General features: G+C 64.0%; 55 protein-coding genes (2 of these 55 only partly in view). 30 read left to right on the forward strand and 25 right to left on the reverse strand.

The features are described 5' to 3' along the window. Nucleotides 1–313: the 3' portion of a DUF4167 domain-containing protein gene (locus ASD45_RS22375; protein ID WP_082541138.1), read on the forward strand. It extends 431 nt beyond the left edge of the window; the window shows 313 of its 744 coding nt (coding positions 432–744); its start codon lies off the left edge, out of view; the stop codon is at nucleotides 311–313. 63 nt (nucleotides 314–376) lie between these two features. Here the strand turns inward: ASD45_RS22375 and ASD45_RS22380 are convergent, their stop codons facing one another. Next, nucleotides 377–1,105, reverse strand: coding sequence for a class I SAM-dependent methyltransferase (locus ASD45_RS22380; RefSeq protein WP_056914004.1), 729 nt, complete (start codon nucleotides 1,103–1,105; stop codon nucleotides 377–379). A 164-nt stretch (nucleotides 1,106–1,269) separates the two neighbouring features. Here ASD45_RS22380 and gloB point away from each other — a divergent pair, with 164 nt between their 5' ends. From gloB to ASD45_RS22395, 3 genes are all read left to right on the forward strand, one after another. Continuing rightward, nucleotides 1,270–2,037: a hydroxyacylglutathione hydrolase gene (gene gloB / locus ASD45_RS22385; protein ID WP_056914005.1), complete on the forward strand. Its 768-nt coding sequence runs from the start codon at nucleotides 1,270–1,272 to the stop codon at nucleotides 2,035–2,037. Between the two features lie 110 nt (nucleotides 2,038–2,147). After that, a complete protein-coding gene (locus ASD45_RS22390) occupies nucleotides 2,148–2,837 on the forward strand; it encodes a flavin reductase family protein (protein WP_056913906.1) in 690 nt (229 codons plus the stop codon). A gap of 32 nt (nucleotides 2,838–2,869) precedes the next feature. Continuing rightward, nucleotides 2,870–3,295 carry a cupin domain-containing protein gene (locus ASD45_RS22395; RefSeq protein ID WP_056913907.1) on the forward strand — a complete coding sequence of 142 codons (426 nt, stop codon included), beginning with the start codon at nucleotides 2,870–2,872 and terminating at the stop codon, nucleotides 3,293–3,295. 60 nt (nucleotides 3,296–3,355) lie between these two features. Here ASD45_RS22395 and ASD45_RS22400 read toward each other — a convergent pair whose 3' ends face one another. After that, nucleotides 3,356–4,219 carry an EamA family transporter gene (locus tag ASD45_RS22400; RefSeq protein WP_056913908.1) on the reverse strand — a complete coding sequence of 288 codons (864 nt, stop codon included), beginning with the start codon at nucleotides 4,217–4,219 and terminating at the stop codon, nucleotides 3,356–3,358. Between the two features lie 207 nt (nucleotides 4,220–4,426). Between ASD45_RS22400 and ASD45_RS22405 the strand changes: the two genes are divergently transcribed. After that, nucleotides 4,427–7,588 (forward strand): autotransporter outer membrane beta-barrel domain-containing protein, encoded by a 3,162-nt coding sequence (locus tag ASD45_RS22405; RefSeq protein ID WP_056913909.1) that lies wholly within the window; start codon nucleotides 4,427–4,429, stop codon nucleotides 7,586–7,588. 37 nt (nucleotides 7,589–7,625) lie between these two features. Here the strand turns inward: ASD45_RS22405 and ASD45_RS22410 are convergent, their stop codons facing one another. From ASD45_RS22410 to ASD45_RS22420, 3 genes are all read right to left on the reverse strand, one after another. After that, nucleotides 7,626–8,702 carry a tartrate dehydrogenase gene (locus ASD45_RS22410; RefSeq protein ID WP_056913910.1) on the reverse strand — a complete coding sequence of 359 codons (1,077 nt, stop codon included), beginning with the start codon at nucleotides 8,700–8,702 and terminating at the stop codon, nucleotides 7,626–7,628. A gap of 96 nt (nucleotides 8,703–8,798) precedes the next feature. Beyond that, complete coding sequence (gene phbB, locus ASD45_RS22415; RefSeq protein WP_056913911.1) at nucleotides 8,799–9,524, reverse strand: acetoacetyl-CoA reductase; 726 nt, start codon at nucleotides 9,522–9,524, stop codon at nucleotides 8,799–8,801. Between the two features lie 232 nt (nucleotides 9,525–9,756). Then, nucleotides 9,757–10,932 (reverse strand): acetyl-CoA C-acetyltransferase, encoded by a 1,176-nt coding sequence (locus tag ASD45_RS22420; RefSeq protein WP_056913912.1) that lies wholly within the window; start codon nucleotides 10,930–10,932, stop codon nucleotides 9,757–9,759. A gap of 248 nt (nucleotides 10,933–11,180) precedes the next feature. Between ASD45_RS22420 and phaR the strand changes: the two genes are divergently transcribed. Continuing rightward, complete coding sequence (gene phaR, locus ASD45_RS22425; protein ID WP_056913913.1) at nucleotides 11,181–11,768, forward strand: polyhydroxyalkanoate synthesis repressor PhaR; 588 nt, start codon at nucleotides 11,181–11,183, stop codon at nucleotides 11,766–11,768. Nucleotides 11,769–11,845: 77 nt separating this feature from the next. Here the strand turns inward: phaR and ASD45_RS22430 are convergent, their stop codons facing one another. Beyond that, entirely contained in the window at nucleotides 11,846–13,552 is a 1,707-nt protein-coding gene (locus tag ASD45_RS22430; protein ID WP_056913914.1) for a bifunctional diguanylate cyclase/phosphodiesterase, read from the reverse strand. Between the two features lie 214 nt (nucleotides 13,553–13,766). On the opposite strand from ASD45_RS22430, the gene ASD45_RS23885 reads away from it, so the two are divergent. Together ASD45_RS23885 and ASD45_RS22440 are read left to right on the forward strand one after the other, a co-directional pair. Beyond that, nucleotides 13,767–14,066, forward strand: coding sequence for a hypothetical protein (locus tag ASD45_RS23885; RefSeq protein ID WP_056913915.1), 300 nt, complete (start codon nucleotides 13,767–13,769; stop codon nucleotides 14,064–14,066). Nucleotides 14,067–14,134: 68 nt separating this feature from the next. Continuing rightward, nucleotides 14,135–14,416, forward strand: a complete 282-nt coding sequence (locus tag ASD45_RS22440) for a hypothetical protein (RefSeq protein WP_156381045.1) — start codon at nucleotides 14,135–14,137, stop codon at nucleotides 14,414–14,416. A 7-nt stretch (nucleotides 14,417–14,423) separates the two neighbouring features. Here ASD45_RS22440 and ggt read toward each other — a convergent pair whose 3' ends face one another. The 4 genes from ggt to mtgA form a co-directional block, all read right to left on the reverse strand. Beyond that, nucleotides 14,424–16,004, reverse strand: coding sequence for a gamma-glutamyltransferase (gene ggt / locus ASD45_RS22445; RefSeq protein WP_056913916.1), 1,581 nt, complete (start codon nucleotides 16,002–16,004; stop codon nucleotides 14,424–14,426). A gap of 9 nt (nucleotides 16,005–16,013) precedes the next feature. Then, nucleotides 16,014–16,424 carry a hypothetical protein gene (locus tag ASD45_RS22450; RefSeq protein WP_056913917.1) on the reverse strand — a complete coding sequence of 137 codons (411 nt, stop codon included), beginning with the start codon at nucleotides 16,422–16,424 and terminating at the stop codon, nucleotides 16,014–16,016. A gap of 33 nt (nucleotides 16,425–16,457) precedes the next feature. Next, nucleotides 16,458–16,643: a 50S ribosomal protein L32 gene (rpmF, locus tag ASD45_RS22455; RefSeq protein WP_056914006.1), complete on the reverse strand. Its 186-nt coding sequence runs from the start codon at nucleotides 16,641–16,643 to the stop codon at nucleotides 16,458–16,460. Nucleotides 16,644–16,733: 90 nt separating this feature from the next. Further along, entirely contained in the window at nucleotides 16,734–17,435 is a 702-nt protein-coding gene (gene mtgA / locus ASD45_RS22460) for a monofunctional biosynthetic peptidoglycan transglycosylase (protein ID WP_056914007.1), read from the reverse strand. 109 nt (nucleotides 17,436–17,544) lie between these two features. Here mtgA and ASD45_RS22465 point away from each other — a divergent pair, with 109 nt between their 5' ends. Genes ASD45_RS22465 through ASD45_RS22475 form a run of 3 tightly spaced genes read left to right on the forward strand, consistent with a single transcriptional unit; the run spans nucleotide 17,545 to nucleotide 20,803 of the window. After that, nucleotides 17,545–18,468 carry a polyprenyl synthetase family protein gene (locus ASD45_RS22465; RefSeq protein WP_056913918.1) on the forward strand — a complete coding sequence of 308 codons (924 nt, stop codon included), beginning with the start codon at nucleotides 17,545–17,547 and terminating at the stop codon, nucleotides 18,466–18,468. A 55-nt stretch (nucleotides 18,469–18,523) separates the two neighbouring features. Next, the gene (locus tag ASD45_RS22470) at nucleotides 18,524–19,165 is read left to right on the forward strand and encodes a DUF1345 domain-containing protein (protein ID WP_244485622.1); all 642 of its coding nucleotides are present in this window, start codon (nucleotides 18,524–18,526) and stop codon (nucleotides 19,163–19,165) included. Between the two features lie 30 nt (nucleotides 19,166–19,195). Further along, a complete protein-coding gene (locus tag ASD45_RS22475) occupies nucleotides 19,196–20,803 on the forward strand; it encodes a Na+/H+ antiporter (protein WP_056913920.1) in 1,608 nt (535 codons plus the stop codon). A 70-nt stretch (nucleotides 20,804–20,873) separates the two neighbouring features. Here ASD45_RS22475 and ASD45_RS22480 read toward each other — a convergent pair whose 3' ends face one another. The 5 genes from ASD45_RS22480 to ASD45_RS22500 form a co-directional block, all read right to left on the reverse strand. Continuing rightward, nucleotides 20,874–21,935: a hypothetical protein gene (locus tag ASD45_RS22480; RefSeq protein ID WP_156381046.1), complete on the reverse strand. Its 1,062-nt coding sequence runs from the start codon at nucleotides 21,933–21,935 to the stop codon at nucleotides 20,874–20,876. Between the two features lie 132 nt (nucleotides 21,936–22,067). Continuing rightward, entirely contained in the window at nucleotides 22,068–22,496 is a 429-nt protein-coding gene (locus tag ASD45_RS22485) for a hypothetical protein (RefSeq protein ID WP_056913922.1), read from the reverse strand. A gap of 34 nt (nucleotides 22,497–22,530) precedes the next feature. Next, nucleotides 22,531–23,769: a flavodoxin-dependent (E)-4-hydroxy-3-methylbut-2-enyl-diphosphate synthase gene (gene ispG, locus ASD45_RS22490; RefSeq protein ID WP_056913923.1), complete on the reverse strand. Its 1,239-nt coding sequence runs from the start codon at nucleotides 23,767–23,769 to the stop codon at nucleotides 22,531–22,533. Between the two features lie 47 nt (nucleotides 23,770–23,816). After that, on the reverse strand, nucleotides 23,817–24,776 hold the full coding sequence (locus tag ASD45_RS22495; protein ID WP_082541124.1) for a DMT family transporter: 960 nt from the start codon (nucleotides 24,774–24,776) through the stop codon (nucleotides 23,817–23,819). A gap of 64 nt (nucleotides 24,777–24,840) precedes the next feature. Beyond that, a complete protein-coding gene (locus ASD45_RS22500; RefSeq protein ID WP_244485624.1) occupies nucleotides 24,841–25,356 on the reverse strand; it encodes a Fur family transcriptional regulator in 516 nt (171 codons plus the stop codon). A 216-nt stretch (nucleotides 25,357–25,572) separates the two neighbouring features. Between ASD45_RS22500 and ASD45_RS22505 the strand changes: the two genes are divergently transcribed. The 6 genes from ASD45_RS22505 to ASD45_RS22530 all read left to right on the forward strand — a co-directional run bounded on the left by ASD45_RS22505 (nucleotide 25,573) and on the right by ASD45_RS22530 (nucleotide 31,528). Beyond that, nucleotides 25,573–26,355: a 3-hydroxybutyrate dehydrogenase gene (locus ASD45_RS22505; protein WP_056913924.1), complete on the forward strand. Its 783-nt coding sequence runs from the start codon at nucleotides 25,573–25,575 to the stop codon at nucleotides 26,353–26,355. 17 nt (nucleotides 26,356–26,372) lie between these two features. Further along, the gene (locus tag ASD45_RS22510) at nucleotides 26,373–27,449 is read left to right on the forward strand and encodes a patatin-like phospholipase family protein (RefSeq protein ID WP_056914010.1); all 1,077 of its coding nucleotides are present in this window, start codon (nucleotides 26,373–26,375) and stop codon (nucleotides 27,447–27,449) included. 65 nt (nucleotides 27,450–27,514) lie between these two features. Next, entirely contained in the window at nucleotides 27,515–28,072 is a 558-nt protein-coding gene (locus ASD45_RS22515; RefSeq protein ID WP_056913925.1) for an O-acetyl-ADP-ribose deacetylase, read from the forward strand. 238 nt (nucleotides 28,073–28,310) lie between these two features. Next, nucleotides 28,311–28,751, forward strand: a complete 441-nt coding sequence (locus ASD45_RS22520) for a MarR family transcriptional regulator (RefSeq protein WP_056914011.1) — start codon at nucleotides 28,311–28,313, stop codon at nucleotides 28,749–28,751. Beyond that, on the forward strand, nucleotides 28,748–29,896 hold the full coding sequence (locus ASD45_RS22525) for an HlyD family secretion protein (protein ID WP_056913926.1): 1,149 nt from the start codon (nucleotides 28,748–28,750) through the stop codon (nucleotides 29,894–29,896). The genes ASD45_RS22520 and ASD45_RS22525 overlap by 4 nt, the downstream gene beginning before the upstream one ends. A gap of 69 nt (nucleotides 29,897–29,965) precedes the next feature. Then, on the forward strand, nucleotides 29,966–31,528 hold the full coding sequence (locus ASD45_RS22530; RefSeq protein ID WP_056913927.1) for a DHA2 family efflux MFS transporter permease subunit: 1,563 nt from the start codon (nucleotides 29,966–29,968) through the stop codon (nucleotides 31,526–31,528). A gap of 2 nt (nucleotides 31,529–31,530) precedes the next feature. On the opposite strand, the gene ASD45_RS22535 is transcribed toward ASD45_RS22530, so the two are convergent. From ASD45_RS22535 to ASD45_RS22545, 3 genes are read right to left on the reverse strand one after another with little or no spacing between them, the layout of a single operon-like run. After that, nucleotides 31,531–32,655 carry a CaiB/BaiF CoA-transferase family protein gene (locus ASD45_RS22535; RefSeq protein WP_056913928.1) on the reverse strand — a complete coding sequence of 375 codons (1,125 nt, stop codon included), beginning with the start codon at nucleotides 32,653–32,655 and terminating at the stop codon, nucleotides 31,531–31,533. 5 nt (nucleotides 32,656–32,660) lie between these two features. After that, complete coding sequence (locus ASD45_RS22540; protein WP_056913929.1) at nucleotides 32,661–33,821, reverse strand: acyl-CoA dehydrogenase family protein; 1,161 nt, start codon at nucleotides 33,819–33,821, stop codon at nucleotides 32,661–32,663. A gap of 9 nt (nucleotides 33,822–33,830) precedes the next feature. Continuing rightward, the gene (locus ASD45_RS22545; RefSeq protein WP_056913930.1) at nucleotides 33,831–34,691 is read right to left on the reverse strand and encodes a MaoC/PaaZ C-terminal domain-containing protein; all 861 of its coding nucleotides are present in this window, start codon (nucleotides 34,689–34,691) and stop codon (nucleotides 33,831–33,833) included. A 235-nt stretch (nucleotides 34,692–34,926) separates the two neighbouring features. Here ASD45_RS22545 and ASD45_RS24145 point away from each other — a divergent pair, with 235 nt between their 5' ends. Next, nucleotides 34,927–35,700: a septal ring lytic transglycosylase RlpA family protein gene (locus tag ASD45_RS24145; protein ID WP_244485625.1), complete on the forward strand. Its 774-nt coding sequence runs from the start codon at nucleotides 34,927–34,929 to the stop codon at nucleotides 35,698–35,700. Between the two features lies 1 nt (nucleotide 35,701). Here the strand turns inward: ASD45_RS24145 and ASD45_RS22555 are convergent, their stop codons facing one another. Further along, nucleotides 35,702–36,814 carry a 5-methyltetrahydropteroyltriglutamate--homocysteine S-methyltransferase gene (locus tag ASD45_RS22555; RefSeq protein WP_056913931.1) on the reverse strand — a complete coding sequence of 371 codons (1,113 nt, stop codon included), beginning with the start codon at nucleotides 36,812–36,814 and terminating at the stop codon, nucleotides 35,702–35,704. 104 nt (nucleotides 36,815–36,918) lie between these two features. Continuing rightward, the gene (locus ASD45_RS22560) at nucleotides 36,919–37,689 is read right to left on the reverse strand and encodes a GntR family transcriptional regulator (RefSeq protein ID WP_056913932.1); all 771 of its coding nucleotides are present in this window, start codon (nucleotides 37,687–37,689) and stop codon (nucleotides 36,919–36,921) included. A gap of 258 nt (nucleotides 37,690–37,947) precedes the next feature. On the opposite strand from ASD45_RS22560, the gene ASD45_RS22565 reads away from it, so the two are divergent. Next, complete coding sequence (locus tag ASD45_RS22565; protein WP_056913933.1) at nucleotides 37,948–39,351, forward strand: aminomethyltransferase family protein; 1,404 nt, start codon at nucleotides 37,948–37,950, stop codon at nucleotides 39,349–39,351. 87 nt (nucleotides 39,352–39,438) lie between these two features. Here the strand turns inward: ASD45_RS22565 and ASD45_RS22570 are convergent, their stop codons facing one another. From ASD45_RS22570 to pcaF, 5 genes are all read right to left on the reverse strand, one after another. Continuing rightward, nucleotides 39,439–40,281: a methylenetetrahydrofolate reductase gene (locus ASD45_RS22570; RefSeq protein ID WP_162249486.1), complete on the reverse strand. Its 843-nt coding sequence runs from the start codon at nucleotides 40,279–40,281 to the stop codon at nucleotides 39,439–39,441. 45 nt (nucleotides 40,282–40,326) lie between these two features. Further along, nucleotides 40,327–41,733 carry a hypothetical protein gene (locus tag ASD45_RS22575; protein WP_056913935.1) on the reverse strand — a complete coding sequence of 469 codons (1,407 nt, stop codon included), beginning with the start codon at nucleotides 41,731–41,733 and terminating at the stop codon, nucleotides 40,327–40,329. Between the two features lie 367 nt (nucleotides 41,734–42,100). Then, on the reverse strand, nucleotides 42,101–42,712 hold the full coding sequence (gene pcaG / locus ASD45_RS22580) for a protocatechuate 3,4-dioxygenase subunit alpha (protein ID WP_056913936.1): 612 nt from the start codon (nucleotides 42,710–42,712) through the stop codon (nucleotides 42,101–42,103). Between the two features lie 15 nt (nucleotides 42,713–42,727). Continuing rightward, the gene (gene pcaH, locus ASD45_RS22585; protein WP_056913937.1) at nucleotides 42,728–43,438 is read right to left on the reverse strand and encodes a protocatechuate 3,4-dioxygenase subunit beta; all 711 of its coding nucleotides are present in this window, start codon (nucleotides 43,436–43,438) and stop codon (nucleotides 42,728–42,730) included. Nucleotides 43,439–43,457: 19 nt separating this feature from the next. Continuing rightward, complete coding sequence (pcaF, locus tag ASD45_RS22590) at nucleotides 43,458–44,666, reverse strand: 3-oxoadipyl-CoA thiolase (protein ID WP_056914013.1); 1,209 nt, start codon at nucleotides 44,664–44,666, stop codon at nucleotides 43,458–43,460. Between the two features lie 138 nt (nucleotides 44,667–44,804). Between pcaF and ASD45_RS22595 the strand changes: the two genes are divergently transcribed. From ASD45_RS22595 to ASD45_RS22645, 11 genes are all read left to right on the forward strand, one after another. Continuing rightward, the gene (locus tag ASD45_RS22595) at nucleotides 44,805–45,266 is read left to right on the forward strand and encodes a DUF3237 domain-containing protein (RefSeq protein WP_244485627.1); all 462 of its coding nucleotides are present in this window, start codon (nucleotides 44,805–44,807) and stop codon (nucleotides 45,264–45,266) included. Nucleotides 45,267–45,440: 174 nt separating this feature from the next. After that, entirely contained in the window at nucleotides 45,441–46,649 is a 1,209-nt protein-coding gene (locus ASD45_RS22600; protein ID WP_056913939.1) for an ABC transporter substrate-binding protein, read from the forward strand. Nucleotides 46,650–46,752: 103 nt separating this feature from the next. Further along, nucleotides 46,753–47,526: a crotonase/enoyl-CoA hydratase family protein gene (locus tag ASD45_RS22605; RefSeq protein ID WP_244485636.1), complete on the forward strand. Its 774-nt coding sequence runs from the start codon at nucleotides 46,753–46,755 to the stop codon at nucleotides 47,524–47,526. A 17-nt stretch (nucleotides 47,527–47,543) separates the two neighbouring features. Continuing rightward, nucleotides 47,544–49,412, forward strand: coding sequence for a feruloyl-CoA synthase (locus ASD45_RS22610; RefSeq protein ID WP_244485629.1), 1,869 nt, complete (start codon nucleotides 47,544–47,546; stop codon nucleotides 49,410–49,412). A gap of 10 nt (nucleotides 49,413–49,422) precedes the next feature. Then, nucleotides 49,423–51,276 carry a feruloyl-CoA synthase gene (locus ASD45_RS22615; protein ID WP_056913942.1) on the forward strand — a complete coding sequence of 618 codons (1,854 nt, stop codon included), beginning with the start codon at nucleotides 49,423–49,425 and terminating at the stop codon, nucleotides 51,274–51,276. A gap of 13 nt (nucleotides 51,277–51,289) precedes the next feature. After that, nucleotides 51,290–52,528, forward strand: coding sequence for a thiolase family protein (locus ASD45_RS22620; protein WP_056913943.1), 1,239 nt, complete (start codon nucleotides 51,290–51,292; stop codon nucleotides 52,526–52,528). Nucleotides 52,529–52,540: 12 nt separating this feature from the next. Next, entirely contained in the window at nucleotides 52,541–53,302 is a 762-nt protein-coding gene (locus ASD45_RS22625; RefSeq protein WP_056913944.1) for an SDR family NAD(P)-dependent oxidoreductase, read from the forward strand. An 18-nt stretch (nucleotides 53,303–53,320) separates the two neighbouring features. Further along, complete coding sequence (locus ASD45_RS22630; protein ID WP_056913945.1) at nucleotides 53,321–53,938, forward strand: class I SAM-dependent methyltransferase; 618 nt, start codon at nucleotides 53,321–53,323, stop codon at nucleotides 53,936–53,938. A 12-nt stretch (nucleotides 53,939–53,950) separates the two neighbouring features. Continuing rightward, a complete protein-coding gene (locus tag ASD45_RS22635) occupies nucleotides 53,951–54,361 on the forward strand; it encodes an acyl-CoA thioesterase (protein ID WP_056913946.1) in 411 nt (136 codons plus the stop codon). A 149-nt stretch (nucleotides 54,362–54,510) separates the two neighbouring features. Beyond that, on the forward strand, nucleotides 54,511–55,527 hold the full coding sequence (locus ASD45_RS22640; protein WP_056913947.1) for an amidohydrolase family protein: 1,017 nt from the start codon (nucleotides 54,511–54,513) through the stop codon (nucleotides 55,525–55,527). A gap of 21 nt (nucleotides 55,528–55,548) precedes the next feature. Then, nucleotides 55,549–56,622, forward strand: the 5' portion of a protein-coding gene (locus ASD45_RS22645) for an FAD-dependent monooxygenase (protein WP_056913948.1). 135 nt of this gene lie beyond the right edge of the window; 1,074 of the gene's 1,209 nt are visible here — the first part of the coding sequence; its start codon is at nucleotides 55,549–55,551; the stop codon falls past the right edge of the window.

The raw sequence follows: 56,622 nt of genomic DNA on the forward strand, positions 1-56,622 counted from the left end.
AGGTCAGCCTTACGTGCCGCGTGACACGCAATTTTCACCGCGTGTGCAGCAGCATCAGCCGCAGCCACAGCAGCAACCGCAACCGGACGTGCCGGTCGGCCTGCCCGCCTTCATCACCGGCGGCGGCGCGGTCAACGGCGCCGAGCAGCCTGCCGGCAACGGTCATGAACAGGGCGAACGTCCCGATCGCTTCGGCCGCCGTCGCCGTCGTCATCGCGGCGGTTACCGCGGCGAGCGTCCCGACTACAATGCCGGCAATGCCGAAGGCGCAGCGCCTCAGCCCGCGGGCGGCGACGAACCGCCGGCGGAATAAACAACGGCACTTTGTGCACTGATCAAATGGCCGGGGCTTAACCCCGGCCATTTTCTTTGGCCGCTACACGCCCGCCGTCGGCGCCAGCGCCGGCTCCAGCGACGGCACCAGCACGCGCCGGGCGCGGCGCTGCGCCGGAATGGCGCGATAGACCTGCTTGGTCGCTTCGACGATGTGCACGCCGGCGAACGGCGCCGACAGCGTGGCGCCAGTGCGCTCCCAAGCGACCGCGGTGCGCAGGAACCAGGCCCCCGACACCGGCGGCACATAGAGCGCTTCGCTCCATCCCGCCGGCGAGAACCACGCCTCGCGCAGGAGCTGATTGATCTGGCTTCGCGAATAAGGGCGGCCATGACCGAACGGCGTCGTATCGGTGCGCGCCCAGACGCCGCGGCGATTAGGCACCACCGCAAGCAGCCGGCCGCCGCTCGACATCACGCGCCACACTTCGCGCAACAGGCCCATCGGGTCGTTCGTCATTTCCAGCGCGTGGACGAGCAGCACGCGATCGACCGCGCCGTCGGTAAGCGGCAGTTCGCTTTCTTCGACCAGGGCCGCGAGCGTCGGCCGCGCTGTCGGCCATTTCAACACGCCCTGCGCCGCCGGCATGAAGGCGAGGCAGCGCTCGGCCTCCTCGCGGAACAGGCCGAGATACGGCGGGGTATAGCCGATGCCGAGGACGCGCTGGCCCGAGGTATCGCGCCACTGCGCGCGCACGCCGCGGCCGATGATACGGCGGGCGACCTTGCCGAGCGGCTGGCCGTAGAAATTGCGCAGGTCGACGACGTCGATGGACATGAGCCTAAACTACCACGGAGCGCCCGAATCCCGGATGGGCGGCGGCAAAATACAGCCTTTCACGGCCGCGTGCGAATATGTCAAAGCACTAAGCGAGCGTTCGGGACCCGTCCCGTCGTGACAGAGTTAATATTGCGACCAGTCGCCCGGAGGACATGATGCCCGCAGAAATCCGCCTGTTCCGCTGCCTTTCCGACAATTACGGCGTATTGCTCCACGATCCGGACACCGGCGCGACGGCGGCCATCGACGCGCCCGAGGCGGCGCCGATCGAGAGCGCGCTGAAGGCCACCGGCTGGAAGCTCACCGACATCCTGGTCACGCACCATCACGCCGACCATACCGACGGCATCATGGAGCTGAAGAACAAGTACAAGTGCCGCGTCGTCGCCCCCGCCGCCGAAGCCGCGAAGATTCCCGGCGTCGACGAGACGGTGAAGGAAGGCGACAAGGCCAAAGTCGGCAATCTCGTGAGCAATGTCATCGAGACTCCCGGCCACACGCTCGGCCATATCGCCTACTGGTTCCACGCTGACAAGATCGCCTTCGTCGGCGACACGCTGTTCTCGATCGGCTGCGGCCGCGTCATCGAAGGCACCATGGATCAGATGTGGTCGTCGCTGCAGAAGCTGCGCGACCTGCCGGACGACACGCGGGTCTATGTCGGTCATGAATATACGCTCGCCAACATCAAATTCGCGCTGACCATCGAACCGAGCAACGCAGCGCTGAAGTCGCGTGCGGCCGAAGCCGAGAAGCAGATCGCCGGCGGTCATTTCACTATTCCGGTTACCATCGGCGCCGAGAAGAAGCAGAACCCGTTCATCCGCGCCGACGTGCCGGAAGTCGCCGCCGGCATCGGCATGGCCGGCAAGCCGGCGAACGAAGTGTTCGCGGAGATCAGGACACGGAAGAACAAATTCTAGCCGGCCAGGCGGAGCTGGCGGTCCGAGTACAGATATCGGGTGCATAAAACGGGTCGAGCGCGGGCACGTCGCGCCGTACCTCACGGGCCTCACGTTCAATCGAGGTCAGCATGCCATCCGTATCTTTCCCTCAGCACGACGGACTCGCGGTCATCGAGCCGTCCATTCTCTACTTCGGCACACCGGTTGCCCTGATCGGCACGCGCAACGAGGACGGCACACCGAATCTGGCGCCGATGTCGTCGGTCTGGTGGCTCGGCTGGCGCGCCGTCCTCGGGCTGGCGATCGCGTCCAAGACGCCGCAGAACATGATCCGTACCGGAGAGTGCGTCATCAATCTGCCATCCGACGACATGGCGGACGCCGTCGATCGTATCGCGCGGACGACGGGTTCGAATCCTGTGCCGCCTGGCAAGGTCTCGCGGGGCTATCGCTACGAAAAGCAGAAATTCGAGACCGCCGGCCTGACCGCCATCAACGGCGAAGCCGTCGCCGCACCGCGCGTGCTGGAATGTCCGGTGCAACTGGAGGCCCGGCTTGAGAGTGTGCACGAAATGGCCGCCCTCGACCCTGTTTGGGCCGGCAGGGTGCGCGCCTTCGAAATGCGCATCGTCCGCGTCCATGCCGATCGTTCGATCCTGATGGACGGCGAGGCCAACCGTATCGATCCCGACAAGTGGCGGCCGCTGATCATGAGCTTCCAGCAGTTCTACGGCCTTGCACCCGGCAAGCTCCACCACTCCAAACTCGGGGAAATACCGGAGCAATCGTACCGGCCGCCGAACGCGCGAATGGGATGAGATTTGGCGCGCGCTCTGCTAATAATGCCGATATGCCGACTCCGCCCACTGCCGCCGACATCATCAGGAAGCTCGCGCTCAAGCCGCATCCGGAAGGCGGCCATTATCGTGAGACATTTCGCGACAGCCATCTGGTCGATGGCCGCGCCGCCTCGACCGCGATCCTGTTTTTACTGGCGAAGGGCGAGCGCTCGCACTGGCACCGTGTCGATGCCGTGGAGATCTGGCATTGGCACGCCGGCGCGCCGCTGCAGCTGAAAATCGTCGACGGCGCGAAGGAAGAAATCATCCGGCTCGGCGGCGACATCCATAATGACGAAGTGCCCCAGGTAACGGTGCCGGCCCGCGCCTGGCAGGCCGCTGAATCGCTCGGCGACTGGACTCTGGTCGGCTGTACCGTGGCGCCGGGCTTCCAGTTCGAAGGCTTTGAACTCGCGCCGGTGGGGTGGAAACCTTAGCCGTCAATCCGGGAGCGAACGAACCGAGCAGGCCCTTCGGTCCACGCCCGGAATGACACTTCATTTCCTCCGCAACATGTCCTTGGCCGCGAGCAATCCGCCGCCGGCGATGAGCAGAGCAGCGAGCGCCAGCGTGATGCGCGCTTCGGCAAAGCCGGCGAGCACCAGGAACGCCGTCGACAGGACGGGCGCAGCGTAGGAGCTGACGCCAAGCAGGCGGATATCGCCGCGCTTGACGCCGATGTCCCAGGCATAGAACGCGGCGCCGACCGGACCAACGCCGAGCGCGATGATCGCCTCCCACTGCTCGGCGTCCTGCGGCCATACCGTCGTCTCGAAGGCGAGATGGCTGAGCGTCGCCATTATCGCGGTCACGAGGCAGTAGCCGGCGACTACCGCCGTCGGCACAGCCGCGAAGCGGCGCGACAGCACCGAATAGCCGGACCATACGAAGGCCGCCATGAAGGCCGCGAGATAGCCGGCACCCGCACCCGGCGTCAGCGAAAAGCCCTTACCGATGAACAGCACCGCCGTGCCGATGAAGCCAATGAGCGCACCGGCGACCGAGTACCAGCGCAGCCGCTCACCCGGCAGCAGGCCTGAGAACAGCACGATGAGCAAGGGCCACAGGTAATTCACCAGACCGGCTTCGGCCGGCGGCGCCAGACGCAGCGACAGAAAATAGAGCGCGTGATAGCCGAACAGGCCGCCCACGCCGAGCGCCCAGGCCTTCGGGCTCTGCCGCAGGGCGCCCCAGGCACCGCTCCAAGTGACCCAGGCAGCGCCGATCGCGCCGCCGATGGCAAAGGTCATCGCCGCGAGCTGGAACGCCGGCACTGTGCCTGAGGCGACCGTCAACAGCGCCAGCAGCGACCACATCAGGATCGCAGAAAAACCGATGAGCGTTGCGTGAAAAGAAGACATGTCACTTAGCGAATACGAAAACTGCGGGGCGAGCACAATTCGGCGACATCGGCCGCTGTGGGCAATCCACGATTTTGCCCCGGGAAATAGCCTATCCATTGGGAATAAACATGAGTCTACAACCGGGGCGCTACCGGTATTTAAATAGCCATGCTAAAAACCGGCGGCGGGCAGCCGGGACGGCCGGTCAAAGGGGCGTATAGCGTTATGTTCAGTCAAGCGCCGATCCTTCGTCAGGATGGCGCCGCCGCGTGGCTGATTGCGGCGGGAATTGCCCTGTCCGTGATGCTGCTGTCGACATCATCCGCCCGCGCGGATTGCCTGATCAGCGGCTCCACCGTCACCTGCTCGCCGGCGGGCGGTCCGCAGACGACGACGATCGGCACCGGCGCGGAAAGTAATATCACCGTCAATGTGCTCCCGGGCGCTTCGATCGCGGTTGGACCGGACGCGATCGGCATTTTCCTCAATGCCCAGAACCTGGTCACGAATGCCGGATCGATTTCCGCCGGTGACTCGACCGGCAGCTTCAGCGGCGGCATGTTTTTCTTCGGTGATGGCAACACCGCGATCAACAACGGATCGATCAGCGCCGGCAATGCCAGCGGTGGCGGTCAGGTGTTCGGCATCCAGTCTTTCGGAGATGACGCCGACATTACCAATAACAATATGATTGTCGTCGGCAATGGCAGCGGCTCTTCGCCCTACCCGTTCGATGCCAGTGGCATCGCCGCGCAAAACAACAGCCGGATCATCAATAATGGCTCGATCGTCGTCGGCAACTATGCGCAAGGCATCTTTGCCTGCTGCAGCAACCAGATCACAAACAGCGCCGGCGCGTTGATCCAGACCGGCGATAACGGTTTCGGCATTTTCGCGGGAGCCGACAACAATCAAATTCAGAACGCCGGGCAGATCGTCGTCGGCAACGGCAACTTCAGCGGCCTGACGTTCTTCTCTTACGGCATCCTGGTTTCCGGCAGTAACAACACCGTCACCAACACGGGCTCAATCCGGGTTGGCAATCTGGCCGCCGGCATGGCCATCGACGATCCGCTGGGCGGCGGCGGCTCCTATACCGGCAACACGCTGATCAACGCCAGCGGGGCCACGATCAGAGGCGGCAACGGTTCGTACGGCATGGCATCGGGTTCACAATTCGTGTTCCCTCCGGATGCGACGCTGACGAACAACGGTACCATCATCATCGGCGATGCGATTCCGAGCGTTTCGATTCCCATCGGCATGGTGGCCTTCGGACCGGCGGCGATTACCAACACCGGCACGATCATCGTCGGCAACGGCGATTCGACCACATTTCCGGTTGGCATTTACGCGCTCGAAGCCGGCTCGACGATTCTCAACTCCGGATCGATCACCGTGGGGACCGCCGGGCTTGGCATTCGTGCGGCGGGCGACGGCACCACGCTCAACAACACCGGTACCATTTCGGTCGGCGCCGGCGGCACTGGCATCCAGATCACGTTCCCGGTCAGCGGTAGCAACTTTACGGGTCCTGCCGTCACCAACTCAGGCATGGTCATCGCGGGCACGGGCGGCATCGGCGTCAACTTCGTCGACAACGGTTCGCTCATCAATACCGGCACGATTCGCGCTTACGGCGATGGCACCGGCAGCAACGGCTACAGCATCTTCACATGCAGTTGCACGACAACCACGATCACGAATTCCGGCACACTCGACGGCAAGATCCAGGCTGAAGGTCCATCGACCAACTTCGTCAACAGCGGCCTGATCACCATCACCGATACGAACGCGGTGCAGCCGATCGGACCGTTCAACTTCAACATCAGTGATTTCGCTCACGGCGGCGGCGGAACGTTCACGCAGACCGCGACCGGCATTCTGTCGCTCCGCGTCATGCCCGGCTCGCCGGCGCCAATTGACAGCCTGCTGGGCGATACGATCACGCTCGCCGGCACATTGCGCGTGGCGATCCAGCCAGGCATCTATGCCAACCGGACCACCACCGACACCGCGGTGTCGCTGACCGGCAGTGGCGCCAGTCGCATCGTCACGACGTTCAACAGCTTCGTGGCGACGTCGTCGTTCTTCACGGTAACGCCGATCTACGATACCGGCGACGCCACGTCCTACACAGCCATGAGCCTGCAGCTCGATCGCATCGCCTTCGGCGGCCTGCCGGGCGAGACGCCGAACCAGAAAGCCGTGGGTGACGCCCTCGAGCGGGGCTATTCATCATCGATCGATCCCTCGAGCCCGGCCGGGCGGTTCTACGCCAACCTTCTCGCTTACGGCTCGGCCGGCGCCCTCGATCAACTGTCGGGCGCCGGCACCGCCGCCAGCCAGAACGCAGCCTTCAATGTTGGCGACCTATTCAGCGTCGCCATGCTGCAGCAGGGGATGGCCTGGCTGAGCCGCAGCGGCGGTGCGCCGGGCGTGACGTTCGGCGGCCTCGGCTATGCGCCGGCCGGGCAGAACAAATTCGCCAACAGGCCCGGCGCCGACGCGTTCGCGGCGATGCGGCCGAGTGAAGGACGCTGGCGCGTGTGGGGTGCCGGATTCGGCGCTACGCGCTCGATCGACGGCCAATATGGCGCCGCCGATCAGCGTGTCGATGCGGCCGGCGGTCTCTTCGGCGTCGATCGCCAAATCGCGCCGGACCTGCTGATCGGCGCTGCGGTCGGCGCCAGTTCGTCGCGCTTCTCGGCGTCGAGCCTTTCCACCAACGGCCACTCCGACGCAGGCCATCTCGGCGTCTATGCGTTGAAGACCTTCGGCGCCGCCTATCTCGCCGCGGCGCTGCATTACGCCCACGCCAATAACGACACCGACCGCACCATCAGCGGCATCGGCGCCGCCGAAACGGCCAAGGGCAGTTTCGACAGCGACCAGCTCGGCGGGCGCCTCGAACTCGGCTGGCGCTACGCGATGAAGGGCTACACGCTGACGCCGTTTGCCGCCATCGCGCCGACGGCGCTGTGGCAGCAGGGCTATAGCGAAAACTCAACGACGAGCACCGGCGCGCCGGGCATTCTCGGCCTGACCTATCAGTCGAACCGCGTGTCGTCCTTCCCCAGCTTCCTCGGCCTGCAGGTCGATGGCCGCTTTGCATTTGCCAACGGCACGACCCTGTCGCCGTTCGTGCGCGCCTCGTGGGTGCACGAGTTCGACACGACGCGCAGCATCAGCGCGACCTTCATCAATATTCCCGGCGGTAGCTTCACGGCCGAAGGCGCCAGCGCCGCCGCCAACGCGCTGCGGCTCGAAGGCGGCGCCACGCTCGCCTTGAACGAGCGCGCCTCGCTGTTCGCCAGCCTCAACAGCGAACTGTCGAGCAGCTCACGCAGCTTCGCCGGTATGGGCGGCCTGCGCTTTGGATGGTAAACGCAGGCTTACGCCTGCGTTTGGCTGGTGACGCGCCTTACGCCAGCGCGTCGGCGATCGCCTTGCCGCACTCGCTGGTGCTCGCCGGACCCTTGAGATCGCGCGTGCGCAGCTTGTCCTGAGCCAGCACAGTCTCGATCGCCTTGACGATGGCTTTCGACGCCTCGTGCTCGCCGAGATGGTCGAGCATCATCGCGCCGGACCAGATCTGCCCGATCGGATTGGCGATACCCTGGCCGTAGATGTCGGGCGCCGAGCCGTGCACCGGCTCGAACACCGACGGATATTTGCGCTCGGGATTGATGTTGCCGGACGGCGCGATGCCGATGGTGCCGGTGCAGGCCGGACCGAGGTCGGACAGGATGTCGCCGAACAGGTTCGAGGCGACGACGACGTTGAACCAGTCCGGATTCATGACGAAGCGCGCGGTGAGGATGTCGATGTGGAACTGATTCCACTTCACGTCCGGATAGTTCTTCGCCATCTCCTTCACGCGCTCGTCCCAGTACGGCATGGTGATGGCGATGCCGTTCGACTTGGTCGCGGACGTCAGGTGCTTCTTCGGTGTCGATTTGGCGAGCTCGAAGGCAAATTTCAAGACGCGATCGACGCCGGTGCGGCTCATCACCGTCTCCTGCACCACGACCTCGCGGTCGGTGCCGGGGAACATGCGTCCGCCAATCGCCGAGTATTCGCCCTCGGTGTTCTCGCGCACCACCCAGAAATCGATATCACCGGGCTTGCGGCCCGCCAGCGGCGACGGCACGCCGGGCATCAGCCGCACCGGACGCAGGTTGACGTACTGGTCGAACTCGCGGCGGAACAGGATCAGCGAACCCCACAGCGAGATGTGATCCGGGACCTTGTCCGGCATGCCGACGGCGCCGAAGAAGATGGCGTCGTGCTTGCCGATCTGCTCCTTCCAGTCCTCCGGCATCATGCGGCCGTGCTTTTCGTAGTAGTCGCAGGAAGCGAAGTCGAAGTCGTCGAGTTCGAGCTTGAAGCCGAATTTCTTCGCCGCCGCCTCGAGCACGCGCACGCCCTCCGGCACGACCTCCTTGCCGATGCCATCGCCCGGAATGACGGCGATGCGGTGGACGCGGTTGGTGCTCATGGCAAGGCTCCCTGTGACGAATGCAAAACGGCCCGCCCGTGTGACCGGGCGGGCCGTCTGATCTAGCGAAACTGGACGCGGGGCGAAAGCCGCCCGTTACGCGAAATACTGCCCGCCATTCGCCGTCAGCGTGGCACCGGTGATCAGGCCGGCGTCGTCGGCCGCCAGGAAGACGACGCAGCGCGCGATCTCCTCCGGCTCGCCGAGCCGGCCGATCGGGATCTGCGGCAGGATCGACTTCTCAAGCACGTCTTTCGGCACCGCCTGCACCATTTCGGTGTTGATGTAGCCCGGGCAGATGGCGTTGACGGTGATGCCGGCCTTGGCGCCTTCCTGGGCCAGCGCCTTGGTGAAGCCGATTTCTCCCGCCTTGGCGGCGGAATAGTTCACCTGGCCCATCTGGCCCTTCTGACCATTGATGGATGAGATGTTGACGACGCGGCCAAACTTGCGCGCGCGCATGCCTTCCCAGACCTGCCGCGTCATGTTGAACAGCGAACCGAGATTGGTGCCGATCACCTGATTCCACTGCTCAGGCGTCATACGGTGGAACATACCGTCCTTGGTGATGCCGGCATTGTTGATCAGGACATCGATCGGGCCGACCTCGGCCTCGACCTGCTTGATGCCGGCCCCGCACGCCTCGTACGACGACACATCCCATTTGAAGACAGGAATGCCGGTCTCGGCCTTGAACTTCTGCGCGGCCTCGTCGTTGCCGGCGTAACTCGCCGCAACCTTGTAACCCTTGTCCTTGAGCGCTTTCGAAATCGCGGCTCCGATACCGCGGGTTCCGCCAGTCACCAATGCAACGCGAGACATTCCCCTCTCCCAGATTTTCTTGCCACGAGACCCGGCAATGAGCCCCTTGGCGGAGCAATTCTTGTGCCGGGCTTCGACGGCTCGTTGATGACAGCTTAGATACGTGAATGGCCGGGGCAAGCCCGGCCATGACGCAAATCAAGTTGTCGCAGATAAAGTTGTCGCATTTGTGCGCCGCAATGAACGGCACGTGGACGTTACCGCCCCACACGCCCTCCCTTGCTGCGTCGAGTTACCGCTCGACGCACATCGCGATACCCATGCCGCCGCCGATGCAGAGCGTGGCAAGGCCCTTCTTGGCATCGCGCTTCTGCATTTCGTGGAGCAGCGTCACCAGGACGCGGGCGCCCGACGCGCCGATCGGATGACCGATGGCAATGGCGCCGCCATTGACGTTGACCTTCGAGGTATCCCAGCCGAGATCCTTGTTCACCGCGCAGGCCTGCGCCGCGAAGGCTTCGTTGGCTTCGATCAGATCGAGGTCCTGATGGCTCCAGCCGGCCTTCTTGAGCGCGCTGCGCGATGCCGGGATCGGACCCGTGCCCATGATCTTGGGATCGACGCCAGCCTGAGCCCACGACACGATGCGCGCGAGCGGCGTCTTGCCGAGCTTGGCGGCTTCCGACGCGCGCATCAGCACGACGGCGGCGGCGCCGTCATTGATGCCCGAGGCGCTGGCCGCGGTGACGGTGCCTTCCTTGTCGAACGCGGGACGCAGCTTGGCGATGCCCTCGAGAGTCACGCCAGCCTTCGGATATTCGTCGGTGTCGACGACGGTGTCGCCCTTGCGGCCCTTGATGGTGACCGGCACGATCTCATCCTTGAACTTGCCGGCCTTCATCGCCGCCTCGGCCTTGTTCTGCGAAGCCACCGCGAACTCGTCCTGCTGCTGGCGGGTGATTTGCCATTGCTTGGCGACGTTCTCCGCGGTGTTGCCCATGTGGTAGCCGTTGAAGGCATCCCACAGGCCGTCCTTGATCATGGTGTCGACCAACTCGAACGAGCCCATCTTCACGCCGCCGCGCAGGTACTGCGCATGCGGCGCCATGCTCATCGATTCCTGGCCGCCCGCGACCACGATGTCGCTGTCGCCGTTGAGAATGGCCTGATAGCCGAGCGCGACCGAACGCAGGCCGGAGCCGCAGAGCTGGTTTACGCCCCAGGCTGGGCTTTCGACGGGGATACCGGCAGCGATCGACGCCTGGCGGGCCGGGTTCTGGCCCTGCGCCGCGGTGAGGATCTGGCCCATGATCACTTCGCTGACGCGGTCGCCCTCGACTCCCGCGCGCTCAAGCGCTGCGGAAATGGCCGTTTTCCCCAATTCATGCGCCGGGACATTGGCAAATGCGCCGTTAAACGAGCCAACCGGCGTGCGGGCGGCGCTGACAATGACGACATCGTCTTTCATCGGAAACTCCTCAAACGGGGCGGAAGGGCTCTGACTGGCCATTTTGGCGGTGCCGCATCCTCGACAGGCCACCCCGGCCTGTCAACAACGGCTACCATTCGAATTATGCTTGGAAATGGCCTTTTCCGGCCCCTTGCGCAAGGGATGGTGCGCTGCGCGTGAAGTTTACCGCGCCGCCATAAAACGACTGGCCCATTCTGTCCTTATGCGGCTATGCTTATGGCTGGGCGGAGGAAATGTGTGATCCCATGGCAGACGAAAAACAGCCGGTCACGATCAAGAAATACGCCAACCGGCGGCTATATAATACCGGAACAAGCACGTACGTAACCCTCGAAGACCTCGCCGTGATGGTCAAGAACGGCGAAGACTTCGTCGTCTTTGACGCCAAGAGCGGTGAGGACATCACCCGCTCGGTTTTGGCGCAGATCATTTTCGAGCAGGAGAACAAGGAAGGCCAAAGCCTTCTGCCGATCGCGTTCCTGCGGCAGTTGATTCGCTTCTACGGCGACAGCATGCAGATGATGGTGCCGCACTTCCTCGAGCAATCGATGTCGACGCTCACCAGCCAGCAGGGCAAGTTCCGCGAGCAGATGGAGAAGGCTTTCGGCGGTGTCGGCGGCTTCGGTCCGATGGAGGATCAGGTTCGCCGTAACATGGAGATGTTCGAGAAGACCTTCGCCATGTTCTCGCCGTTTGGCCGTCAGGCCAGCAACAAGCCAGCGGAGCCGGCCGACAAGGCATCTCCTGCCGCAGGCGGAACCGAGATGGACGACCTCAAGCGCCAACTCGACGACCTGCAGAAGCGGCTCGACAAGATGGGCAGCAAGGACTGATCTGCCTCAGCGCTGGCGCACTTAACCCGTCAGCCTGAAACGGCGTCACCACGCAAAACCGTAAGTCCGCCAGCCGGTCAAACTCCGGCGGCGGATTTACTTTTTTTTTCGGGTAGCCATGGCCGCTCGCTCGACGCGAGCCCGACGAAAGCGCCCTGCAGATAATCGCAGCCCCAGCCGCTGAGCAGCCGGGCGGCCTCCTCGTCCTGCACCCATTCCGCTACTGAACGGATACGCAGGCGATGCGCGAGATCGATCATCGTTTGCACGAAAGCGCGATCGTCTTCCGACTTGGTTAGATTCTGCACGAAGGCGCCGTCGATCTTGATGATATCGACGCCGAGCCGGCGTAGGTTGCGGAACGAGGTGTTGCCGGCGCCAAAGTCATCGATGGCGATGCGGCAACCAAAATCCTTGGCGCGGGACACGAAGCCACGCGCGTCATCGATATCGTGAATCGCCGCCGTCTCGGTGATCTCGACAATCAGTCGTTCGCCGACGCCGGCATTGGCGCGCAGCATCGCCCCGAGCCCCGACCACCAGCCCGGATCGAGCGCGGAGGCGGGGGAGACGTTGACGCTGGTGCAGAGGTGCGGCGCCGCCACCAGTTCGTCGACGACGAGCTCGAGCACGCGATGATCGAGCATGCGCACGAGACCAAGACGTTCGGCGGCCGGGATGATGTCGCCGGCGGCGAGCTGGACGCCGTCCTCGCGATGCGCGCGGATGAGACACTCGTAGAACGCGACACTGTGCTGCGCGGCGTTCGCGACCGGTTCGAAAGCCAGCGAAATACGGCGGTCATTCAGCGCGGCGATGATCTCGTCGGTGGCGCGCAGACTCTCCTTGCGCAGCGCGTCGCGCTCGACGCTGGGACGATAGGCGGCGAATGAGCCGAGGCGCTTGTCGCGCGCCGAAGCCAGCGCGTCCTGGGAACGGCTCAGGACTTCGCTCAGCGTACCGGCGTGGCGCGGCGCGGTAACACCGCCAATGGTGATAGTCACAGCGACGGGCCCCGCCGAGGTGACGATTGGTTCGTCGCGCACGCCTGCGAGCAGCCGATCGGCGGCAACCGTGAGTTCGTCCGGCGTACACTTGGTCAGCACAACAGCGAACTTATTGCCGGAGATGCGACCAAAATAATCCTTGCCGCGCACGCGGGCGCGGATGCGCTTGGCGACCTGAGCGATGACCTCCTCGGTGATATCGAAGCCGTAGGAATCGTTGAGCTGGCCGAGATTGTCGATGGCGGCGAGCAGGAAGCCGCACGAACTTCGAAAGCGGATGGTCTCGTCGAGCGTTGCGCTCAACACGTCGATGACCGCGGTGCGGTTGAGTTCGCCAGTAAGCGAATCGAACTTGGCGAGCTTGATCAGTTCCTGTTCGCGCTCGTGGCGGGCGTCGATGGCGCGAACGACCCCGCACGCACGCGCCGGCTTGCCATCGGCGCCGGCGAACCAGCGGCCGGTGTCTTCCAGCCAGGTCGTCGAGCCGTCCGGACGTTTGAAGGCGTATTGAGCTTCGTAGGAGACGCCGTCGCCGCTGTCGTGCCGATTCGCCGCCTGAATGGCCTCGAGGCGGCTGACTCCGCCGCTGGCATCGATCACGCGGGCAAAACCGGCACCGGTCTCGATCGCCGCGGTATCGGCGATGCCGAGCACCGCGGCGGCATGGGCGCTCCAGGTCAGGCCATCGCTGTCGAGGCGCCATTCATAAGCGGCCTCGCCGACCATCCGCAGGATCTCACCGGCATCCGGTCGATCGTTTTGGCCGAATTCGCTCATGTCCCCTTCGTCCCATTTTGGGAACGCCGCGTCATGCGATGCGTTGTCTGTGTGTAACTACGCGATCCCAAACACTATCGAGCGAGACTTAAATAAGTTGGACAATTCGACGCGTTGCTGCCCCTTAACCACGACGAAGCGTTAACGGCACAGGCCTTGCCAGCCAGAGGGGGAAGTCGAGAACCATGTCCCTCTCCGAGACAGAGTTGACCCGATGCGCATCGAGCCAAGCAAGCAGGTCACCAAGCAGCTATCGGATAGCATGCAGCGCGCTGAGTCGCGGCAAGATTTCGTCAACCATGACGCCGATGATGCGACGCCACAGAGTCGCTCCGTTGTCCTTCTGACGGCGGATGCTCGTGAGCCTGCGACACCATCCTACCGTCCGGCCCTCTTCCTCGCCCAACTGATCGCAACCCGCGATCACGCGCCGCAAACCCGCGAGCGCCGCCGTGCTTCGCCCGCCGACGCGACGGCCGCTTACCGCGCCATGGCCCGGCTGGCCGGCGGCTGAGGCTCTCCCGTTTTTCCTCGATCTGGCCTAGGCTGCGCCGACTCGTGATTTCGAGAAAGCGAGGCGCCATGACTGACGTCATTGATCCCCTGGTGCGCGATCTCGTCGAATGGATCGTCCGCGAGCCGCGCAGCCAGCGCGACGTGCTCGACGCCTGGCGCACGTCATGTCCGCGGCTGATGGTGTGGGAAACCGCGCTCGAACGCGGCTTCGTCGAACGCAAATTGCTCGAAGGTCAGGGCGCTTTTGTCTTTGCCACCGATGCCGGCCGGCGCTTCGTGCGCGATTACGACAGGCCGGGCGCGCAAGTCAGCCGCAAGGCGGATGTGCTGACCCGCGCCGCGGCCTGAGCCGCGCTCAATACCCCAGCGCGAGGCCGTCCTTGCGCGGCTCGGAACCGCCGATCAGCACGCCGCGCTGCCAATCGATTTTCACGGTCTGCGCGCCGCCCCACGGATTGAGCGGTTCTGCGACCACATGGCCGCGCGCTTTGAGGCCGTCGATAGTCGCCTGCGGCGTGCCGCGCTCGGCAAGCACCTTGCCGTCCTCAAACATGAAACGCGGAAAGTCGATCGCCTGCTGCACGTCCATGCCGTAGTCGAGCATGTTCATGATGATCTGCGCATGGCCCATCGGCTGATAGGCGCCGCCCATGACCCCGAAGCTCATGTCGCAGCGGCCGTCCTTCATGGTCATGCCGGGAATGATGGTGTGCATCGGCCGCTTGTTCGGGCCGAAGGTGTTGACGTGGCCGGGCTCCAGCGTGAAGCAGGCGCCGCGGTTGGTCAGCATGATGCCGGACTTCTCGGTGCAAACGCCGAGGCCGAACGCCGAATACAGCGAGTTGATGAAGGACACCGCCATGCGGTCCTTGTCGACGACGGACAGATAGACCGTATCGCCGCCCGGCGTCGGCGCATCCGGAAAATCCGCGCGCTTGTTGAGGTCGATCTTGGCGGCGAGCGTGCGGGCGAAACCCTTGTCGATCAGATCGGCGATACTCTGCTTCATGTGCGCGATGTCGGCGATATGCGCGTCGCGCACGGCGTAACCGAGACGCGCGGCCTCGAGCTGCAGATGGAAACGCTCCGGACCCCACGGATCGAGCGACTTGATGTCGAAGGTCTCGAGGATGTTCAGCATGATCAGGGCGACGATGCCTTGACCGTTCGGCGGGATCTCGACGAGGTCGAGGCCGCGATAATTGCTCGACACCGGCTCGACCTCGTTGCCGCGATGCGCATTGAAATCGTCGACGGTAAGGAACGAGCCCTTGGCGGCGAGCGTTCTCGCCATGTCCTCGGCAAGTTCGCCTTCGTAAAACGCCCGGGCGCCCTTGGCGCCCAGGGTGCGCAAGGTCTGGCCGAGAGCCGGCGACTTGACGACGTCACCTTCCCGCGGCGCTTGGCCGTTGAACAGGTAATGTTTGGTCGCGCCGGCGTCCTTCGCCAGCTTGGCGACGTAACGATTCCAGTCCCACGCGACTTTCGAAGCCACCGGCCAGCCGTTCTCGGCGTAATGGATGGCGCGCTTGAGCACGCGGTCGAGGCCGAAGCGGCCGTGCGCCTTAAGCGTTGCGTCCCAGGCATCGAGCGCGCCAGGCACGGTGACGGCATGGATCGAGTCGCCGATCTCCTTGAGGCCCTGCGCGCGCAGCGCCTCGTCGGAGGCCTTGGCGCCGGCGCGGCCGGAGCCATTATAGCCCCACACCGGCTTGTCCGGCTTCGACACCAGCGCGTAGCAGTCGCCGCCGATGCCGGTCATGTGCGGTTCGACCACGCACAAGGTGGCGCAGGCGGCGACCGCGGCGTCGGCGGCGGTGCCGCCGTCGCGCAAGGTGTCGATCGCGGCCAGCGTCGCCAGCGGATGAGAGGTCGCGGCCATGCCCTCGCAGGCGATGACCGGCGAACGGCCGGGTAACTGGAAATCGCGGTTCATGACCGAGGTTCAGGTGTTGGGAAGGTTTTCGACGGTGAGATCGCGCTGGGCCGTGCGCAGCGTCACGGCGAAGCCGGCCAGCACATCGACGAAGCTGATCGCCATGAGAAGAAAGAAGGTCGAGGTCGCGGCCTGCGCCACCAGCAGAAACTCAATGAGCATCGCCAGGAACAACAACAGCGACAGCCCGTGATCGAGCACCGCGCGGGTGCCGATGCGCGTCGCCTTCACGATCTCGGCGAACAGGAAAAGTAGCGAGAACGTAATCAACACATCGCCGGCCGACATGGCCCATTCGCCGCCCGAGACCAGATGCACGGACGACACCGTCCCCGACCAGCTCACGCCGGCCCAGAGGAACGCAATGATGTTGTAGATTGCGAAGGGCACCAACAGCAGGGGAAAGCCGAGCATGTACATAAGCCAGCTTCCCTCCCGCCGATCAGAGGCGTCTTACGCCTCGGTCTTCGCCTTAAGGACCTGACGGCCGCGATACATGCCGGTCTTCAGATCGATGTGGTGCGGACGGCGCAGCTCGCCCGAATCCTTGTCTTCGACGTAGGTCGGCTGCTTCAAAGCATCGGCCGAACGACGCATGCCGCGACGCGACGGCGACGTTTTTCTTTTCGGCACAGCCATGGGGTTGAACTCCTGATAGGCGCGAAATGTCGGTTTGGAGCCGGGCTTATAGAGGATCAAAGGCGCCAAATCCAGCCCTAAAGCCGGGATTTAGCGGCGTTGCCGCAGACAGGCGGCCGCCTCCGGCGATCGGCCGGCGCGGCGCTCGTAAAGTCCCGCCAGACGCCGCAAACCCGGCCCCGGGCGCTTGGTGTCACGGGTCACGGGATTCGGCAACGAGGCGGCCAGCAGAGCCGCCTGATAGCGTCCGAGGTTCGCCGCCGAGTGTCCGAATGACCGTTTCGCCGCTGCTTCTGCCCCGAATTCGCCGTCCGGACCCAGTTCGGCAATGTTGAGATAGATCTCAAGGATCCGTCGTTTCGTCAGCACCAAGTCGAACCACAGCGCCAAGGGCAGTTCCAGCGCCTTGCGAACGTAGCTGCGGCCCTGCCAGAGGAACAGGTTCTTGACCGCCTGCTGGGTGATGGTGGAGCCGCCGCGGACGTCGTCGAGGCCGTCGGCGTCTTCGATGGCGTCGCGGATTTCGGTAACATCAATACCAAAATGCGAGCAAAAACGGCCATCTTCGGCAACGATCACGGACAGCGCGAGATCCGGGTCGATTTTCGACAGCGGCACCCAGGTCTGGACCACCCGCTGGCCGGTCAGGGTGCGCCAGAGCATCAAGGTCGAGTATGGATTAACCACCGCATAGAGCGGCGTCAGGGCGTAGGGCACCAGGAGCACGGCCAGAACCGCGTACAGCGCCGTGCGCCAGACCGGCCGCTTTCGGCGGGCAAAACCGGGCCGCAATGAGGGCAGGAAGTCCGAACGACTGATCACGGGCGCCAGTGTAACCCATCGGACCGCCGATTGCGGCCTCGGGTTGCGACCGTGACGCCCTCAAGGCTAACAAGACACCATGAGTTCCCCGACCTTCGCCGACCGCCTCAATGCCGTCGCCGCCGACACCGAAGCGCTGCTCGGGCGCCTGCTCGGCGATGCGCCGCTGCCGGGCGAGACGGTCCGGCCGCAACGCCTGACCGCGGCGATGCGCCACGCCGCGCTCGGCGGCGGCAAGAGACTGCGGCCCTTCCTCGTCGTCGAGAGCGCTGCGCTGTTCGACGCGCCTCGCGACGGCGCCCTGCTCGCCGGCGCCGCGCTTGAACTGCTGCACTGCTACTCGCTGGTCCATGACGACCTGCCGGCGATGGACAATGACGACCTGCGCCGCGGCCGGCCGACCGTGCACAAGGCGTTCGACGAAGCCACCGCCATTCTCGCCGGCGACGCGCTGCTGACGCAGGCCTTCGATATTCTCGCCCGCGACGAGGTCCACGGCGACGCCAAGGTGCGCATCGCGCTGGTCAGGGAGCTCGCCCGCGCCGCCGGGCTCGGCGGCATGGCCGGCGGCCAGATGCTCGACCTCGCCGCCGAAGGTCGCTTCTCGGCCAAGCGCGCCCTCAGCGAAGCCGAGATCGTCACCTTGCAGGCGATGAAAACCGGCGCGCTGTTGCGCTTCGCCTGTCGCGCCGGCGCTCTTCTTGGATCCGCCGATGCCAATGCGGCTGCAGCCATCGCACGCTATGGCGCCGCGATCGGCGAAGCCTTCCAGATCGCGGACGACCTGCTCGACGTCGAAGGCGACACCGCCATTCTGGGCAAAGCCGCCGGCAAGGATGCCAGTGCCGGCAAGGCAACCCTGGTCGCCGCGCTCGGCGTGACCGGCGCCCGGCGTAAACTGGACCGCCTTATCGCCGAGGCCGATGACGCGCTGGCGCCGTTCGGTGCAAAGGCCGATACTCTGCGCGCCGCCGCCCGTTTCATCGCCGAGCGGCAAAACTGAATGCGCGCAAACCGGCATCCGCTCCATGGTTAAAGCCAAGTCCACGATAACGCCGATGCCGGTCCGGGTTGCGCGCGCGCATTTCAAGGTCGTCATCGCCGCCGCCGCGGGTCTTGCGAGCGGACTGGCGCTCATGGCGCTTCATCTCGAGCCGACGGCGCGTGTGCTGGCCGGATGGGACATCGGCTTGCTGGTTTATCTAGCCCTCGCAGCGCGCTTCAGGCGTCAGCACGGCGTCAAGGATATCCGCAAGCGTGCCGCGGAGCAGGACGAAGGCGGCTTTGCCATTCTCCTGATGTCGATCGTCGCAACTTTTGCCAGCCTCGTCGCGGTCGTCTTCGCGCTGGTCGGCGCCAAGCAGGGCAACGCAGCGCTGGCGATCGGCCTGACCATCGTCACCATCGTGTTGTCCTGGACCTTCGTGCACACGATCTTCGCCTTCCACTACGCGCACGAATACTACGGCAAGGGGCGCGACAACATCATCGGCGGGCTTGATTTTCCGGGCGACAAATCGCCGGACTATCGCGACTTCCTGTATTTCTCGCTGGTCATCGGCATGACCTCGCAGGTGTCGGACGTGCAGATCACCTCGAAGGCGATCCGCCGCATGGTGTCGATGCACGGCGTCTTGGCGTTCTTCTTCAACCTCGTCGTGCTGGCGCTCACCGTTAATGTCGTGGCGAGCCTGATATGACGGCGATCGCCGCTTTTTCGGGATAAGACGATGGCCGCTATCTTTCAGGCCGTTCTGTTCATGCTGGCGGTCCTCGCCGCGGTGGCGGTCGCGGCCAAGCGGCTCAACCTCGCGCCGTCGATCCTGCTGGTTGCCGCCGGCGTCGGCATGGCGCTGGTCCCCGGTCTGCCGAACATCCAGCTGGCGCCGGAACTGGTGCTGCTCGTCTTCCTGCCACCGCTGATCTATTCCGCCGGCGTGTCGATGAGCTGGCGCGAGTTCAAGTACAATCTGCGACCGATTGGGCTGCTTGCGTTCGGCTGCGTGGTCTTCACGACCTGCGCCGTCGCCGTCGCGGCGCATTACCTGCTCGGCTTCGATTGGGCCGTCGGCTTTCTGCTCGGCGCCATCGTCGCGCCGCCGGACACCGTGGCGCCGCTGGCCATCGCGCGCAGTCTCGGCCTGCCGCGCCGTCTCGTCGTCATCCTCGAAGGCGAAGGGCTCGCGAATGACGCGACCGCGCTGATCCTTTATCGCTTCGCAGTGGTTGCGGTGACCACCGGTGCCTTCTCGCCCACGCATGCGGCCGGCACATTCGGCCTGATCGTCGTCGGCGAGATCATCTACGGCATCGCCGTCGGCTGGCTGTCGCTGCGGCTGCGAAAGTGGGCGCGCGAACCGCGTGTCGAGATCACGCTGTCATTGATGACGCCGTATCTGGCTTTCTGGGTACCGGAACATCTCGGCGGCTCGGGCGTGCTCGCCACCGTCGCGTGCGGGCTCTATGTGAGCTGGAACGGCCCCCTGCTGATCCCGTCGGGCACGCGACTGCAAGGCATCTTCTTCTGGGACCTCATCGTTTATCTGATCGAAGGCTTCGTGTTCCTGCTCACCGGCTTGCAGGCGCGCACGCTGATCGAGCAGACGCACGGCTTTTCGATCCGGGAGCTGGCGATTGCCGCGCTCTGGACCACGCTCATCGTCATCGTCGCGCGCTTTGTCTGGGTGTTTCCTGCGACCTACCTGCCGCGCTGGCTGATTCCGAAGATCCGAAAGCATGACCCATCGCCGCCATGGCAATATCCGTTCCTGCTGTCGTTCGCCGGCATCCGCGGCGTCGTCTCGCTCGCCGCGGCGCTGGCGCTGCCTTATGTCGTAGCCAGCGGCGCGCCATTTCCGCACCGCGACCTCATCCTGTTCATCGTTTTCGGCGTCATCGTCCTCACCCTGGTCGGACAAGGGCTGATGCTGCCGGCCGTGGTGCGCGCGCTGGGCCTGACCCGGCGCGGCAAGGAAGAGCATGTCGAGGAACTCCGGCGCGAACTCGAGGCGCGACGCGAAGCGCTGACAGCGGTGACCAATCGTCTCGACAAGGCGATCGCCGACCACGAATTTCCCGATGCACTGTTCGATCACTTGCAGGTGCGCAATCAGGGCCGCCGGCAAGTGCTGCCTGACAATCTCGGTGACGATCTCAGCCGGGTGCGGCAGACCGCGGCGCTGAAGCGCGAACTGATCAGCGCCGAACGCACCTTCATCTATCAGTTGCTGCGCGACGGCAAACTGACCGACGAAGCGCGCCGGCGCATCGAATACGAACTCGATCTCGAGGAAGCGAGTTTGGCCAACCGCTACAAGGACGGCGGCGGCTGGGTGTGAGGGCGCCGGACGCCGGCGGGCACTTCCCTCGCCTCGGATGGTCAGGGCCGCGCACGCCGGCGCCTCGAGATCATAGCCCCACAGTCCGGTCAGGGACTCTCTTCTTGCCTTGGGGCGGCGCGCCCGGCACGGGCTCCGCCGCGCCATCATCTTTCTTCGGTTTGGATTTCCCGAAAGTCAGGTCGTGATCTTCGACGAACTTTTTCTTCAGCCCCTTCCATATCTCCTCTGTTTCCTTGTGCTTGCCCTTGGTGATCCTCTCCCGATAGTGCTCGAGCCAGTACTCCGATTGCGCCGTGATATCGTCGGCGGCCGGCCAAGGATATTTGATGCCGGCCTTGTGCTCGACATAGCGCACAAGGGCCATGCCGGCCGCGAAGGCCGGGTTGGTCTTCAACAGGCCACGATCGGGCGTGCCTTTAACGCCGCCCGCCAGCTTTCGCAGGGCCTGGGCTATCTTGGCCGTTGACCGCTTCTTCAGATACCGATCCCACATGTCGTTGTAGGTCCCCGGAACCATCTGGATAAAGCCTTCGCCACGGCCCTGATGATATTCCGCGACCCTTCTGAAGCAGTCGCTTTCATGATTGGCGGTGTTGAGCAGAAGACTATAAATCTTCTTGCGATCGATCTTGCATTGAGGATCGAGCGCCGACAGCACTTCATCCAACGCCTTGTCCAACTCCGGTTTGAATTCGTTGGCGCGCTTCTCGGCCAGTTCATGCGCGGTCGCTTCCACGATGAAATTCAGGAAAATCCGGAATTCGGCCTCCGGCACCGGCATATGCCGTTGCGGCGCATTTTCCGGCAAATCTCCATAGTTTTCCTTGACCCGTATGGTGAGCACTTCCGATTTCGTCCCGGCTTCGGCCTTGAGCGGCACGACAATACGGCCGCTGTTTGCGTCGGGATTCTCGTCTTTTTCGGTGATGCGGCAGGCGACCACGACATCCGTTGCCGCATCAATCGGCAAGCCGCCGGCGAGAAGATAATCGACGGATGTGAGGTTCACCCGCGTGTGCTCAATCGCAAAGGACGATTGGGAAAAATCGAAAGTAAGATTGGGACCTATGCTCTTGCCGACAATCATCTCTTGTTCGATGCGGGCGATCTTGACGCTTAATTTCGGCATGCGATCCTCCATGGTTGAGGGATGCGCCGAGTCTCAACGTCCGCGTGTCGAATAATTTGATTCAGATTAAATACGTCGCAAAAATCGAGCCCCGCGAATATTGGATTACCGGCCGCGGTGGCGCGCGAACGATCAGTCCGCCTTCACCCACTGGATATCGACGAACAGCGACGCGTCCTTGTCCTTCAGCCGCGGCGGCTTCGCCGGATCGGCGACGGCGTAGGTGATGCGCAGCGAATTGTTGTCGATCCATTCGATCTTCGGCAACGCATCAGCCTGGCCGGACGGCGGGCAAACGCCGCCATAGACTTCGTAGTTGCGCTCGGAGGCGGCGAAACTGTCGGGATAGATCGAGAGATAAACCGCGATGGTATCGACGCAGTAAGGCTCCGGCTTGCTGCCGGAGACGCGCAGACGCACCGCCTTGTACTTGCCGTCCGGCGCCGGCACCGCGACGACCGACTTCTGCGCCCGCTCGGTGGTCAGCGCGAGATAGATCGAGCCGGCGGTCATCGCGACCAGCAAGCCGATAAAAATCAGAATAACCGTTTTGGTTTTCACGCGCGCGCCTTCCGACTCTCTTGTCGCGTCGGGTTCACTCGGCCGCAGTACGCGAGCCGGTGCCCCAGCGCCGCTCGATATAGTCGATCACCATCTGCTTGAAATCGGCCGTCAGTGTCGCACCGCGCAGCGTCGCGACCTTCTTGCCATCGACAAAGACCGGTGCGGTCGGCTGTTCGCCGGTGCCGGGCAGCGAGATACCGATATCGGCGTGCTTGGACTCGCCCGGGCCGTTGACGATGCAGCCCATGACCGCGACGTTCAACGTCTCGACGCCGGGATAGCGCGTCTTCCATTCCGGCATCGAGGTGCGGATGAAGCCCTGGATGTCGCTGGCCAGTTCCTGGAACGTGGTCGAGGTGGTGCGGCCGCAGCCGGGGCACGCGGCAACCAGCGGCACGAAAGTGCGCAGGCCCATCGTTTGCAACAATTCCTGCGACACCTGCACCTCGCGGGTGCGGTCGCCGCCGGGCTCGGGCGTCAGCGAAATGCGGATCGTGTCGCCGATACCCTGCTGCAGCAGAACACCCATCGACGCGGCGGAGGCGACGATGCCTTTGGTACCCATGCCGGCCTCGGTGAGGCCAAGATGCAGCGCGTAATCCGAGCGGCGCGCCAGTTCGATATAGACCGCGATGAGGTCCTGTACGGCGGAGACCTTCGCCGACAGGATAATGCGATTTTTCGGCAGGCCAATTTCCTCGGCGCGCGCCGCCGACAGCAGCGCCGACTGCACCATGGCTTCGTGCGTCACGGCGCGCGAGTCGATGGGATTGGGCGAGCGCGAATTCTCGTCCATCAGCTTCGTCAGCAATTCCTGATCGAGCGATCCCCAGTTGACCCCGATGCGCACCGGCTTGCCGTGCCTGATCGCCATCTCGACGATCTGCGTGAACTGCGGATCGCGCTTGTTCTTGAAGCCGACATTGCCGGGATTGATGCGATACTTGTCGAGCGCCTCGGCGCAGCCCGGATAATCGTTGAGCAGCGTGTGGCCGTTGTAGTGAAAGTCGCCCACGATCGGCACGCGGACGTTCATCTGCGCCAGCCGGTCCTTGATCTTCGGCACGGCGTCGGCCGCTTCGGGACGATCGACGGTGATGCGCACCAGCTCCGAGCCGGCGCGGGCAAGCGCCGCGATCTGCCGCGCGGTGCCCTCGACATCGGCGCTGTCGGTGTTGGTCATCGACTGCACGACGATCGGCGCGCCGCCGCCGACGGTGACGCCGGCGACATCGACTGCAACGGTTTTATGACGCGCTGAAAGGCTCATCTGGGCATGTCCTGATCGCACCGGAGTGCCAGACAAATATGGCACCGTCAACGCGAGGCGGTAGGGCCCTGTTTCGGCCGGTTCACCAGCAAAAGGCCGCCCGCGACGAAGGCCACCGCGGCCAGAAAGGCGGGCGTCAACGGGTCGTTCATGACGAAATGGCCGGCGGCGACACCGAACAAGGGCGTCAGGAAGGTGAAGGCCGATACCCGGCTCGCCGAGTAGTGCTTGATGATGGCGAACCAGATCACGAAGGTAATCGCCACCACCCAGACCGACTGATAGCCGAGCCAGGCCAGCGCCTGCGCGTCCGGCCAGTCCGTGATCCGCTCGCCCGCGACCCAGGCGGCCAGCGCCATCAGCGGCACCGAGACGATGAGCTGATAGAGCATCACCTTTTCCGGCGAGGTGGCGTTGAGCCGACTCGCCTTGATCGAGAGCGTCGTCGCGGCCCAGAACGCCGCGGCGGTGACCATCATCAGATCGCCGAGCGTCTGGCGTGGATCGAGCGCCGGCGTCGGCACGCCGAAGGCGACGATCATGCCGGCAAACGATAACGCCAGGCCCAACCACTGCGAGGCGCGAAAGCGATCGGCCGGCAGGAAGATGCGCGTGCCGGCGACGACGAAGAACGGCGCCAGATAGAGGAACACTACCGCGCGCGTCGCCGTGGTGAAGGCGAGGCCCTGATAGATCAGGATGAACTCGATGCTGAACAGCACGCCAACGATGAGACCGGCCGTCAGCGTGCCGTCGCGCTCGAACAACGGGATTCGGCGCAGCATGCACCAGCCGGCAACGAGGATGGTGGCGATCACCGAGCGCAGCGCGCCTTGCAGCAGCGGCGGAATGTCGTGAATCGCCAGCTTCACCGCGACCTGGTTGAAACCCCAGGACAGGCACAGCACCACGATGACCGCCGCTACGGCAGCATCGAGCGGGCGGGTGGTGTGATGATGCGCCGGCGGCGGCACAGGCTCGGACGGAGCAGGCGAATAATTGGACATTGAGAGGCAATTCCCGGCGGCGCACGATCTTTAGCCGGCACGACGCTGCACGCCAACCGCCGGATCAGACAGAGCGGCAATGCGCGCAGGTGCCGGAGATCTCGATCACCGGCGTCTTCGGCACGAAGCCGGCGGAACGCGAGGCGTTGCGGATCGACTCGGCGATCGCCGCGCCGGTCGCCTCGCCGACGGCGCCGCAGGTCTCGCAGATCAGAAACACCACCGGATCGGCGCTTTCGTGATTGTGGACGCAGGCGATGAAGGCGTTGCGGCTTTCGATGCGGTGGACGAGGCCCTGGTCGCGCAGGAAGTCGAGCGCGCGGTAGATCGTGATCGGCGCCGGCCGGCCGCCCTCGCCGGAGTCGGCAAGCCGGTCGATCAGTTCATAGGCGCCGAGCGGGGCGTGACTGGCGAGCAGGGCTTCGAGCACGCGGCGGCGGATCGGCGTCAGCCGTTCCTTGTGGGCCGCGCAGATCGCTTCGGCGTGCGCGATCGCGTCCGCCGCGCAGCGATCATGATCGTGACCGGGCGTCGGAAACACCTCGTGGACGTGTGACTTCTTCGTCGAACCCTTTGGCACGAGACCTTCCCACCGGAACAAAGCGACCGACCATAACCGTTACAGAGGATGGGCCGCTGCTACGCAAGTCTAACCTGAGCGGGGCTCAAATGCTCCCCTCGCCAACATATATATTGCAGTGCAATAAAAATAGAGGCAGGTTCCCGACCGCCTCCGAATTGTTTGTATCCTGCTCTCAAAGGTCCGCTGGCGGCCTCAACGATCACGAGGACTTTCATGCTCAAAGGCAAAACTGCACTCGTCACCGGCTCGACGTCCGGCATCGGCCTCGCCACCGCGCGAGCACTGGCCGCCGATGGCGCCAATATCATGCTCAACGGCTTCGGCGACAAGGACGCGATCGAGAAGGAACGCGCGGGACTGGAGAAGGAATTCGGCGTCAAGGCGCTGTATTCGCCGGCCGACATGTCGAAGCCCAATGAGATCGCCGAAATGGTGGCCGCGACGGAAAAGCAGTTCGGCTCGCTCGACGTGCTGGTCAACAATGCCGGCATCCAGTTCGTCGCCAATATCGAGGACTTCCCCGTCGACAAGTGGGACGCGATCATCGCCATCAACCTGTCGTCGTCATTCCATTCGATCCGCGCCGCGATGCCCGGCATGAAGAAGCGCAAATGGGGCCGCATCATCAACATCGCCTCGGCGCACGGCCTGGTCGCCAGCGCGCAGAAGGTCGCCTATGTCGCGGCCAAGCATGGCATCGTCGGCCTGACCAAGGTTGTGGCGGTCGAAGCCGCCAATAACGGCGTGACCTGCAACGCGATCTGCCCCGGCTGGGTGCTGACCCCGCTGGTGCAGAAGCAGATCGATGCGCGCGCCCAGGCCTCCGGTCAGTCGACGCGGAAGGCGGAGATCGCGCTGCTGTCCGAGAAGCAACCGATGCACCAGTTCACGAAGCCGGAGAACATCGGCGCGCTCGCCGTGTTCCTCTCGAGCGACGCCGCGGCATCGATCACGGGCTCGGCCTATTCGATCGACGGCGGCTGGGTCGCGCAGTGAACGAGTTCCTGTCCCGTCTGTTCTGGGGCGAAAACAGCGTCGATCCGCCGGCGCCAGCCGGCAAGACGAAGCGCATCAATCTGGCGCTGCAGGGCGGAGGCGCGCATGGCGCCTTCACCTGGGGCGTGCTCGATCACCTGCTCGAAGACGGCCGTCTCACGGTCGAAGGCATTTCCGGCACCTCGGCCGGTGCGGTCAACGCGGTGATGCTGGCCGATGGCCTGACGCGCGGCGGACCGGACGAAGCGCGCAAGCGCCTCGCCGACTTCTGGCGCGCCGCCAGTCTCGGCGGCGACCTGCCGGCGGTGCAGCGCGCCGTCACCGACAAGCTGTTCGCGCTGTGGCCGCGCGAGGGCTCGCCCACCTTCGACTGGCTGTCGGCGTGGTCGCAATACCTGTCGCCTTACGACCTCAATCCGCTGAACATCAATCCGCTGAAAGAGTTGATCGAGCGCTTCGTCGATTTCGACGGGCTGCGCAAGGACGGCCGGCAGATCTTCATCGCCGCCACCAATGTGCAGACCGGACGGCTTCACATCTTCGCCAAAGAGAAAATCTCGGCTGAAGCGGTGATGGCGTCGGCTTGTCTGCCGGCGGTGTTTCAGGCCGTCGAAATCGACGGCGCGCACTACTGGGACGGCGGCTATCTCGGCAATCCCGTGATCTATCCTTTCTTTCGTTCGACCGACAGCGAGGATGTGTTGATCGTCCAGATCAATCCGCTGGACCGCAAGAAAATCCCGCATTCGACGCGCGAGATCATGGCCCGCGTCAACGAGATCACATTCAACTCGGCGCTGATGGCCGAACTGCGCGCCATCGAATTCGTCAACCGGCTGATCGATCAGCGGCGCCTGCCGCACGGCACCGGGCCGAAACAGTATCGCCACATCAACGTGCATCGCATCGTCATGGAGGGCCTGGGCGAACATTTCTCCGCCTCCGCGAAGTTGCGCAACGACTTCGAGTCGCTTGAATTGCTGCACAAGCTCGGCCAGCGCGCGGCGCGGCGCTTTCTCGACAACCACTTCGCCGATATCGGTGTGCGCTCGAGCATCGATCTGAAAGCCGAAGTGGGGCTCGAGCGGGGTTAGCTACAAAAGTACTCCCACTTGCGCGGTAGAGGCAGCACGCCCGCGTTTGGTGCTATGCTTTTCCCATGTTCCCGTTGATCACCGCCGTCTACGACACCCGGCTCGAGATCGTCGTTGCCGACATCACCGCGCTCGAGGTGGCGGCCATCGTCAATGCCGCGAACACATCGCTGCTTGGCGGCGGCGGCGTCGATGGCGCGATACACCGCGCCGCCGGCCCGGGCCTGCTCGAAGAATGCAGGACGCTTGGCGGCTGCGACACGGGCTCAGCCAAGATCACCGGCGGCTACGATCTGAAGGCGCGCGCCGTGATCCACGCCGTGGGCCCGGTTTGGCACGGTGGCAAGGCCAATGAGCCGGATCTGCTCGCCGGCTGCTATCGCACCGCGCTCGAACTGGCGAGCCTGCACGGATTGAACTCGATCGCATTCCCGGCAATCTCGACCGGCGTCTATCGCTTTCCCGCCGATCAAGCCGCGCGCATCGCCGTAGGGACCGTGGCCTCGGAATTGGCGCGGCCATCAAGCGGGCGGCAGAAGATCGGCCACGTTATCTTCTGCTGCTTCTCGCCGGACAGTGCCGCGCATCACCAGGCAGCGTTCGAGGAACTGGGGCTGGTGTAGCTGCGCTCTCGCGCACCTTCCGCAGTTCGCCCGTGTAATCAGCGCTCACCTCGCCGCAACCGCGATTGCTGCCATGCAGCATCGAGGGACCAGCCTTGCGTGTAATCCAGAGGTACCGAAGTGAAATTTATTATAAGGATGCTTATTATATGGAGGCGCAAGACAGCCTCCGGAGATACCGCCCGTGCCGACCGTTAAAAAGGAAATCGCCTTTCTTCTCAATGACGTGGCGCGTCTCATGAAGACCTATGCCGATCAGACCGCCCGACGTTATGGCGCCACCCGGGCGCAGTGGGCAGTGCTGTCGCGCCTGAACCGCAGCGAGGGCCTGAAGCAGTCGGAGCTCGCGGAACTGCTCGACCTCCAGCCGATTTCCCTGACACGGCTGCTCGATCGCTTGGCCGAAAACGAGTTGATCGAGCGCCGGCCCGACCCGAACGACCGCCGCGTCAATCGGCTTTACCTGACCCCCGCCGCGCGTCCGCTGCTCGATCAGCTTACCGCGCTGGGCGAAGACCTGATGGCCGAGGTGCTCGAAGGGGTCGACGATAAATCCGTGAGCCGCCTGCACGCCGATCTCGGCGTGATGCGCGAAAACCTGCGCGCCGCCATCGGCCGCAGCACCACCCAAGTCCAATCACAAGATCCGCAACTGACAGCCCGTAAAGTCGCCCCATGAGTGAAAAAGTTTTGAAAGTCGTCCCGGCTCCCGAAGCCAAGAGCAAAGCGGACCAAGCGAGCACGCCAGACGCCGCGGCCGAAACACCGGCCAAGGCCCCGTCGAAGCGGCGCAATCTGCGCCGGGTGCTGCTGATCGTGCTGCCGCTCGCGGTGGCGCTGATCGGAGGCACTATCTATCTGCTCGGCGGCCGCTATGTCTCGACCGACAACGCCTATATCGGCGCGCAGAAGGTGCTGATCACGCCGGACGTCTCCGGCAAGGTCGTTCGCGTCATGGTCAAGGAAGGCCAGCACGTGAAAGCTGGCGACGAACTGATGTCGCTCGATTCCGCGCCCTACCAGCTCGTGCTCGATCAGGCCGCGGCCAAACTGTCCGCAGCCAAGATTGACTATGAGAAGGCCAAGACCAACCTCGCGGCGCTGAACAAGATGCTCGACCTCGGCGACAAGGCCGTCGAGCTGAAGCAGCGCGATTTCGATCGCAAGCAGAAGCTGGTCGCGTCGCAGGCCGGCTCCGCTGCCGATCTCGACACCTCCGGAGCCGCGCTGGTCACGGCACAACAGCTCGCGGCGTTCACCAAGCAACAGCGCGACACGACATTGGGCTCGCTGCTGAACGACGAGAACCTGCCGCTGGAAAAATTCCCCGAATACGCGCAGGCCAAGGCCGCTTTCGACAATGCCCAGCGCGATCTCAGTCACACCGTGTTGCGCGCGCCGATCAACGGCACCGCGACGCAGGTCGACAACATTCAGCTCGGCCGCTTCGTCGCTGCCGGCGCGCCCATTCTCACGGTGATCGACGACTCCAATCCATGGATCGACGCCAACCCGAAGGAAACCGACATGACCTATCTGCGTGTCGGCCAGAAAGCGACGATCGACGTCGACGCGTTCCCCGACCGTACCTTCACCGGCACCGTCATCGCGGTCAGCCCCGGCACCGGTTCGCAGTTCTCGCTGCTGCCGGCGCAGAACGCGACCGGCAACTGGGTCAAGGTCGTGCAGCGCGTGCCGATCCGCATCGCTTTCGATAAGAGCCAGGATCTGGCCCTCCTGCGGACCGGCATGAGCGTGAACATCGAGGTCGACACGCATCACAGCCGCATCCCCTTCATGTCGAAAGATCCGGACGCCAAATAACGATTAAGTCGGTGACGCCGGGTCGCGCGGCAAAGCGCGCCCCGGCAGCAGCCGGCGGAGACGATTGAAATGACCGCTCATGCCGGCCCACTGCCCAGCGGCGCGCGCCGCACCCTGATCACGGTCTGCGCCATGAGCGCGACGATCATGCAGGCGCTGGATACGACGATCGCCAACGTCGCGCTGCCCTACATGCAGGGTTCGCTGTCGGCGTCACTCGATCAGGTCAACTGGGTGCTGACCTCATACATCGTCGCTGCTGCGATCATGACGGCGCCGGTCGGCTGGCTGGCTGACCGCTTCGGCCGCAAGATCATCTTCATCTTCTGCGTGGGCGGATTCACCGTCGCGTCGCTGCTCTGTGCGCTGGCGCAGAACATCGAACAGATGGTGCTGTTCCGCCTGATGCAGGGCATGGCGGGCGCGGCACTGGTGCCGCTGTCCCAGGCCGTGCTGCTGGACTCCTATTCCGTGCAAGAACGCAGCCAGGCCATGGCGATCTGGGGCGTCGGCGTGATGCTCGGCCCGATCATGGGCCCGACCCTGGGCGCCTGGCTGACCGACAATTACTCGTGGCACTGGGTGTTCCTAATCAACCTACCGATCGGCATCCTGACCGTGGTCGGCATGTTCATCTTCATGGACGACACCTCGAAGCAACATCACCTGCGCTTCGACTGGTTCGGATTCGCTGCGCTGGCGATCGGCATCGGTTCGCTGCAACTGCTGCTCGATCGCGGCGAACAGGTCGGCTGGTTTGGCGCCAGGGAAATATGGGTCGAGGCGATCATATCGATCGCCGGATTCTATTATTTCTTTGCGCATTCGCTGACGACGGAACAGCCTTTCATCAATTTCGCCATGTTCAAGGACCGCAACTTCGTGTCCGGCTGCCTGTTCATGGTCGTGATCGGCGTCGTGCTGTTCGGCACCATGGCGCTGGTGACACCGTTCATGCAGAATCTGCTCGGCTATCCGATTCAGACCGCCGGCCTCCTGCTGGGTTCGCGCGGCGTCGGCACGCTGCTGACCATGCTGGTGGCGCCGCGGCTGATGCGGCTGACCGAGATCCGCAACCTGATTCTGCTCGGCCTCGTCATCACCGCCGGCACGCTGTACGAAATGACCGGCTGGTCGCTGGACACCCAGCAGCACACCATCGTCATCACCAGCATTATCCAGGGCGTCGGCCTCGGCCTGCTGTTCGTGCCGATCACCTCGGTGGCGTTCCTGACGCTGCCCGGACAGATGCGCAACGGCGCCGCCGCGATCACCACTTTGGTGCGCAATATCGGTTCATCGATCGGCATTTCCATGGTGATTGCCAATCTCACCAGCAAAACGATCTATATGCACGAACGCATCGGCGCGCAGGTGACGCCGTTCAACGACGCGCTGCAGTTTCCCGACATCGCCGGCGCGCTCAACCTCGCCACCGACACCGGCAAGGCGATGCTCGACGCGATCGTCACGCAGCAGGCGAACATGATCGCCTACCTGAACGACTTCAAGCTGCTGATGGTTCTGACCATGGCGGCGATGCCGCTCGTGCTGTTCATCGGCTCAACGCGCAAGGCCCATCAAGCCGCGGCGAAAAAACCGGAAGACGAAATCATCCACGCGATGGATTGATCTTACTTCCCGCCAAATTCCTTGCGGATCGCATCGCTGTGCGAACCGAGCGCCGGAATGTCGCCGTAATGCCGTTCTTCACCGACAAAACGCGCGCCCGGCGCCGGCATACTGGCCGGCCCACTCGGCGTACCGACGGTGACGCGCCGCAAATGCGGATGCGTCGATAGCAGCGCCGAGTCATTGACGCGGGCAAAGGCGATGTCGGCGGCGGCAAGCTTCGCCATCAGCGGCTCGACGTCTTCGGCGGCGAACACCGCGGCGACTGTGGCGTCGGTCTCTGCGCGGTTGGCCTGGCGCTGCGGATTCGTGGCGAAGCGCGCGTCGGTGCCGAGCGCCGCATTGCCCAGCACCTTGTCGGCGAGCACGCACCATTCGCGGTCGTTCTGGATCGAGATCAGGATGTCAGCGCCGTCGCGCGTCTTGAACACGCCGTAAGGCGCGATGGTCGGGTGCCGCAGGCCGACGCGCTTGAACGGATTGCCCCATTCCTGATTGAGCAAGGGGATCGTCATCCACTCGGCCATCGCGTCGAACATCGAAACCGAGATGGTTGCGCCCTCGCCGGTGCGGCCGCGGCGGATCAACGCCTCGAGGATCGCCTCATAAGCGCTGAGACCCGCCGCGATATCGACCACCGAGACGCCGACGCGTGCCGGCGCTTCCGGCCCGCCGGTGACCGATGACAGGCCCGATTCGGCCTGGATCAGGAGGTCATACGCCTTGCGCTGCGCGAACGGCCCGGTTTCGCCGTAACCGGAAATCGAGGCGCAGATCAGTTTCGGATAATCCTTGCGCAAGCGTTCGAACGAGAAGCCGAGCTTGCCGAGCGCGCCGGGCTTGAGGTTCTGCACAAAGACGTCGGCCTTCGCCAGCATCGACTCGAGCAAGGCCTTGTCTTCCGGTTTGGTGAGATCGCAGACCACCGACTCCTTGCCGCGGTTGAGCCAGACCAGATGAGCGCTCTCGCCATGCACGATGTAATCGTACTGCCGGGCAAAATCGCCCTCCGGGCGCTCGACCTTGATGACGCGCGCGCCGGCGTCGGCCAGGCGGCAGGTGCATTGCGGGGCCGCGACCGCCTGTTCGACGGATACGACAAAGATGCCTTCGAGAGGGAGGGACATCGGACTCAGTATGACCTCGGCAGACCGAGCACGTGCTCGGCAAGATAGGACAGGATGAGGTTGGTCGAGATCGGCGCCACCTGATAGAGCCGCGTCTCGCGGAATTTGCGTTCGACGTCGTATTCCTCGGCGAAGCCGAAGCCGCCATGGGTCTGCACGCACATGTCGGCGGCGGCCCAGGACGCATCGGCGGCAAGCAGCTTGGCCATGTTGGCTTCGGCGCCGAGATCCTCGCCGGCTTCGTATTTGCGGCAGGCCTCATGCACCATCAGCTCGGCGGCGCGCATCTGAGCGTAGGCCCGCGCTATGGGGAACTGAACGCCCTGGTTCTGGCCGATCGGCCGGCCGAACAGCACGCGTTCCTTGGCATAAGCGGTCGCGCGTTCGATGAACCATTTGGCGTCGCCGATGCATTCCGAGGCGATCAGGATGCGCTCGGTGTTCATGCCGGACAGGATGTAGCGGAAGCCCTTGCCCTCTTCGCCGATGAGATTTTCCGCCGGCACGCGGAGATCGTCGAAGAACACCTCCGTGGTCGCATGATTCATCATGGTGCGGATCGGCTTGATGGTGATGCTGGCGCCGCGCGCCAGCTTCATGTCCACCAGGAACACCGATAGGCCGTCGGTGCGCTTCTTCACCTCTTCCTTCGGCGTGGTGCGGGCGAGCAGCAGCATCAGATCGGAGTGCTCGGCGCGCGAGGTCCAGATCTTCTGGCCGTTGATGACGTAATGATCGCCCTCGCGCCGCGCCGTGGTGCGCAGCGACAAGGTGTCGGTGCCCGACGTGGGCTCGGTGACGCCGAAGGCCTGCAGGCGCAAGTCGCCGCTGGCGATACCGGGCAGATAGCGCTCCTTCTGCGCCGGCGAGCCGTGCCGCAGAATGGTGCCCATCGTGTACATTTGCGCGTGGCAGGCGGCGCCGTTGCAGCCGGCGGCATGGACTTCCTCCATGATCGCCGCGGCGGCCGACACCGGCAGGCCGCTGCCGCCGTACTCTTCGGGGATCAGCGCGGCAAGATAGCCGGCTTCGGTCAGCGCCTCGACAAAGGCCGTCGGATAGGCGCGCTCGCGGTCGAGCTCGCGCCAATATTCGCCGGGAAACCGCGCGCACAGCGCGCGCACGGATTCGCGGATGTCGGCATAGGCTTCCTGGCGGCCGGTCATGCGCGTGCCCTACCCCTTGATCTCGGCGCGGCCGCTGTTGATCGCGACCACATCGCGCTCCTTAACACGGGCGCGGAACGAGACAACGGCGCCGTCGCGCCACAGTTCGGTGCGGATGGTTTCGCCGGGGAATACCGGGGCGGAAAACCGCACCGTCATCGATGTCAGCCGCGCCGCATCGTAACCACACATCGTTTTCAGGATGGCGTGGCCGGCGACGCCCATGGTGGCGAGGCCATGCAGGATCGGTCGCGGGAAGCCGGCTTCGCGCGCGAAGGCGGGCTCGGCATGTAGCGGATTGGTGTCGCCGGACAGCCGATAGATCAGCGCCATTTCCGGGCGTGTCGCCAGATCGCAAACGAGATCGGGGGCGCGCTCGGGAATCTGATGCGGCGGCGGCGTCTCACGTTTCGGTCCGCCGAACCCGCCGTCGGCACGGCAGAACGTGGTCTGCTTCAGGGTCGCCAGCAGCTTGCCGCTCGCTTTATCGGTGATGCTGCGCTCGTGATAGAGCAGCGCGCCCTTGGCGGCGCCTTTGTCGATAACGTCGAGCATGCGCTCGTGGCCGATGATCGTGCCCTGCGGCGCGACCGGCGCATGAAGAATGATCGTCTGCTCGCCATGCACCGCGTGGCTCGAGGTCACGCCGAGGTCCGGCGCAATCTGCCAGAACGGCGTGTAGCCGAGAACCAGCGGAAGGGTCGGCACGGCCTTGAGGTTCGTGTCGTTGACGAAAGCCAATTCGTCCTCGTCGAGCGGGTCGTAACCGAAACCCACGCCGAGGGCGTAGAGGATGCAATCCTTCGGCCCATAGGTCTGTTCGACCGCGGGAATGCGTTGCGAGAGAAGCTTGTCGGGGTTGAGGGGCATTGCGGATGCTCTTTATTTCCGGCGACGCCGGACGAAACATCGCGCGGCGCTTGAGTGCCTGACCATGGGCGCGCGCACTATCGCATTGAGGCGATTGGCATGTCGAGGCTGGCATGATTAACGCGCGGCAAACGGCAAGGGCCGTTTTCCCGGCTATTTGCAGATAGGATTTTACGCGGCTTTATCGCGGTTCCTGTTCAATCGATGTCATCGACAGTCATGCGCCGGGGGGCCAATGTCCGTCATCGATTACGAGCCGCCGCGCGGCGGCATCAGGAAAGGCGTGGGCGCGCTCGTCGCGTGTCTCGCCATCGCCGCCATCGCGCAGGCCAGCGCCGCGGCGACCGTGCCTGCCGACAGCTCCGAGATCACGATCGCGATCCCCAGGAAGCAGGACCGGGCGCCGACCTGGCCGCACGCCTCGTTCAATGAACGCTTCAGCGCGTTCGAAATGGCGCCGCTGCAGGTTGCGGCCATCGCGCCGGTTGCCGCAGTCACGGCGTTGCCGGAGACGACCGGCAGTCTGCCTGCGCCCATCGTCGAGCCAGTGGCGCCGTCAATGGCGATCGTCGCCGCGGGCGAAGCGATTGCCGGTACGGCATCGATGTACGATCCGGGCGACAAGACCGACCTCGATGCCGGCAACCATGAAACCGCGTCCGGCGAAACCTATGATGCCAATGGCTGGTCGGCGGCGATCCAGATCGACCTGCGCGGCAGGTTCGGCGGCGTCCGCTACGGCAGGAATTATCAGCCGACCTTTGCGCTGGTCGAAGCAAACGACAAGCGGCTGATCGTCAGGATCAACGATGTCGGCCCGCTCAAGCCCGGCCGCATCATCGATCTCAATGTGCGCGCGATGCGCTACTTCGACCCGACCATGCAGGCCGGGCTCATCGCCGACGTGAAAGTGACGCCGCTTCTGGGCGCGGACTATGCACTGGGACCGGTCACCGGCTTTGAACCGGTGACCGTCGCCAGTCGCGATCTTGATATCGCGGCGCCTTGATTTAAGCGTCCCAGACTTCCTTCGAGATATCGAGGATCATCTTCAGCTTGGCCCACTGCTCGTCCTCGGCCAGCGTGTTGCCTTCCTCGGTCGAGGCAAAGCCGCACTGCGGCGACAAGGCTAGCTGCTCGAGTGCGACGAACTTGGTCGCCTCGTTGATGCGCTTCTTGATGTCGTCCTTCTTTTCTAGCGTGCCGCTCTTCGAGGTGACGAGACCGAGCACGACGACCTTGTTGCCCTTGGGCAGGAAACGCAGCGGCTCGAAACCACCGGCACGGTCGGTGTCGTATTCGAGGAAGTAGCCGTCGTAATTGCATTTCTCGAGCAGGTTCTGCGCCACCGGCTCATAGCCGCCCGACGAGATGAAGGTCGAACGGAAGTTGCCACGACAGACATGGGTCGTGATCGTCATGTCGTCCGGCTTGGCTTCCAGCGCCTTGTTGATCATCTTGGTGTAGCTGTCCTGCAGATGGTCGACGTCGAGACCGCGGTCGCGCGCCTTCTTCAGTTCTTCCTGCGAGCACAGATAGGCCCAGGCTGTGTCGTCGAACTGCAGATAGCGGCAGCCGGCGTCATAGAACGCCTTCACCGCCTTCTGATAGGCCGCGGCGAGATCGTCGAAGATGGCGTCGCGGTTCGCGTAGACACTGGTCTTGACCGCATCCGGCTCGAGACGGAAGTGCATCACGCTCGGCGCCGGGATGGTCATCTTCGGCGTGCGGCTGGTATGCGCCTTGAGAAACTTGAAGTGCTCGAGCATCGGATGGCTGGCGGAGAAGCCGATCTTGCCGGTGATGTTCAGCACCTGCATCTTGGTCTGGACGCCATGGAACTGGATGCCGTGGTCGGAGGCGACGACATCGACGCCGTCGAGCATGCCGAAGAAGTCGTAGTGCCACCAGGCGCGGCGGAATTCGCCGTCGGTGACCGGCTGGAGGCCAATCTCTTCCTGCTTCTTGATGATCTTGATGATCTCGGCGTCTTCGATCGCCTTCAACTGCGCATCGGTGATCTCGCCCTTCTCGTGCTTGGTCCGCGCCTCATGGATCGCGGTGGTGCGCAGGATCGAGCCGACCTGATCGGCGCGGAATGGCGGTTTGGTTCTCTGGGACATTGGCTTCCTCCAACAAATTTGCCGCGGATATCAAGGCCCGACCGCGGCCTGAGTTCGGGTGTGCCTTTAGCACGGTGAGTGGGACGACGTCAGTGGGCAGGCCTTCAGAAAACGCCGCTGCGCATCGCGCCTTGAATCAGCACCGCGCCCGGTAACAAGCTACGCGTGCCCTGATCCCGCAGCGCGAGCTGCAGATTGCGTTGCGCCAGCCGCGCGTGCTCGCGCATGACCGCCTCGGCGCGACTGCCTTCGCGGTCTTCGATGGCGCGCACGGCGCAGTGGTGATGGTCCTGAGCGATGATGAGAATTTTGCGCGCCTCCGGCAGCTCGGCCTGGACGCGAACGAACCCGCTCGGCGAAGCAAACGGCAGATTGAGCGTGCGCTCGATCTGCCGCTTCAGCACCGGGCTGTCGGCCGCCTCGACCAGCAGCATGTGAAAGCGAGCGTTGAGGCCGACATACTCGGAAAAGTGATCGACACTGAGCGTCGGCAGCGCGGCGATGTCATCGATCCGCCGCAGTGCCTCCTTCATCTCCTCGAGCAACCGGCCGCGCACGCCGCGCTCGGCCGCAATGCGCGCGGCGAAGCCTTCCAAAGTGCCGCGCAGCTCGATCGCATCGTAGACGTCGCGCTCGCTGAAAGCCTTGATGGTGAAACCGCCAGAGGGAATGGCCTCCAGGAAACCTTCGTCCTCCAGCCGGGCCAACGCCGTGCGGATCGGGGTCCGGGACATGCCCAGCCGGTCAACCAGATTAAGCTCCGAAATGCGGTCCCCCGGCTTGAGGTCGCCGGACAGGATCAGGTCGCGGAGCGCAAGCTGCGCCTTCACCGTCTGAGACGAGGCGCGCTCGATATCGGTGACGCCGGTGGGCACGGGTGGGCTCCTTTTATTTCTGCCCAATCCTTGAGGACGCAGGAATTCATGTTGTATACGACAACTTCTGGAATTGCCAAATCCGGACGTCTAATGCGGCTGAATTTGGCGTAAATTCACGATTTTGGCGAGAGATATCGGTCCTGCGTATACAGTCCGGCTGCTTCTCCACCACGCGGCGGATGACATAGGCCCAGCGCCGGCACGGCGCGTGCGGCTCGCCAAAAACTACGATCGACAATCAAAGGGAGTGAGGAAATGGCAAAAAACCTGGAAGAAAAGATCAAGGAGTCGGGCGACATCGTCTCGATGATGCGGAATTCGCAGATCGGCGCTTACGTCTATCCCGTCGTCGCTCCTGAATTCACCAACTGGCGCGACGAGCAGGGCGCCTGGCGCAACACCTGCGTGCTGTTCGACCAGTCACACCACATGGTCAACCTGTTCGTCGAGGGGCCGGACACCGTCAAGCTGTTGCAGCACCTGTCGACCAACTCGTTCAAGAACTTCTCGGTCGATCAGGCCAAGCAATTCGCTCCGGTCACGCCGTACGGTCATGTCATCGGCGACGGCATCCTGTTCTATCTCGCCGAAAACAGCATGGTCTATGTCGGCCGCAATCCGGCGGCGAACTGGATCGAATTCCACGCCAAGACCGGCGGCTACAACGTCAAGACCACCTATGACGACCGCTCACCGTCCCGCCCGATGGGCAAGCCGGTGACCCGCAGCTTCTACCGCTATCAAATCCAGGGCCCGAAGGCTCAGGACGTGATCAAGAAGCTGAACGGCGGCACGATGCCGGAGATCAAGTTCTTCCGCATGGGCTACATCACCATCGCCGGCCGCAAGGTACGCGCGCTGCGTCACGGCATGGCCGGCGCTCCGGGTCTCGAAGTCTGGGGTCCCTATGCCGAGGGCGACGAGATCCGCAACGCCATTCTCGAAGCGGGCAAGGACTCCGGCATCGTGCCGGTCGGCGCCCGCGCCTACGCCACCAACACGCTGGAGTCGGGCTGGATCCCGTCGCCGGTGCCGGCGATCTACACCGGCGACAAGCTCAAGGCCTATCGCGAGTGGCTGCCGCTCTCGAGCTACGAGGCCAATGCCGCGCTCGGCGGCAGCTTCGTGTCGAAGAATATCGAGGACTACTACACGACGCCTTACGAGCTCGGCTACAACACCTTCACCAAGTTCGACCACGACTTCATCGGCTCGGATGCGTTGCAGGCGATGGAAGGCAAGAACAAGCGCAAGAAGGTGACCTTCGCCTGGGAGAACAAGGACGTCGAGCGCATCTGGGCTTCGCAGCTCGCGCCCGCCGGCGAGAACTACAAGTTCATCGACTTGCCGCTCTCGAACTACGCCTCGTCGTCCTATGACGCGGTGATGAAGGGCGGCAAGGTGGCCGGCGCTTCGATGTTCTCCGGCTACTCCTACAACGAGCGCAAGATGCTGTCGCTCGGCTGGGTCGAGGAAGAGTTCTCCAAGCCCGGCACGGAGCTGACCCTGGTGTGGGGCGAAGAAAACGGCGGTACCAAGAAGACCACCGTCGAGCGTCACAAGCAGACCGAGGTCAAGGTCATCGTCTCGCCGACGCCCTACTCCGCTGTCGTGCGCGAAGGCTACGAAGGCAAGTGGCGCCATCAGGCGGCGGAATAATCTTTAGCGCCTGAAAATTGGATAGCGAAAAGGCGCGGCATCGAAAGGTGCCGCGCCTTGTTTATTTTGACGTTGAACGGGAGGGCCTTACGCCGCCGCGATTTCCTTCACCGCCATCTTGGCCGCGTATTCCGCGGTCGCGGCGAGATTGCCGAAGGTGAAGTAGTGCGGTTGCACTTCGCCGATCGCATCCTGCGCCGCATCGAGCGCGGCAATGATGCGGTCGGGACCGACATTGCCGATCAGCGCCGTTGCCGCACCCGACATCAGGCCCTTCAGGGATGTGGCAACGCCGCAGCGTTTGGCAAAGCGCAACAAGGCCGGCACCGACGTCGGCCCCACCATGCCGACGCTGATCGGCTGTTCGATGCCGCAGGCGCGCAATTGCGTGAGCCAGGCGACGATGGCCTCCGGTGAGAACGAGAACTGGCTGACGAGACGCACGGCAAGCCCCTGTGCGACGGCGGCCGCGATCTTTTCGTCGAGCGAGGCGGCAAGCCGCTCGGCGGGAATTTGCGGATGGCCTTCGGGGTAAGCGCCGATGCCGACCTGCTCGATACCGGCTTCGCGCAGCCGGCCCTTCTGGATCACCGCCAGCGCATCGGCGAACGGGCCGACCGGATCGACGTCGCCGCCGATCACCAGCAGCCGGCGCAGCTGCGCTTCGCCGTGCAGACGGGAAAGCAGTCGGCTCAACGCCTCGACACTGATCACGCGCCGCGCGGCGATGTGCACCACCGGCTCGAGACCGGCCTGACGCACATTCGCGGCGGCAAGCACCAGATCGTCATCGCTCTGCGTCGGCACCGCCGGCAGATAGATCTCGGTGCCTTTCGGCACGGCGGCGGCGATGGCCGCGATCTCGGCGGGCTTCGGCCGCGTCGCCTCGATCGAGAAGCGGCTCGCGACGGACGCGGGCGGCGTTTTCATCAGCATTCCTGGTCTGCCTTCATGCCTGATCGAGATACGCCGTCGCTACTGGCGGCGGCGCGAGATGACGAACGATTCATCGTAGAACCACAGGCCGCCGTGCTTCTGCAGCACCTCGCGCGTCGCATCGACGTAGCGGCGGTCGGCGTTGATATCGGACAGGCGGTCGTCCTCGACCTGCGCGACATAGACCGCGGCATTCCACGCCGCGAGCAGCGTCGAGGTGCCGATCGACGACGACACTTCCGTCGGCAGCGTGTGCATGTCGTAGCGGAACAGCGAGCGCTGGTCGGAATAGGTGTTGAAGTTGAGATCGCGGCCGGCGGCGCCTAACTCCTGCTTGGTCTCTTTCAGGAGATCGTGACGGCTGTGGGTGAACGGATTGTCGTCCGGCCAGATCTTGTGAATGATCTCCATGCCCGGATCGTGCCCATAGGACTGGATCGCGATCATGCGGCCGCCGGGACCGAGCGCGCGGGCAAGCGGCGCCAGCACGCGCTTGGCCTTGAATTCGAGCGAGGCGCGGGCGCGATAAGGCTGCGACGCGATCACCAGGTCGTAGTCGGCCTGCGAACTGCCCGGCTTGGGAATGACCTGGTCGAGCAGGAAACGGTGATCGTTGCGATAAAGCACCAGCACCACCGGCCGCTCGTAAATAGGATTGCCGCTCTTCGGCGACACCTTGGCCTTCCAGTTCTCGGCCAGAAACGGCTCCAGCGCCGTGATCTGCTCCTCGAATGAATGCGCAGTATTGCCGTCCAGCGCCACGTCCTTCCACACCATCGAGGTCGCCGCGGACAGCGACTTGGCGGCGAGCCATGGCGCCTCGGCGTAAGCGAGGTTGGTCAGCACCACGACCGACGACGGATGCTCCATGAAGCGGTCCGGCATCTTTTGCAGCGCGAGGCGGACGTCTTCCAAGCTGATTTCCTTGCCGACGATATAGAACGGCATGGTCGGAAACTTGTGGTGCATCGACCGCATGACGCGCGTCAGAACGGTGCCGTCGCCGATGCCGGCGTCGAACACGCGCACTGCCGGCGGCCGCGGGTGGATATTGCCGAGTTCGAGCGAAACGCGCTGCGCCACTTCCCACTTCTCGCTGCAGGTATTGACGAACAGCAAATACTTCTGCCGGTTGTCGAAGAAGCGGAAGTTGCGTTGCGGATCTTCGTTGCCTTGCGCGGCCATCGGTGCGGTCTGCGTTTTGATGACGGGAAGCGTATGCGCCACCGGCGCATCGAACAGCACGCGGCGACGAGCGGCGCCGTCCTCACCGCTTTGCGACATGAAGGAGCGGATGCGCTCGAGTGTGTCGGTCGTAATGCGGCCGCCGTTGCGCAGGCGGCTGGCGAGCTTGCCGTCATTGACGGCGCGGCGGCCGAACGTGCTCTCGGCGAGCCCGCGCTGACGGCAGAATTCGCTGATCTCCTGGAGAATGACCTCGTTCATATCGTTTCCTCGGCGGCGATTTGGCTTGTTGCTCTGACGTGGCCGCGTCTGCGCGACTCTTGTCGGTCGCTGTTCGAGGCCAAGCGAACCAACATGGAAGCCTGCCGTCAAACAAAAAACTCGGGTAAAAAAGTTGGGCGGCTATAGTGGGCGCACTACACCAAGTCTATAAAGTCGGTATTATCAATGACTTACAGGCAAGAGCATCTTTGCGAAAAAATTTGCACGCAAGACGCAGTCTACTTCCCACTCATGAAAGGCGCTGCAGTGGGCACAAGTGGGCAGGCTTTCTGCCCCGTATTGAACAAAAAAGCGGGCGCTTGCGGCGCCCGCTCTTGTTTTCCGTCACGGCCGGGATGCTGGCCGCTCAGATCTCGAAGAACACCGTCTCGTTGTCGCCCTGCATATGGACGTTGAAGCGATACAGCGGCGGCTCACCGCCCTCCTTGTGGGCGATCAGCGTGCCGCGGCGATCGGCCGGCACCAGGCCCAGCACCGGATCGGCGGCGTTCGCCGCCTCGTCCGAGAAGTACAGACGGGTATAAACCTGCCGCAGCATGCCACGCGAGAAGATGGCGACCACGATGTGCGGCGCCTGCGGCTTCCCGCCGGGGCCGGGCACCGCACCCGGCTTGATGGTGTCAAAAGCGAAGATGCCGGCCTTGTCGGTCGCCGAGCGGCCGAAGCCCTTGAACTGGGTGTTGGGCAGCGAGCGGTTGTCGCCCGGGCTGGCATAGCGGCCTTGCGCATCGGCCTGCCAGATTTCGATCATACAATCGTTGATCGGCTTGTTGTCGCCGTCGAATACCGTGCCTTCGATGCGAATGCGGGTGCCGGATACGTCCGGGGTAACGAGGTTCGACTCGACCGAGTTCTTCCACGAGTAGGTGCCGTTCGGATCCCAGTCGCAGCGCCCGACGGGCGTGAGGCCGTAGGCGAAGAACGGACCGACGGTCTGTGACGGCGTGATTTCGGACATGATGATGAAACGCCCTTAGTGGTGGTCGTCGTTGTCGAGCGGCGTCGCCTCGCGGCCACGCAGCACGATGTCGAATTTGAAGGCCAGCGCCCAGTCCGGGACCGTGTTCTCCAGATCGAAGCTTGCGACCATGCGGTTGCGCGCCTTCTCGTCGGTCACCGAATTGAAGATCGGATCGAACGGGAACAGGTAATCGCCGGGGAAATACATCTGAGTGACGAGGCGCGACACGAAGGAATGGCCGAACACCGAGAAGTGGATGTGGTTGGGACGCCAGGCGTTGGGATGATTGCCCCACGGATAAGCGCCCGGCTTCACGGTGATGAACTTGTAGGCGCCGTTGTCGTCGGTAACGGTGCGGCCCGCGCCGGTGAAATTCGGATCGAGCGGCGCCGGATGCTGATCGACATTGTGGACGTAACGGCCGCAGGCATTGGCCTGCCACAGCTCGACGAGCGCGTTCTTCACCGGGCGGCGGTCTTCATCGAGCACCTGACCGTGAACGATGATGCGCTCGCCAAGCGGCTCGCCCTTGTGCTGCTTGGTGAGGTCGTTGTCGCCTTCCTGCACCGCGTTGTGGCCGTAGATCGGACCGGTCAACTCCGACAGCGTGTGCGGAATGATCATCAGAGGCTTGGTCGGCGAGCGCTTGACGGTACTCTTGTAACCAGGCGTCAGATGCTTCGGAAAATTCTCGAGGCTCTTGGTCGGATAGATCAGCGACACGTTGTTGTTCCTCTTCGCTTCAGGCGACCCGTTCGAGCGCCAGCGAGACGCCCTGACCGACACCGACGCACATCGTCGCGAGCGCCAGCTTGCCTGACCTTTGTTCCAGCCCATGGGTCGCTGTCAATGCCAGCCGCGCGCCCGACATGCCAAGCGGATGGCCCAACGCGATGGCGCCGCCGTTCGGATTGACGTGTTCGGCGTCGTCCGGCAGGCCGAGTTGCCGCATCACAGCGAGTGATTGCGAAGCAAAGGCTTCGTTCAGTTCGATCACGTCGTACTGGCTGATCTTGTGACCGAGCCGGGCCATCAGTTTCAACGTCGACGGTACGGGGCCGATGCCCATCACGCGCGGTGGGACAGCGGCCGACGCCATGCCGAGCACGCGGGCGCGCGGCGTCAGGCCATGCGCCTTTACCGCGGCTTCCGAAGCGAGGATCAGCGCCGCGGCGCCATCATTGACGCCGGACGCGTTACCGGCGGTCACAGTGCCGGGATTGCGGAACGGCGTCTTCAGCTTGGTGAGCTGCTCGAGCGTGGTATCGGGGCGCGGATGCTCGTCCTTGTCGACCTTTACCACTTCACCTTTGCGCCCGGCGATTTCGACCGGAACGATCTCCTCGGCGAAGTAACCGGCGGCGATGGCCTTGCCGGCCTTCTGCTGTGAGCGCAGCGCGAACAGATCCTGATCGGCGCGCGACACCTGATAATCCGCAGCGACATTCTCGCCGGTCTCCGGCATCGAATCGACGCCGTACTGCGCCTTCATCAGCGGATTGATGAAGCGCCAGCCGATGGTGGTGTCGTAGATTTCAGCGGAGCGCGAGAAAGCTTCGGTCGCCTTGCCCTGTACGAAAGGCGCGCGGGTCATCGACTCGACGCCGCCGGCAATGGCGAATTCCATTTCGCCGGCGCGGATCGCGCGGGCCGCATCGCCCACCGCGTTGAGGCCCGATGCGCAAAGACGGTTCACCGTCACGCCCGGCACCGACACCGGCAGCCCGGCCAGCAACGCGGCCATTCGCGCGACGTTGCGATTGTCTTCACCAGCCTGGTTGGCGCAGCCGAAAATGACTTCCTCGACCTTCTCCCAGTCAACCTTGGGATTGCGCGCCATTAGTGCTTTCAGCGGCACAGCAGCGAGGTCGTCCGTGCGCACTTTGGCAAGCGAGCCGCCGTAGCGGCCGATCGGCGTGCGAACCGCGTCACAAATGAAAACGTCACGGATCTTGTCGGTCATTGGATTTCCTTGCAGCGCCGTTGCACGTTTTAAACCGCAGCGGCTTTCGAGCGGCCCCGTATTTACGGCCCGTCCGAGACAGGGTCAAATGGCGCATCACATTCGGATATGTGGGAGCTGACGCCGTTGACCGCCATCCTGAGCGACAAGCCGATCTTCACCGTTCATGCCGAACTGGGCGGAATTCTCGACCTGGGCGCCACGCCGTATGGCCATCGGCGTATCATCGACATCCTCGGTGGAACCGTGCGCGGCGAAAGGCTCAATGGCCGCGTCCTGACCGGCGGCGCCGATTGGCAATTCATCCGCGCCGATGGCGTCGCCGATATCCAGGCGCGCTACACCATCGAGAGCGATGCCGGCGCCCGCATTCTGGTGTCGAGTGAGGGCCTGCGGCATGGGCCGAAAGAAGTGCTGGAGCGGGTGATGCGTGGCGAGACGGTCGATCCGGCACAGTATTACTTCCGCACGGTGATGCGGTTCGAGACCTCCGACCCGGCGGTCGCCTGGATGAACCGAATCCTCGCCATCGCCCGCGGCCAGCGCGAGGCCCGCGCGGCCCGCCTCGACGTTTTCGAAGTCCTGTAATCCCCTCCACTTGCCCATCCGCTCGTGCTGCAGCGCAACAGGATTATAGGCTTATCGTTGTCTTATTGTTGTCTTGGACAACAATATTGACCGGACGGCGCAGGCCTGCCAGCATCGGTATTGCGGCGAGAGCAAAAATAGCGCCGCCTCAATCATCCCTCGGGAGGGGACCCCATGCAGAAAGCGATCAAGGTCGCCGCTTTACTGACGGCGATGGCCGTCACCCCGGCGCTGGCCGAACAGAACGGCACGCTCCGGATCGGCGTCATGAACGACATGTCGAGCGTCTACTCGGACTTCCAGGGTCCGGGCTCGGTGCTGGCGGCGCAGATGGCGGTCGAGGACTTCAACAAGACGTCCAAGCGAAAGATCGAAGTGATCTCAGCCGATCACCAGAACAAGCCGGATGTCGGGGCCGGTATCGCGCGCCGCTGGTTCGATGCCGAAGGCGTCGACATGGTGATCGATCTTCCGAATTCGGCGGTCGCGCTTGCGGTCTCCGACATCGGCAAGGAAAAGAACAAGGTCGTGATCGGCTCCGGCGCCGGCACTGCGGCGCTCACCGGCGCCAAGTGCTCGCCGACCTTCGTGCACTGGACCTATGACACCTGGGCCTTCGGTCACGGCACCGCCAAGGGTGTTATCGGCCAAGGCGCCAAGACGTTCTTCTTCATCACCGCCGACTACGCCTTCGGTCATGATCTCGAGAAGCAGGCGACCGACGAGATCAACGCTTCCGGCGGCAAGGTTCTCGGCGCGGTGCGCCTGCCGCTGGGCACCAACGACTTCTCGTCGGCGCTGCTGCAGGCGCAAGCCTCCAAGGCCGACGTCATCCTGCTCGCCAATGCCGGCGGCGACACCGTCAACACGATCAAACAGGCCGCCGATTTCAAGGTCCCCGAAAAGCAAAAGCTGGTGGCGCTGATCTTCGACCTGCAAAGCGTGCCGGCGATCGGGCTGGGCACCGCGCAGGGCCTGCAAGCCATCAATGCCTGGTACTGGGACGAAAACGACGGCACACGCGACTTCGCCAAGCGCTATGCGGCACGCCATCCGAAGAAGATGTATCCCAACCACATGCAGGCCGGTGTCTATTCGGCGACCCTCGATTACCTCAAGGCCGTCGACAAGGTCGGTTCGCCGTCCGACGGCAAGGCCGTGGTCGATGCCATGAAGGCGACGCCGTCCGATGATCCGGTTTACGGCAAGGTCGAGATCCGTGCCGACGGCCGCGCCATCCACCCGCTCTACCTGTTGCAGGTCAAGACGCCGGCAGAATCGAAAAGCGAATGGGACGTGTTCAAGATCGTCGGAACGATCCCTGCCGACAAGGCTTTCCGCCCGCTCAGCGAAGGCGGCTGCCCGCTGGTTAAATCGAACTGACGGCGGCTTTCGCCGCACCTCGCCACATGCCGCCGCCCTCGGGCGGCGGCATCCACACTTCAAGGAGCTACGCGTGAGCGCCAAGAGAGACCCGTTTGCCGGATTGCCGTCGTCGCTGCTCGCCGAGCTGCGGGGACCGATCGCCATCCTCAAACTCAATCGTCCGCACAAGCGCAACGCGATCGATGACGAAACGGTAATCGGCATCGATGATTTCTTTTCGCGACTGCCCGCGGAGGTGCGCGCCGTCGTGCTCGCCGGTCAAGGTGAGCATTTCTGCGCGGGCCTCGACCTATCGGAATTGCAGGAGCGCGACATCCGCGAGGGCATCGCGCATTCCTCGCTATGGCATCGCGCCTTCGAGAAGATCCAGTTCGGCAAGGTGCCGGTCGTCGCGGTGCTGCACGGCGCCGTGATCGGCGGCGGCCTCGAGCTCGCCACTTCGGCTCACATTCGGGTCGCCGAGCGCTCGGTCTATTACGGCCTGCCGGAAGGCAGCCGCGGCATCTATGTCGGCGGCGGCGGCTCGGTGCGCGTCCCGCGGCTCATCGGCGTCGCCCGGATGATGGACATGATGCTGACCGGCCGCACTTACGCCGCCGAAGACGGCCAGGCCATGGGCCTGTCGACTTATCTCACCGAGCCCGGCGAGGGCATGGCGAAAGGCATTCAGCTGGCCGAGCGCATCGCCCAAAACACCCATCTGACGAATTTCGCCATTACCCATGCGTTGCCGCGCATCGCCGAGGCGGCGCCGGCCACCGGCTTCGCCATGGAGGCTCTGATTTCGTCGATCGCGCAGGCCGACCCGGAAGCAAAAAGCCGCCTAAACGCCTTCCTCGAAGGCAAGGCGGCCAAGGTGAAACGGCCGGATTAAAGGTTCGAGCGATGCAGGTGAACCAGACCCTGGCGCCTTCGACCGCTCCATTGCGCAGCGTCAAACTTGGCGCGCTCGATGCCGTGATCGATAGGCGGCCAGACGGCACGATCTACCTGCGCAGCGCGCAACCGCTCGACGCCTATCACGACAGCATCGCTGAGCCGCTAGAGCATTGGGCCCGCGTCGCGCCGGACCGCGCCTACCTGGCGCAGCGCGATCAAGACGGAAACTGGCGCAAGCTCACTTATGCCGACGTGTTCGGCAAGGTGCGCCGCATCGCCGCCGCGCTGCTGCGGCGCGGCCTGTCCAAAGAACGGCCTATCGTCATACTTTCCGGCAACGATATCGAGCACGCGCTGCTGGCGCTTGCCGCCATGTATGCCGGCATTCCTTATGCGCCGGTGTCGCCGGCCTATTCGCTGATGTCTAGCGACTTCGGCAAACTGCGGATGATCGTCGAACTGCTCACGCCCGGCATGGTGTTCGCCGCCGACGGGCTCGCTTTCGGCAAGGCGCTGTACGCCACCGTGCCCGACGACATCGAACTGGTCGTGACGCGCAATCCGCTGGGCGACCGGCCGACGACGATGTTCGGCGATCTGATCGGCAGCGAGGATGCGAGCGGCGTCGATGCGGCGCGCGCGGCGGTCGGCCCCGACACCATCGCCAAATTCCTGTTCACCTCGGGTTCGACCGGCACGCCCAAGGCGGTGATCAACACCCACCGCATGCTCAATTCCAACCAGGCGATGCTGCGCGGCAGCCTCGCTTTCGTGAAGGACGAGCCGCCGGTCATCGTCGACTGGCTGCCGTGGAGCCACACCTTCGGCTCCAACCACAACTTCAATCTCGTGCTGGTCAATGGCGGCTCGTTCTATATCGACGACGGCAATCCGACGCCGCCCGGCGTGCCGAAGACGGCGCGCAATCTTCGCGACATCGCGCCGACCATCTACTTCAACGTGCCGAAAGGCTACGAGGCGCTGATCCCGCATTTCCGCGCCGACGCGACCTTGCGCAACAACTTCTTCAGTCGGCTGAACGTGCTGTTCTATGCCGGCGCCGGGCTGAACCAGGCGACCTATGACGAGATGAACGACATCGCCGTCGAAACCACCGGCGAGCGCGTCATCTTCATCTCCTCGCTCGGCTCGACGGAAACCGCGCCGGCGGCGCTGGCCTGCACCTTCGATTTCGGCCGCCCCGGCAATATCGGGCTGCCGTGCGGCGGCGTCGAACTCAAATTGGTGCCGAACGCCGGCAAGCTCGAAGCGCGGCTGCGCGGTCCGCACATCACCCCCGGCTACTGGCGGCAGGACAGCCACACGCAGAGCGCCTTCGACGACGAAGGCTTCTACAAGATCGGCGACGCCCTGAAATTCGCCGATCCCGACGATCCGAACAAAGGCCTGCTGTTCGACGGCCGCATTGCCGAGGACTACAAGCTCTCGACCGGCACCTGGGTCAGCGTCGGCCCGTTGCGCGGCCGCTTCATCGACCACTTTGCCCCCTATGCACGCGACGTCGTGCTGGCCGGTGCCGACCGCGACTTCATCGGCGCGCTGGTGTTTCCCGACATCGAGGCCTGCCGCAAGCTCGCCGGATTGGGGCCCGACGCGACTGCGGCCCAGATCATCGCCGCGCCGACAGTACGCCTGCTGTTCGCCGAGCGTTTGTTCACGCTGGCAGCGGAGGCCAAAGGCTCCTCGACCCGCGTCGAGCGGTTGATCCTGATGGCCGAGCCGCCGTCGCTCGACAAGGGCGAAGCCACCGACAAGGGCTCGATCAACCAGCGCGCGGTGCTGGCGGTCCGCGCCACGCTGGTGGACGAATTATACGCCGAGACGCCACCGTCGCCGAATGTCATCCGCAGCGACAGTTGAACAGGACAGAATGAGCAGCACCGCCACACCCTTGCAGCAGGCGCCGTTCCGGCCGGTACGACTCGGTCCGCAGGCCGTCGATATCGCGACACGTCCAGACGGCTCGCTGCTGCTGCGCTCGCCGGAGCCGCTCGGCCCGTATCCGAAAAAACTGACAGAGCGGCTGGAATACTGGGCACAGCATGCGCCGGACCGCGTCTTCATGGCGCAGCGTGATGGCGAGAGTTGGCGCACCATCACCTATGCGCAGGCCCTCGACCACGCCCGCCGCATCGGCACGGCACTGCTGAAATACAATCTGTCGGCCGAGCGGCCCATCGTCGTCTTGTCCGGCAACGATCTCGAGCACGCGATGCTCGGTCTTGCCGCAGTCTATATCGGCGTTGCCTATGCGCCGATCTCGCCGGCTTATTCGCTGGTCAGCCAGGATTTCGCGCGGCTCAAGGCGATCTTCGACCTGATCACGCCGGGCCTGGTCTTCGCCGCCGACGGCAAGGCCTTCTCGCGCGCTATCCACGATATCGTGCCGAAGGATGTGCCGGTGGTCGTGACGCGCAATCCGGTCGACGGCCGCACGATGTCGTTCGCCGAACTCTCGGCCGAGCCGACTGCCGCCGTCGATGCCGCGCATGACAAGGTCGGCCCCGACACCATTGCCAAGTTCCTGTTCACATCCGGCTCCACCGGCACGCCGAAATGCGTCATCAATACCCAGCGCATGTGGTGTTCCAACCAGGTGATGCTGCGGCAGGGCCTGGCCTATTTCCAGGACGAGCCGCCGGTGATCCTCGATTGGGCGCCGTGGCATCACACCGCCGGCGGCAATCACGATGTCGGCCTCGTGCTGTATAATGGCGGCACGTTCTATATCGACGAAGGCAAGCCGCTGCCCGGCGCCATCGAGGAAACCGTACGCAACCTGCGCGACATCGCCTCGACCTGGTACTTCACCGTGCCGAAGGGCTACGAGGCGCTGCTGCCGCATCTGCGCGCCGACGCCGACCTGCGCCGCAAGTTCTTCTCCAAGGTCAAGGTGCTGTGGTTCGCCGGTGCCGGCCTGGCGCAGCACGTGTTCGACGAGATCAATGCGCTCGCGGTCGAGACCTGCGGCGAGCGCGTCCAATTCCTGACCGGCTTCGGCGCCACCGAGACCGCGCCCTGCGCGCTGGCGCGTACCTTCTATCATCCGAACTCGACCAATATGGGCCTGCCCGCCGCCGGCCTCGAGCTCAAACTGGTGCCATTCGAGGGCAAGCTGGAAGCGCGCGTGCGCGGGCCCAACATCACACCGGGTTACTGGCGGCAGCCGGAATATACCAGGAATGCCTTTGACGACGAGGGCTTCTACAAGCTCGGCGATACCTTCAAGTTCGCCGATCCTGATCATCCGGAACAGGGCCTGCTGTTCGATGGCCGCATCGCCGAGGACTTCAAGCTGTCGTCCGGCACCTGGGTCAATGTCGGCCCGCTGCGTGCGCAGTTCATCGACGCCTTCAAGCCTTATGTGCGCGACGTCGTGTTCGCCGGCCTCGACCGCGACTATATCGCGGCGCTGGTGTTTCCGGACGTCGAGGCCTGCCGCAAAATCCTGCACCGCGCGCCCGATACGCCGGCAGACCAGATCGTCCAGCATTACGACGTACAGCAACACTTCACCTCGCTGCTCGCCAAGATGGCCGCGGCCGCGACCGGTTCGTCGAACCGCGTTCAGCGGATCATGCTGATGACCGAGCCACCATCGATGGATAAAGGCGAGATGACCGACAAGGGCTCGATCAACCAGCGTGCGGTGCTGAAAAATCGCGCCGACCTCGTCAATGAACTTTACGCCGACGAAATATCGTCGCGCGTGATCCGCCTGTGATGGAGAGTGAAACGTGAGTGACAAAATCGCCGGCATCGGCGCCACTTTCGAGGACGCCTGGCTGATAGACGGCGTTCGCACGCCGTTTGTCGATTACAACGGCGCACTGGCCCCGGTGTCGCCGATCGATCTCGGCATCAAGGCGGCGCGCGAGGCGTTCAGGAAATCCGGCGTGTCGCCGAAGGACGTCGGCACCGTGATCGCCGGCTCGATGGCGCAAGCTTCGTTCGACGCCTACATGCTGCCGCGCCATGTGGGGCTTTATGCCGGCGTGCCACAGGAGACGCCGGCGCATCTGGTTCAGCGCGTCTGCGGCACCGGCATCGAAGTGATCGCGCAGGCCTCCGACACCACGTCGCTGGGGCGCGCCGAACTGGCGCTGTGCGTCGGCGCCGAGTCGATGAGCCGCAATCCGGTGGCGTCCTACACCAGTCGCGGCGGCTTCCGCATGGGCCAGGTCGAGTTCAAAGACTTCCTCTGGGAGGCTCTGCTCGATCCGGGCGTCAACTGCACCATGGGTGACACTGCGGAGAACCTTGCCAAGCAGTACCAGATCACCCGCGCCGAGGTGGACGCCTATGCCTCGCGTTCCTTCGAACGCGCCATGAAGGCCGCGGATTTCCGTGCCGGCGAGATCGCCGCGGTGACCACCGAGAAATTCGAAGCCGACGGCATGAATGCCCGTGGGATCCGCGTGAAAGAAGATGCGACGGCGGACACTCACGTTCGCCATTCGTCGGTCGAACAACTCGCCAAGATCAAGCCGGCCTTCGGCGGTGTGCAGACCGGCGGCAACTCCTCGGCCATCGTCGACGGCGCCGCCGCCGTATTGGTGTCATCGAAGGCCTATGCCGACAAGAACGGCAAGAAGCCGCTCGCCCGCATCATCGCCAGCGCCGCTGTCGGCGTGCCGCCGGAGATCATGGGCATCGGCCCGGTACCGGCGATCAAGGCCGTGATCGAGCGCGCCGGCCTCAAGCTCGACGACATAGGCCGCTTCGAAATCAACGAAGCCTTCGGCGCCCAGGTGATGGCCTGCGCCCGCGCGCTTGGCCTCGACGAGGACAAGCTCAACGTCAATGGCGGCGCCATCGCCATCGGTCACCCGCTCGGCGCCACGGGTATTCGTTTGACGCTGACGCTGGCGCGGGAATTGAAGCGCAGCGGCCTGCGTTATGGTATCTCATCGGCCTGCATCGGAGGTGGCCAGGGCATCGCGCTGCTGATCGAGAATACCGAAGCCAAGCACTAAGAGGACGTACCAATGGACATCAAAGGGCAAGCGGCCATCGTCACCGGCGGCGCTTCTGGTCTTGGCGCGGCTACCGCGCGGGCGCTGGCAGCGGCCGGCGCCAAGGTCGCAGTGTTCGATCTCAACGAAAAGGGCGCCAACGACCTTGCCGTTGAAATCGGCGGCATTGCCTTCGCTTGCGATGTGGCATCGGACACCGGCGCCAAGGCCGCAATTAATGCCGCGGCGACGGTGCATGGCCCGGCGCGCGTGCTGGTCAATTGCGCCGGCATCGGCCCGGCCAAACGCATCGTCGGCAAGGACGGCCCGATGCCACTCGAGGATTTCGAGCGAGTCATCAAGGTCAACCTGATCGGCTCCTTCAACATGATGCGCCTCGTCGCCGCCAACATGCAGAGCCTTGCGCCGATGCCGGATGGCGATCGCGGCGTCATCATCTCCACGGCGTCGGTCGCCGCCTTTGAAGGCCAGATCGGCCAGTCGGCCTACGCGTCGTCGAAGGGCGCGGTCGCCGCCCTGACGTTGCCGGCGGCGCGCGAATTCGGCCAGTTCGGCATCCGCGTCTGCGCCATCGCACCGGGCATTTTCTCGACGCCGATGCTCAAAGGTCTGCCGCAGGAAACGCAGGATTCACTCGGCGCCTCGGTGCCGTTCCCCAAGCGGCTCGGCGAGCCGGCGGAATACGCCAAGCTTGCGCTGCACATCGTCGAGAACGGCTACCTCAACGGCGAGGTGATCCGCATCGACGGCGCGCTGCGCATGGCGCCGCGTTAATTGGTGCCGCGTTGACGCATGAGTGACGACGCCGACCGCATCGTCGATCTCTACGAGCGCAAGGCGCACGACTGGGCCGCCGACCGTCGGCGGCAGACGCAGCTATTCGAGAAAGGCTGGCTCGACCGTTTCCTCGACCTCGCACCCAAAGGCGGGGCGCTGCTCGACATCGGCTGCGGCTTCGGTCGGCCGATCGCGGCCTATCTGATTGCGCAGGGCTTCGCGGTCACGGGGATCGATTCATCGCCGACCATGATTTCGATGTGCAGGGCCGACTTCCCGAACCAGGACTGGCGCGTCGCCGACATGCGGACGCTTGATCTCGGTCGCCGCTTCGGCGGCATTCTAGCTTGGGACAGCTTCTTTCATCTGAGCTTTGACGACCAGGGCCGCACGTTTCCGGTCTTCGCCGCCCATGCCGAACCCGGTGCACCGCTGATGTTTACCAGCGGTCCCGAACACGGCGAAGCCATCGGTGTGTTGCACGGCGAGCCGCTCTATCATGCGAGCCTGGCCGGCGAGGAATACCGGGCACTCCTGGCCGCAAACGGCTTTGCCGTAGTCGACTCGCGGATGAACGACCCCGCTTGCGGTGGCCGCTGCGTCTGGCTGGCGCGGCGCGGCGAAGCCCGCTAAGGAATGAGCGCCATGGGACACACCAACACCCGCAGCGTGCGCATCGAATGGGGCGACTGCGACCCCGCCGGCATCATTTTCTTCCCGAACTATTTCCGCATTTTCGATCACTCGACGGCGATGCTGTTCGAGAGCGCGCTCGGCATGACAAAATTCGAGATGTTCAAGAACCTCGATTTTCAGGGCTGGCCGCTGATCAAGACACAGGCGCGATTCCTCAAGCCGACGCGCTTCGGCGATGACGTGATCGTCGAAAGCACCGTCACCTTCGGACGCTCCTCGTTCGAGGTGGCCCACAGGCTAACCCTCAAGGGCGAGTTGTGCGCCGAGTGTTCCGAGAAGCGGGTGTGGACGGTGCGGGACGAAAGTGGGCAGCTCAAATCCCACCCGGTGCCGGAAGCGGTATTGGCGAAGTTTAAATAGGGCACGCTCCTGCAACGAGCCGGGCGCATGGGCCACCAGCGCGGCCGAACGTTGTCACGCCTTGCGTGCTCGCGTAGAAACGCCGCCTAAGCCATCAATAACATTCCGCAATCCGAAACTTCGGATTGGCGGCACGAGGGAAGATCGCCATGCGTATCGATGCCTACACCCACTTCTTGCCGAGCCGCTTCTTCAAGGTTCTGATCGACAGCGGCCTGCCCGATATCGGCAAGCGCATGCGTGAAGTGCCGAGCATCCACGACCTCGATATCCGCAGGAAGGTGGTCGATACTTTCCCCGACTACGCGCAGATTCTGTCGCACGGCATGCCGCCGCTCGAGGTGCTGTGCAAGGGTGACGGCGCCAAGGTCGAGGAATACGCCAGGCTGATCAACGACGAACTCGCCGAGATCATCGACAAGAACCGCGGTCACTTCCCCGGCTGGGTGGCGCAGGGCGCACTCGGCGCCCCGGACGCCGGCGTTGCCGAAGCGCGGCGCGCAATCAAGATGGGCGCGCTCGGCGTACAGATCTACACCAACGTCGCCGGTGTCCCGCTCGACGATCCGAAGTTCGAACCGTTCTTCGCCGAGATGGAGAAGCTCAACAAGCCGATCTGGCTGCATCCGGCGCGCGGCGCCAATATTCCGGATTACCCGACCGAGAAGACGTCGAAATACGAAATCTGGTGGGCATTCGGCTGGTCCTACGAGACCGCGGCGGCGATGGCGCGGCTGGTGTTCTCCAAGCTGATGGACAAGTATCCGAACCTGAAGATCATCACGCATCACTTCGGCGGCATCGTGCCGATGCTCGAAGGCCGCATCGGTCCCGGCTGGGACCAGCTCGGCTCGCGCACCTCGGGCGAGGATCTCGGCAAGCTGCTCGGCGAGCTCAAGCACCGGCCGCTCGATTACTTCAAGCACAAGTTCTATGCCGACACCGCGACCTTCTCGTCGCGCGCCGGTGTCGATATCGGCCTGTCGTTCTTCGATCACGACAAGGTCGTATTCGCTTCGGACTGCCCGTTCGATCCGGAGAAGGGCACGATGTACACCCGCGACGCTATCAAGTTCATCGATGAGGTCGACCTGCCGAAGGCGACCAAGGAAGCGATCTGGCACGGCAACCTCGAGCGCATCACCGGCACCAAGCTGGTGAAGTGACGAGCTAGGGCCGAACCGGCGATGACCACCCGCAAACCTGTTGTCATCGCCGGCGCCGGACCGACCGGTCTGATGTGCGCGCTGGCGCTGCGCGCACAAGACATTCCTGTCGTGCTGCTGGAAGCGGAAGAAGCGCTGACGCACGATCTGCGTGCCGGTTCGTTTCATCCGCCGACGCTGGAACTGATGGCGCCCTATGGCATCACGACGCGGATGCACGAGCACGGCATCAAGGTGCGCCACTGGCAGATTCGCAACCGGCCCGGCGATCTGGTCGCCGAGTTCGATCTCGATCTCCTGCGCGACGTCACGCCCTACCCCTATCGCTTGCATCTCGAGCAGCATCGTCTGACGCCGATCCAGCTCGACTTGCTGCAAGCGGAAGGCGGCGCCGAGATTCACTTCGGCCACGCCGTCACCGGCTATGCCCAGCATGCCGATGGCGTCACCGTGACCACCAGCGGGCCTTCCGGCGACCGGCGCTTCGAAGGCTCATGGCTGATCGGCGCCGACGGCGGCCGCAGCGTCGTGCGCAAGGAGCTCGGCGTCGAGTTCGAAGGCTTCACCTGGCCCGAATTGTTCGTCGTCGTCTCGACGCCCTACGATTTCGCGCAGCACGGCTTTGCCTATAACTGCTATATCGCCGATCCCGTCGAATTCGGCGCGCTGTTCAAGGTTCCGGATGCCGGTCCGCCCGGACTGTGGCGTCTCGCCTACCCGGTCGACCCGGAGGAAAGCGACGAGGTGCTGCTGTCGGCCGAGCGCGTCGAGGCCGCCCTGCAGCGGCTGGTGCCGAAACAGGGCGTCTACGACATTCGCTACAAGAGCACCTACCGCGTGCATCAGCGCGTCGCCGCCTCATTCCGGGTCGGCCGCGTGCTGCTGGCCGGCGACGCCGCGCATCTGAACAACCCGCTCGGCGGCTTCGGCCTCAACAGCGGCATCCACGACGCCGTCAATCTCTGCGACAAGCTCGGCGCCCATTGGCACGGCCAAGGTGGTGAACACTTACTCGACCTGTACTCCCGCCAGCGCCGCTTCGCCACGATTGAGCAGGTGCAGGCGATGTCGATCCGCAACAAGCGGATGATGGAA

This window comes from Pseudolabrys sp. Root1462 (genome assembly GCF_001426945.1).
GTDB lineage: Bacteria > Pseudomonadota > Alphaproteobacteria > Rhizobiales > Xanthobacteraceae > Pseudolabrys.

Coding starts and splice junctions, on each gene's coding strand:
- ggt (WP_056913916.1), bottom strand. CDS start 16,004: ATGAACCGCGATTTCCAGTTACCCGGCCGTTCGCCGGTCATCGCCTGC.
- phaR (WP_056913913.1), top strand. CDS start 11,181: ATGGCAGACGAAAAACAGCCGGTCACGATCAAGAAATACGCCAACCGG.
- ASD45_RS22480 (WP_156381046.1), bottom strand. CDS start 21,935: ATGCCGAAATTAAGCGTCAAGATCGCCCGCATCGAACAAGAGATGATT.
- ASD45_RS22520 (WP_056914011.1), top strand. CDS start 28,311: ATGAAGACCTATGCCGATCAGACCGCCCGACGTTATGGCGCCACCCGG.
- ASD45_RS24145 (WP_244485625.1), top strand. CDS start 34,927: ATGTCCGTCATCGATTACGAGCCGCCGCGCGGCGGCATCAGGAAAGGC.
- ASD45_RS22630 (WP_056913945.1), top strand. CDS start 53,321: ATGAGTGACGACGCCGACCGCATCGTCGATCTCTACGAGCGCAAGGCG.
- ASD45_RS22625 (WP_056913944.1), top strand. CDS start 52,541: ATGGACATCAAAGGGCAAGCGGCCATCGTCACCGGCGGCGCTTCTGGT.
- ASD45_RS22540 (WP_056913929.1), bottom strand. CDS start 33,821: ATGACCGGCCGCCAGGAAGCCTATGCCGACATCCGCGAATCCGTGCGC.
- ASD45_RS22545 (WP_056913930.1), bottom strand. CDS start 34,691: ATGCCCCTCAACCCCGACAAGCTTCTCTCGCAACGCATTCCCGCGGTC.
- ASD45_RS22505 (WP_056913924.1), top strand. CDS start 25,573: ATGCTCAAAGGCAAAACTGCACTCGTCACCGGCTCGACGTCCGGCATC.
- ASD45_RS22495 (WP_082541124.1), bottom strand. CDS start 24,776: ATGTCCAATTATTCGCCTGCTCCGTCCGAGCCTGTGCCGCCGCCGGCG.
- ASD45_RS22570 (WP_162249486.1), bottom strand. CDS start 40,281: ATGAAAACGCCGCCCGCGTCCGTCGCGAGCCGCTTCTCGATCGAGGCG.
- ASD45_RS22420 (WP_056913912.1), bottom strand. CDS start 10,932: ATGAAAGACGATGTCGTCATTGTCAGCGCCGCCCGCACGCCGGTTGGC.
- gloB (WP_056914005.1), top strand. CDS start 1,270: ATGCCCGCAGAAATCCGCCTGTTCCGCTGCCTTTCCGACAATTACGGC.
- rpmF (WP_056914006.1), bottom strand. CDS start 16,643: ATGGCTGTGCCGAAAAGAAAAACGTCGCCGTCGCGTCGCGGCATGCGT.
- ASD45_RS22470 (WP_244485622.1), top strand. CDS start 18,524: ATGCCGGTCCGGGTTGCGCGCGCGCATTTCAAGGTCGTCATCGCCGCC.
- ASD45_RS22515 (WP_056913925.1), top strand. CDS start 27,515: ATGTTCCCGTTGATCACCGCCGTCTACGACACCCGGCTCGAGATCGTC.
- ASD45_RS22535 (WP_056913928.1), bottom strand. CDS start 32,655: ATGTCCCTCCCTCTCGAAGGCATCTTTGTCGTATCCGTCGAACAGGCG.
- ASD45_RS22450 (WP_056913917.1), bottom strand. CDS start 16,424: ATGTACATGCTCGGCTTTCCCCTGCTGTTGGTGCCCTTCGCAATCTAC.
- pcaG (WP_056913936.1), bottom strand. CDS start 42,712: ATGTCCGAAATCACGCCGTCACAGACCGTCGGTCCGTTCTTCGCCTAC.
- ASD45_RS22400 (WP_056913908.1), bottom strand. CDS start 4,219: ATGTCTTCTTTTCACGCAACGCTCATCGGTTTTTCTGCGATCCTGATG.
- ASD45_RS22525 (WP_056913926.1), top strand. CDS start 28,748: ATGAGTGAAAAAGTTTTGAAAGTCGTCCCGGCTCCCGAAGCCAAGAGC.
- ASD45_RS22395 (WP_056913907.1), top strand. CDS start 2,870: ATGCCGACTCCGCCCACTGCCGCCGACATCATCAGGAAGCTCGCGCTC.
- ASD45_RS22635 (WP_056913946.1), top strand. CDS start 53,951: ATGGGACACACCAACACCCGCAGCGTGCGCATCGAATGGGGCGACTGC.
- phbB (WP_056913911.1), bottom strand. CDS start 9,524: ATGTCTCGCGTTGCATTGGTGACTGGCGGAACCCGCGGTATCGGAGCC.
- ASD45_RS23885 (WP_056913915.1), top strand. CDS start 13,767: ATGCGCATCGAGCCAAGCAAGCAGGTCACCAAGCAGCTATCGGATAGC.
- ASD45_RS22405 (WP_056913909.1), top strand. CDS start 4,427: ATGTTCAGTCAAGCGCCGATCCTTCGTCAGGATGGCGCCGCCGCGTGG.
- ASD45_RS22465 (WP_056913918.1), top strand. CDS start 17,545: ATGAGTTCCCCGACCTTCGCCGACCGCCTCAATGCCGTCGCCGCCGAC.
- ASD45_RS22530 (WP_056913927.1), top strand. CDS start 29,966: ATGACCGCTCATGCCGGCCCACTGCCCAGCGGCGCGCGCCGCACCCTG.
- ASD45_RS22430 (WP_056913914.1), bottom strand. CDS start 13,552: ATGAGCGAATTCGGCCAAAACGATCGACCGGATGCCGGTGAGATCCTG.
- ASD45_RS22390 (WP_056913906.1), top strand. CDS start 2,148: ATGCCATCCGTATCTTTCCCTCAGCACGACGGACTCGCGGTCATCGAG.
- ASD45_RS22555 (WP_056913931.1), bottom strand. CDS start 36,814: ATGTCCCAGAGAACCAAACCGCCATTCCGCGCCGATCAGGTCGGCTCG.
- ASD45_RS22440 (WP_156381045.1), top strand. CDS start 14,135: ATGACTGACGTCATTGATCCCCTGGTGCGCGATCTCGTCGAATGGATC.
- ASD45_RS22475 (WP_056913920.1), top strand. CDS start 19,196: ATGGCCGCTATCTTTCAGGCCGTTCTGTTCATGCTGGCGGTCCTCGCC.
- ASD45_RS22575 (WP_056913935.1), bottom strand. CDS start 41,733: ATGAACGAGGTCATTCTCCAGGAGATCAGCGAATTCTGCCGTCAGCGC.
- ASD45_RS22565 (WP_056913933.1), top strand. CDS start 37,948: ATGGCAAAAAACCTGGAAGAAAAGATCAAGGAGTCGGGCGACATCGTC.
- ASD45_RS22615 (WP_056913942.1), top strand. CDS start 49,423: ATGAGCAGCACCGCCACACCCTTGCAGCAGGCGCCGTTCCGGCCGGTA.
- ASD45_RS22640 (WP_056913947.1), top strand. CDS start 54,511: ATGCGTATCGATGCCTACACCCACTTCTTGCCGAGCCGCTTCTTCAAG.
- ASD45_RS22410 (WP_056913910.1), bottom strand. CDS start 8,702: ATGAGCACCAACCGCGTCCACCGCATCGCCGTCATTCCGGGCGATGGC.
- ASD45_RS22600 (WP_056913939.1), top strand. CDS start 45,441: ATGCAGAAAGCGATCAAGGTCGCCGCTTTACTGACGGCGATGGCCGTC.
- ispG (WP_056913923.1), bottom strand. CDS start 23,769: ATGAGCCTTTCAGCGCGTCATAAAACCGTTGCAGTCGATGTCGCCGGC.